Here is a 57,671-nt window from a genome sequence, read left to right as displayed (position 1 = left end):
TGCCAGGCTCGCTTGCGTGACCAGCGCAGCCGGTTCGCAGTCGCCCAGCATATAGGCCAGGCGGTCGGCCGGGTAGTTCGGGTCGAGCGGCACGTAACCGCCGCCCGCCTTCAGGATGGCCAGCAAGCCGACCACCATGCCGATGCCGCGTTCGACGCAGATGGCCACGCGGCTGTCCGGGCCCACGCCCTGCGCCATCAGGCGGTGCGCCAGCTGGTTGGCGCGGCGGTTCAGCTGGTCGTAGGTCAGCGTTTCGCCATCGCAGACGACGGCCACCGCATCAGGACGGGCGGCAGCCTGCGCTTCGAATTGCTGGTGCATCAGGTGGTCACTGGCGAACGCCGCGCCATCGCCATTGAATTCACCCAGCAATTGCAGGCGTTCTTCGGATGGCAGGATAGTCAGCAGGCTGGCCTGCTGGTCTCCGCCCGATTCCAGTGCGGAAATCAGGCTGGCCATGGCGGTTTGCAGGTAAGCGCCCACCCGTGCCGCGCTGATGCCGTGCGTGCACTGGGCGCTGATGCCAAATCCGTGGCCGAAATCATCGACGTTGACGGTGAGCGGGTAATTGCTGCGCTCATCGTTGGACAGCGAGCGGATACCGTCCCATGCGCTTTCCGCCGCCACGCCCGCATCGGCCGACGTATCGTGATGGCTGTGGCGGAAGTTGAACAGCGCCGTGAACAGCGGCATCGGCGGCGTCACGCCGCTGCAGCGCTGGGCCATGGCCAGCGATGCCTGTTCGTGGTCCAGCAATTCGCGCAGGCTGGCATAAGTTTCACTGACCAGTTCACGCGCATTGCGGCCTTCCAGCGTGATGCGGATCGGCAGCGTATTGATGAACATGCCCAGCACCTGGCCTACGCCTTCGGAACCTTGCAGGCGGCCCGACATCACGGAGCCGAATACCACGTCGTCGCGCCCGCTGCATTGCGCCAGCATGCGGGCCATGGCGGCGTGGAACAATACTGCCGGGGTTACGCCGGCCTTGCGGGCCGCGTCACGCACCGCAGCGGACACGCCGGCGTCCAGCTCCACGTGCACTTCATCGAGCGGACCGCCGTCACCCTGCACATTGAGCACGCCGAATGCCGCCGTGGGTTCGCTGACGTCGCCCAGCTTGCGCTTGAAATAGGCTTCGTGTTCGGTGGCCGGCGTGGCCAGCGTCTGTGCAATGAAATTCCGGTAAGGCAGCGATGGCGCCAGGTATGCCGCGCCACGATGCATCAGCACCTGCAATTCCGTCATCATCAATTCAATGGTGACGTGGTCGCACACGATGTGGTGGTGCAGCAGGGCCAGCAGCCATTCGCCCGTTTCCGGGTTGGCGGCAATGGTGGCGCGCAGCAGCGGGGCGCTGTCCAGCGGCAGGCTGGCCTGGCGCGGATCCGTCAGCGCGAGGAATTGCGCGGTGGCGTCGCCGCCTGCCGCCAGCGCCACTTCCGTGACAGGCAATTGCGTGTCGCGCAGCACCACTTGCACAGCGTGCGGCAAGCCGGCCCAGCGGATCGTCGTGCGCAGGATGTCGTGGCGGCTGATGATTTGCTGCAGTGCGCCGACAAAAGCATCCAGGCGGCTGCGGCTGTCAAAGGCCAGTGTCGAGCGCAGGCGGTAGGCGTCGTTTTCCGGCGACAGCATATGGTGGAACAAAATGCCTTCCTGCAGAGGGCCCAGCGGATAGATATCCTGGATACCGGCAGCACCCTGCGGCACGGTGGCGGCAATCTGGCCGATCTGCTGCTGCGTCAGCGCCACCAGCGGCAGCATGTCCGGCGTGATGGCGCTGCAATTGGCTGGAATCAGGTTGGGCGGAGCCGTGAAACCGGTAGCTGCCTGCCCGGCAATGGCGGCCGCCATGGACGCCACGGTGGGGGCGGCAAAGACGGTGCCCACGTCCAGCGCCAAGTGCGCGGCGCGCATTTGTTCGATCAGGCGCACCACCATCAGTGAATGGCCGCCCAGTTCGAAGAAGTTATCGTCGCGGCCAACCTGCTGAACGCCCAGCAACGTTTGCCAGATACCGGCAATGGCGGTTTCCACGGGACCTTGCGGCGCATGGTAGACGCGGCCGGCCACTGCGGCGCCATCCGGTGCGGGCAGCGCTTTCTGGTCGATCTTGCCGTTCGGCGTGACGGGGAATGCCGCCAGTTGCACGAAGGCGGCCGGCACCATGTAGTCGGCCAATTCAGCCGACAGTTCGGTGCGCAGGGCGGAAGGCGGCACGGATGCGCCGTCCTGCGCAATGACGTAGGCTACCAGGCGCTTGTCGCCAGGCTGGTCTTCCCGCACCACCACCAGCGCTTCGCGTACGCCGTTGCAGGCCGCCAGCCTGGCTTCGATTTCACCCAGTTCGATGCGGAAACCGCGGATCTTGACCTGGAAGTCGCGGCGGCCCAGGTAGGCGATGGTGCCATCCGTATTCCACCGTCCCAGGTCGCCCGTGCGGTACAGGCGGCCGCCGGGCGTGGCTGGGTCGTCGATAAAGCGCTCGGCCGTCAATTCCGGACGGTTCAGGTAGCCGCGCGCCACACCGGCGCCGCCGATGTAGATTTCACCGGCTACGCCCAGCGGTACGGCGCGCAGATGCGCGTCGAGGATGCGCACTTGCGTATTGGCCAGCGGACGGCCAATCGGGATGGCGCCGCAAGGCAGCGCGTCGTTGCGGCCATAGGCGATGGTGGTGGCGGTAACCGTGGCTTCCGTCGGGCCGTACGCATTGAGCCAGCGGCAGTTGACAAGGCCGGGCGCCGCCATCCATGCCGCCAGGTGGCGGGTTTCCGCTTTTTCACCGCCGACAATCACGAGCCGCAGCGACGGCATGGCACGCTGCTTGAGACTTTCATCCTGGGCCCACTGGTGCCAGAACGCGGTCGGCAAGTCGCACACGGTCACCTGGTACAGGTCGAGGAAATCCAGGAAGCGCTGGTCTGGCGCCACCATATCGGCGGGACGCATGACCAGCGTGGCGCCAACTGACAGCGCCGGGAACACTTCGCCCACCGACACGTCAAAGCTGAACGATGCGAATTGCAGCACGCGGTCGCAGCCCGTCAGGCCGGTGGCGGCAACGTGGCCTTGCACCAGGTGCACGGTGTTGGCGTGCGTGACCATCACGCCTTTCGGCTGGCCCGTCGAGCCGGACGTATAAATCACATAAGCCAGGTGGCCGCTGTGCAAGCCCATGGCGGCGGCATCGGGGTTCGCGTCCGGCAGCTCCATCAGTTGCGTTTCCATGCTGTCGAGCGCCAGCACGGGCACGTCCAGTGCTGGCAGCATAGCCAGTTGCGCGGTGCGGGTGATGACTGCCGCCGGGGCGCTGTCGTCCACCATGTAGGCGAGGCGCTGGGCCGGGTAGGCCGGATCGAGCGGCACGTAGCCGCCACCTGACTTGAGCACGGCCAGCATGCTGACCACCATGTCGATGCCGCGCGGCAGGCAAATGGCCACGCGCTGGTCCGGCTGCACGCCGGAGCTGCGCAACGCATGCGCCAGCCGGTTGGCGCGCGCATTCAATTCGCCATAGCTGACGATGGCGCCATCGAAGACCAAAGCCGGGGTATCCGGATGGCTGGCGGCTTGCGCTTCAAATGCTTGCTGGACCAGCGTTTGCGGCGCTGGTGCCGGTGTAGCAGCGGTGGCCGGGAACACGTGTTCCACCAATTCCCGTTCCGGCGCTGCAAGGAAATCCGATGCGTGGTGACCGGCGTCCGGATGGCGGGCGATATCGGCCAGCACGGCTTCAAAATAGCCCAGGATGCGCCCGGTCTGCGCGGCGGACAGGCTGCTGGTGTTGAGTTCCACGTGGATGCCGCGTCCCGGCTTCACGTTGAAATTCACGTCCAGGCCATAGCCCGTCGCTTCAAATGCCTTGTTGTAGCCTTCCTGTACCGGGGCAGCCTTCAAATCGTCATACACGTGGAAGTTCGTGTAATTGAACGTGATGTCGTAGAACGGATTGCGGCCGTTATCCGCGTGCAGCTGGAAGTACGGATAGTGGCGGTGCGCCAGCACGTCCAGTTCGTTGGCATAGGTCTGGCGGATCAAATCCGTCCAGCTGGCGCGCGGCAAGTGCTGGCGCAGCGGCAGCGTGTTGAGGAACAGGCCCAGGACTTTGTCACCGTCCGCCAGCTCGGGACGGACATTGCAAATCATGCCGACCGTGACATCATCGGAACCGTCCAGCATGGACGCGACACGCAGGTGGGCGCACAGCAACACCGTGCGCAGCGGCACTGCCAGGGTTTGCGCCAGTGATTGCAGGGATGCCGCGACGTCCGCATCGACGTGCATGCCGCGCGTGCGCTCCATTTCTTCAGCAACCGGGCCATCGGCCGGCGGCAGCGGCGTATGCTGGTGGTCCGCCAGGTAGGTTTGCCAGAACGCCTGTTGCTGCCTGGATGCCAGCGCCTGGCGCTCGCGGGTCGCCGTGGCTTTCGGCGTCAATGCCAGCGCAGGCAGTTCCAGCGTGCGCTCGCCGGACTCAATCAGCGCAAAGTACGCGTTGAACAATTCCGTTTGCAGCGACGCCACGCTCCAGCCATCGAGGATCGCGTGGTGGAAGCTCAGCGTGTACTGGATGGCTTTCGGACCCCGCACGTGCACGAAGATGCGCAGCAGCGGCGCGCTGCTTAAGTCAAAGCTGGTCTGGCGCTCCGCATCGATGAAGCGGCCGATCAGCGCATCTTGCGCCGCCGTGTCCAGCGTGCTGATGTCGGTGACGGTCAGCGGAATGGCCGCGTCGCGGTACACCAGTTGCAGCGGTTCGCTGTAGTGGCGCAGGTCGAAGCCGGTGCGCAGCACGGGATGCTTGCGCACCAGCGCCGCCAGCACCACGCGCAGCGCTTGTTCATCCCATGCGGGCAGCGCCAGGTAGTTGCTGAACACGTCATGGTACAAGCCGCTGCCTTGCGCCAGCTCGTTATGGAAAATCATCCCCATTTGCAGCATGGTGACGGGGTAGGCGTCTTCCACGGCGGCCGGCAGTTTCGCGGCATCGTCTTCACTGATGGCCGGCAATTCCGCTGCCGGTTCCTGTACTTGTCCATCGCCACGCTGGGCCAGCGCCGCCGCCAGGGCTGCAATGGTCGGATGCTGGAACAGGTCGACTATGGCCAGGTCCAGGCCGCGTTCCTTGGCTTTGGCCACGATGCCGATACTGCGGATCGAGTCGCCGCCGATGTCGAAGTAATTGTCGTGGATACCGGCACGCTCCAGGCCCAGTACTTCGCACCAGATGTCGCTGAGGGCGGTTTCCACGGGGCCTTGCGGCGCCACGTATTCATGGCGGGCATAAGCCGTGCTGTCCGGCGCAGGCAGCGCCTTGCGGTCGAGTTTACCGTTGGCCGTCAGCGGCAAGGTGTCCAGCTGCACGTAGGCCGCAGGCACCATGTAGTCCGGCAGTTGCTGCAGCAGGGCAGTGCGCAGCGCTTCCGCAGTGGTTTCCGCCTCATTGACGGTGTAATACGCAACCAGGCGCTTGTCGCCCGGCGTATCCTCGCGCACCAGCACGAATGCATCGCGCACACCGGCGCACGCAGCCAGTTTTGCTTCGATTTCACCGAGTTCGATACGGAAGCCGCGGATCTTGACCTGGAAGTCGATACGGCCGATGTAATCAATGCTGCCGTCGGGCAGGCGGCGCGCCACGTCGCCCGTGCGGTACAGGCGCGCGCCCGGACGCTGGCTGAATGGATCGGCAATAAAGCGCTGGCTGGATAATTCCGGACGGTTCAGGTAAGCACGCGCCACACCGGCGCCGCCCACGTACATTTCACCGGCCACGCCGATCGGCACCAGCTGGCCGTGCGGATCCAGGATGTGGATTTGCAGGTCGGGAATCTGGCGGCCGATCGGGCTGCTGCCGGCCCGTTCGCAGTCGGCAGGCGACAGCGCGCGGTAGCTGACGTGCACCGTGGTTTCCGTGATGCCGTACATGTTCACCAGCTGCGTGGCGCCGTTGCGGCTGTCGTGGTACCAAGGACGCAGCGCGGCCACGTCCAGCGCTTCGCCGCCGAAGACGACGGTGCGCAGGCTGTGCGGCAAGGTGCTGCCGGCCTGCGCCGCCACCAGCTGGCGGAACGCGCTTGGCGTCTGGTTCAGCACCGTCACGCCTTCGCGCGACAGCAGTGCGTAAAACTCTTGCGGCGAGCGGCTGACGGCGTACGGCACGACGACCAGGCGGCCGCCATAGGCCAGCGCACCCCACAGTTCCCACACGGAGAAGTCAAACGCGAACGAGTGGAACAGCGTCCACACGTCGTTGTGGTTAAAGCCGAACCAGTGACCGGTCGCCGTGAACAGGCGCGCGACATTGGCGTGCTCGATCATCACGCCTTTCGGCATGCCGGTGGAGCCGGACGTGTAAATGATGTACGCCAGGTGGTGCGGCGCCAGGCCATCGACAGCCGGGTTATGTTCCGGGGCATCGGCATCGTCGTCCAGCAGCACGACGGGCGCTGCCGTGGCGGGCAGGGTTCCTGCCAGGCTCGATTGCGTGACCAGCGCAGCCGGTTCGCAGTCGCCCAGCATATAGGCCAGGCGGTCGGCCGGGTAGTTCGGGTCGAGCGGCACGTAACCGCCGCCCGCCTTCAGGATGGCCAGCAAGCCGACCACCATGCCGATGCCGCGTTCGACGCAGATGGCCACGCGGCTGTCCGGGCCCACGCCCTGCGCCATCAGGCGGTGCGCCAGCTGGTTGGCGCGGCGGTTCAGCTGGTCGTAGGTCAGCGTTTCGCCATCGCAGACGACGGCTACCGCATCGGGACGCGCGGCAGCCTGCGCTTCGAATTGCTGGTGCATCAGGTGGTCACTGGCGAACGCCGCGCCATCGCCATTGAATTCACCCAGCAATTGCTGGCGCTGTGCGGCAGGCAGGATATCGATGCGGCTGACCGCCAGCTGGTCGTCCTGCACCATGCCCGACAGCAGCAGTACATAGTGTTCCAGCATGCGCGCGATGGTCGATGCATCATACAAATCGCTGTTGTAGCGCAGCGAACCTTCAATGTGGCTGTCCGCATCGGTCAGCGCCAGGCTCAAGTCGAATTGCGCCACTTCGTGCACCTGGCCTGCATCGGACACTTCCAGTCCCGGCATCGCCAGCCGGCCGCCCTCCGGCGTCATGCTGAACATGGCCTGGAACAGGGGGCTGTGGCTCATGCTGCGGTTGGGCGCCAGCGCATCGACTACTTGTTCAAACGGCAGGTCTGCATGGTCATATGCGTGGATAGCCGTGGCTTTGACTTGCTGCAGCAAGCCTGCCACCGTGGTTTCCGGTTCCAGCGTGACGCGCAATGCCAGCGTATTGACGAAGAAGCCAATCAGCGGTTCGACTTCCGCGCGCCGGCGGTTGGCCACGGGCGTGCCGATGACGACGTCGCCCTGGCCGCTGAGGCGCGACAGCAGCGCCGACCATGCGGCCAGCAAGGTCATGAACAAGGTTGCGCCATGGCGCTGGCTCAGCGCCTTCAGGCTGTCGCTGAGGGCGGATGGCAGCACCACTTGCTGCACGCTGCCCGCATAGCTTTGTTTTGCGCCACGGGGACGGTCGGTCGGCAATTCCAGCAATTCCGGTGCGCCGGACAGGTGGCTGGTCCAGAATGCGCGCTGCGCTTGCAGCATGTCGCCCTGCAGCCAGTCGCGCTGCCATGCCGCATAGTCCGCGTACTGGATGGCCAGCGGCGGCAGCGGGTCGGGCAAGCCTTGCGAAAACGCCGCATACAGCGCCGACAATTCGCGCACCAGCACGGCGCTGGACCAGCCATCGGACACGATGTGGTGCTGCGTGATCAGCAGTACATGCTCTGCTTCGGACAGGCGCAGCAACTGGCCACGGATCAGCGGACCCGTTGCCAGGTCAAATGGCTGGCTGGCTTCGTCGGTGCTGAACCGGGCCACGGCGGCTGCCTGTTCATGGCCGCTCAGGTGGCACAGGTCGCGGTGGCCCAATGCGAAGCCGCAATCCGGCGCGCCGATGCGCTGCACGGGCGCGCCATCGGCTTCAACCAGCGTAGTGCGCAGTACTTCGTGGCGGGCCACGATGCGGTCCAGCGCCGCTTGCAGCGCGCCTCCGTCCAGGCGGCCTTTCAGGCGCAGCGCGGCCGGCATGTGGTACGCCAGGCTGGCGTTGTGATCGAGCTGGCTGACGAACCACAGGCGCTGCTGGGCAAACGACAGCGGCAGCGGTGCGCTGCGGTCCGCCGGGATAATGACACCCATCGTGGCGCCCATCCCTGTGTGCTGCGCGCCTTCGGCCAGCGCGGCAAATTCGGCCAGCGTCGGCTGCGCAAACAGCGCGCGCAGCGTCAGGTCCACACCCAGCTGTTCGCGCAGCCGCGCCACCATGCGCACGGCTTTCAGCGAATGGCCGCCCAGTTCAAAGAAGTGATCATTGCGGCCCACGCGCTCTGCGCCCAGCAATTCCTGCCATATGGCGGCTATGGCGTGTTCCGTGGCGCCTTGCGGCGCTTCATATTCGCGCGTGGCCAGCGCGGCGCTGTCAGGGGCGGGCAGGGCGCGGCGGTCCAGCTTGCCGTTTGGCGTCAGCGGATACGCATCCAAGGTGACGAAGGCGCTGGGGATCATGTATTCCGCCAGGCTGGCCGACAGCGCGCTGCGCAGCGCTGCCGCGGTCAGCGTGGCGCCGTCTTCGGCCAGCAGGTAAGCCACCAGGCGCTTGTCGCCCGGCTGGTCCTGGCGCGCCAGTACGACGGCTTCGCGCACGCCGTCGCATTCCAGCAGGCGGCCTTCGATTTCGCCCAGTTCAATGCGGAAGCCGCGGATCTTGACCTGGAAGTCGTTACGGCCCAGGAAATCAATGCAGCCATTCGGCGCCCAGCGTCCCAGGTCGCCGGTTTTGTACAGGCGCGCACCGGGAACCCCGCTGAACGGATCGGGAATAAAGCGCTCCTGCGTCAATTCCGGGCGGTTCAAATAGCCGCGCGCCACACCGGCGCCGCCGATATACAGCTCTCCCGCCACGCCCAGCGGTACGGGTTGCAGGTGGCGGTCCAGGATGTACAGGTGCGTATTGGCGATTGGACGGCCGATCGACAGCGAGTGGGCCGAGTGGATCGCATCGTCGACTTCCAGCGTGACGGTAAAGGTCGTGGTCTCCGTCGGGCCATACGTGTGCAGCAGGTGGCGCGGCGCGCTGTGCTTGCGCACGTTGGCCACCACGGCCAGACTGGCCTGGTCGCCGCCGAACACGAGGTAATTCAGCTTGCGGAATACGTGCGCCAGCGGCGTTGCATACTGGTGGAACAGGCCCACGGTCAGGTGCAGGATGGTGACAGCCTGCTGTTGCAGCAGCGCGCCGAATGCCTGCGGGTCCAGCAGCACGGCATGCGGTACGACCACCAGGGTGGCGCCGTTCAGCAGCGTGATCCACACTTCCCACGTCGATGCGTCGAACGCAGGGTTGGCGCAGAACGCCACTTTGTCGTCCGCCTGGATTTGCACGCACGGTTCGTTGATGACCAGTTGCAGCACGTTGTGGTGCTCGATCATCACGCCTTTCGGGTTGCCTGTGGAACCCGACGTATAAATCACGTACGCCAGGTGGCGCGCGGTCAGTTGCGGCAGCACCGGGTTCGCATGGTGTTTCGGCGCGCCATACGCGTAGCGTGGATGGTCCAGCGGCAAAAGGGGGATGGACTGCTGCGGCGTGGACAGCGGCGGCAGCTTGTGCGCCAGTTCCGGCGCGCACAGCACGGCGACCGGCGCGCAGTCGGCCAGCATGAACGCCAGGCGCTCGGCAGGGTATTCAGGATCCAGAGGCACATAGGCGCCGCCTGCTTTCAGGATACCCAGCATGGCCGCCACCATGTCGATGCCGCGCAGCGCACAGAGGCCGACGCGGTCGTCCGGCTGGACGCCCAGTTCCAGCAAATGGTGGGCGATGGCGTTGGCGTGCGCATTGAGCTGCGCATAGCTGATGTTCCGGCCATCGAAGACCAGCGCCGTTGCATCAGGGCGGGTGGCGGCCTGCTCTTCGAACAAGCGGTGGATCATGCCGTCTTTCGGATACGGCCGCGCATTGTCGTTGAACTGCACCAGCAATTGCGTGCGCTGGGGATCGTCCAGCAGTGCAATGCGGCTGATGGGTTGCTGGTCGTCGGCCACCATGGCGGCCAGCAGGCGCTGGAAATAGCCTGCCATGCGCTCGATGGACGCGGCGTCATACAGCGCCGTGGCGTAGCGCAATTCGCCCGTCATGCTGTCGCCATGGTCATTCAGCGCCAGGTTCAAATCAAATTGCGCACTGTGGTGCGCCTGTTCCATCGGCGTGATAGCCAGGCCGGGCAGGCGCAAGGTGGTGTCGCCCGGCGTGTTGTTCAAGCTGACTGTCACTTGCACCAGCGGGCTGTAGCTCATGCTGCGCACCGGCTGCAGCGCTTCCACCACTTGCTCGAACGGCAGTTCCGCATGTTCGTAAGCCTGCAGGGTCGAAGCTTTGACTTGTTGCAGCAGCGCCGCCACGCCGGTGTCATCGTCCAGCTGCACGCGCAAGGCCAGCGTATTGACGAAGAAGCCGATCAGCGGTTCCAGTTCCGCGTGCGGACGGTTGGCGACAGGCGTGCCGATGACGAGGTCGTGCTGGCCGCTGAGGCGCGCCAGCAGCGCCGACCACGCGGCCAGCATCGTCATGAACAGCGTGGCGCCATGGCGCTGGCTCAGCGCTTTCAACCCGTCGGCCAGGGCGGCGGGCAGTGAAAAGCGGCATACCGCGCCGTCGTAGTTCTGTTGTGCGGGACGGGGACGGTCTGCCGCCACGTCCAGCAATTCCGGCGCGCCGGCCAGGTGCGCTTTCCAGAAGTCCACATGGCCCTGCAGCCGTTCGCCTTGCAGCTGGCTGTGCTGCCATGCCGCGTAATCGGCGTACTGGATGGCCAGCGGCGGCAGCGGGTCAGGGCGGCCTTCTGCAAAGGCGCCATACAGCGCGGCGATTTCCCGTACCAGCACGGCGCTGGACCAGCCATCGGAAATGATGTGGTGCTTCGTGACCAGCAAAATGTGTTCGTCGTCGGCCAGGCGCAGCAACTGGCCGCGGATCAGCGGGCCCGTGCCGAGGTCAAACGGCGCCTGCGCTTCCTGTTTGCTGATGGCGGTAATGGCGTCAGCCTGCGCGGCGGCGTCCAGCGCCGTCAAGTCGCGTACGGCCAGTGCAAAGCCGGTATCGGCCGGGGCAATGACTTGCGACGGCTGACCGCCAACGCCGACCAGTGTGGTGCGCAGTACTTCATGGCGCGCCACGATGCGGTCCAGCGCGGCCTGCAGGGTTGCCGTGTGCAGCGTGCCGCTCAGGCGCAGTCCCGCCGCCATGTGATAGGCGGCGCCGGCTTCGCGGTCCAGCTGGTCGACAAACCACAGGCGCTGCTGGGAAAACGACAGGGGCAGGGGCGCGTTGCGGTCGGCCGGCGCAATGGCGCTATGGCCATCCTGTGTGGCGGCGCGCTCCTTCATGCGTTTTTGCAGGCGTTGCTGAAGGATGGCGTTTTGAAGCTTGGCCAGGTCGCGATCGCGATTGTTCATCCAAAATCCCCGTGTCGATAGTTGCTTTTAAATTAACGTCAGGCGGATAGCGTATGCCGCCGACGCCGCAGCGTTGTTATTGACTTGTGTTCTTTGAGCGGCCTACAGCGGCTCGTCCGCCGCGCTTTCCCTGGCCAGCAGCGCCCGCAATTCCTCTTCCGACATGGCGCCCAGTTCGTCCTGCATGGCTTGCAAGTCGTCGTCCATGAATTCGGCAAATTGCAGCGCCGTCACGCGCTGGGCCAGGTCGGCCAGCACGGGGACATCAAACAAATCCTTCAGCGGTACCGCCACGTGGCAGCGCTGCTGGATGCGCGCAGCCAGCTGCACCGCCATCAGCGAATGGCCGCCCAGCTCAAAGAAGTGGTCATTGCGGCCCACGCGCTCCGCACCCAGCAATTCCTGCCAGATGGCGGCGATGGCTTCTTCGTTATCGTCTTGCGGCGCTTCGTAGATGCGCGCCGCCAGCGCCGCGCCGTCCGGCGCAGGCAAGGCGCGGCGGTCCAGCTTGCCGTTGGCCGTCAGCGGATACGCGTCGAGCGTGACGAAGGCGCTGGGGATCATGAATTCAGCGAGGCTGGCCGACAGCGCGCTGCGCAATGCCGCAGCCGACAGCGTGACGCCTTCGTCGGCCAGCAGGTAGGCCACCAGGCGCTTGTCGCCCGGCTGGTCCTGGCGCGCCAGCACCACGGCGTCCCGCACGCCGTCGCATTCCACGAGGCGGCTTTCAATTTCGCCCAGCTCGATGCGGAAGCCGCGGATCTTGACCTGGAAGTCATTGCGGCCCAGGAATTCCACGCAGCCATTGGCCAGCCAGCGGCCCTGGTCGCCCGTTTTGTACAGGCGCGCACCGGGTTCCGCGCTGAACGGATCGGCAATAAACCGTTCCGCCGTCAATTCCGCGCGGTTCAAATAGCCGCGCGCGACGCCGGCGCCGCCGATATAGATTTCACCGGCCACGCCCAGCGGCGCCGGCTGCAGGTGGCGGTCCAGCACGTACAGGCGCGTGTTGGCGATCGGACGGCCGATCGGCAGCGTGTGGGCAGACTGGATCGTGCCGTCGATTTCCAGCGTCGCCGTGAACGTCGTGGTTTCCGTCGGGCCGTACGTATGCACCAGGTGGCGCGGGGCGCTGTGCGCCTGCACGCGCGCCACGGTGGCGAGGCTGGGCTGGTCGCCGCCAAACAGCAGGTAATTCAGCCGGCGGAATTGCGCTGCCATCGGCGTTGCATACTGGTTGAACAAGCCCACCGTCAATTGCAGGATGGTGGCGGACTGCTGTTCCAGCAACGCGCCAAACGCGTGTGGATCCAGCAGCACGGCATGGGGAATCACCAGCAATTTCGCGCCATTGAGCAGGGCCAGCCAGATTTCCCACGTGGACGCGTCGAATGCCGGGTTCGCGCAATAGGCGAGGCAATCGTCTGTGCTGATCTGCACGCACGGTTCATTGATCACCAGCTGCAGCACGTTGTGGTGTTCGACCATCACGCCTTTCGGGTTGCCCGTCGAACCGGACGTGTAGATCACGTAAGCCAGGTGGCGCGCGGTCAGCTGCGGCAGCACAGGGTTGGCGTGGTGGGCTTCGTCGTAGCGGGCATGGTCCAGCAACAGCAGCGGCATGGACAATGCAGGCAGCTTGTGCGCCAGGTCCCGCTCCGCCAGCACGGCGGCCGGCGTGCAGTCGGCCAGCATGAAGGCCATGCGTTCGGCAGGATAATCCGGGTCCAGCGGTACGTAGGCGCCGCCTGCTTTCAGGATGCCCAGCATGGCGGCAATCAAGCCGATGCCGCGCAACGCGCACAGCGCGACCCGGTCATCCGGCTGGATGCCCAGTTCCAGCAAGTGCTGGGCAATCGCATTGGCGCGGGCGTTCAGCTGCGCATAGCTGACGTGGCGGTCTTCAAATACCAGCGCCGTGGCGCCGGGCCGCGCCGCCGCCTGCTCTTCGAACAAGGCGTGGATCAGGCGGTCCTTGGGATACGGCGCCGCGTTGTCATTGAATTGCACCAGCAGCTCGTTGCGCTGGCCGGCATCAAGCAGCGCGATGCGGCTGACGGCTTGCCGGTCGTCGGCCGCCATGCCGGCCAGTATGCGTTCGAAGTAGCCGGCCATGCGCGCGATGGTAGCGGCATCGAACAGCGCGGTCGCATAGCGCAGTTCGCCGTGAATGGCGCCGCCGCCGTCGTGCAAGGTCAGGCTGAGGTCAACCTGCGCCGTATCGCCGCCCTGGCTGATGTGTTCGATTTCCACGCCGGGCAGCGACAGCGCTTGCGCGCCGGCCATGTCCGTCATATTCAGCATCACCTGGAATACTGGGCTGTGGCGCATGCTGCGGCTGGGCGATACGGCTTCCACCACTTGCTCGAACGGCAAGTCCTGGTGCGACATTGCTTGCAGCGCCGATGCCTTGACCCGCGCCAGCAGGTCGCCGGCAGCGGGATCGTCGTCCAGCTGCACGCGCAGCGCCAGCGTGTTGACGAAGAAGCCGATCAGCGGTTCCAGTTCCGCGCGCTGGCGGTTCGCCACGGGAACGCCGACCACGATATCGTGCTGGCCGCTGAGGCGGGCCAGCAGCGCGGACCATGCGGCCAGCATGGTCATGAACAACGTGACGCCATGGCGCTGGCTCAGCGCACGCAGCGCGTCCGACAGGGCGGCCGGCAAGGCCAGCGGCAAGGTGGCGCCTGCATAGCTTTGGCGGGCAGGGCGGGGGCGGTCTGCCGGCAATTCCAGCAATTCCGGTGCGCCGCTCAAATAATCCTTCCAGAAGGCGCTGTGCTGCGCCAGCACGCCGCCTTGCAGCCAGCGGCGCTGCCATGCGGCGTAGTCGGCATAGTGCAGCGCCAGCGGCGCCAGCGGATCGTCCTGTCCTGCGCGGAAGGCTGCATACAGCGTGGAGATTTCCCGCACGAGGATGGCAGTGGACCAGCCGTCGGAAATGATGTGGTGCTTGGTCAGCAGCAGCACGTGCTGGTTCGGCGCCAGGTACAGCAGCTGGCCGCGCATCAGCGGGCCCGCCGCCAGGTCGAATGGCTGGCTGGCTTCATCCGTGCACGCCTGCATGACGGCGAATTGCTGTTCATGGCCGGCGAACTGGCTCAAGTCTTTTTCCAGCAGCGTGAAGCCGCAGCCGGGCGGCGTAATGGACTGCACTGGTTCGCCATCGGCATCGGTAAATACGGTGCGCAGGCTTTCGTGGCGGTCCACCACGCGGTCCAGCGCGGCTTGCAGCGCCGCCTTGTCCAGCGGGCCGGCCAGGCGCATGGCGGCGGGCATGTGGTAAGCCACGCTGGCGCTGTGATCGAGCCGGTCCAGGAACCACAGGCGCTGCTGGGAGAACGACAGCGGCAAAGCGCCATCGCGGGCGACAGGTGTAATCGCCGCGGGCGCGGCATGGCTTGCCGCCGCCAGTGCTGCGGCCATGCCGGCCAAGGTAGGCGCCGCAAAGATATCGCGCAGCGCCAGTTCCACGCCCAGCCGCGCGCGCACCTGCGACGCCAGCTGCACGGCCAGCAGGGAATTGCCGCCCAGGTCAAAGAAGTGGTCGTGGCGTCCCGCCTGTTCGATGCCCAGCAGTGCGCACCAGATGGCGGCCAGCGCCTGCTCCTGTTCGCCGGCAGGCGCCTCGTAGGCGCGCACGATGACGGCATCGGCATCCGGCGCAGGCAGCGCCTTGCGATCCAGTTTGCCGTTTGGCGTCAGGGGGAAGGCGTCCAGCACGACAAAGGCGCTGGGCACCATGTAGTCGGCCAGGGTGGCCGCCAGCGCATCGCGCAAACCGGCGGGCGACAGTTCCACGCCATCATGCGCCAGCACGTAGGCGACCAGGCGCTGGCCGCCCGGCTGGTCTTCGCGGGCTATCACCAGCGCTTCGCGCACACCCGCGCACGCTGCCAGGCGGGCTTCGATTTCACCGGGTTCGACGCGGAAGCCGCGGATCTTGACCTGGAAGTCGTTGCGGCCCAGGTATTCGATGTTGCCATCGGCCAGCCAGCGTCCCAGGTCGCCCGTCTTGTACATGACGGCGCCGTCCACGAAGGGATCGGCAACAAAGCGTTCCGCCGTCAATTCCGGGCGGTTCAGGTAGCCGCGCGCCACGCCGTCGCCGCCGATGTACAGTTCACCTGCGACGCCGACCGGCGCCGGCTGCAATTGAGCATCGAGCACGTACACGGTGGTATTGGCAATGGGGCGGCCGATGTGGGGCACGTAGCCGGTGGCGCGGTTCATGGCCGTCCACGTGGAATACGTTGTGGTTTCGGACGGACCATACAGGTTGCAGACGGTATCGGCCGCCGTCGTGGCAAACAGTTTTTCAACGAGGCTGCGCTTCAGCGCTTCACCGGCCATATTGATGGTGCGGGCCGTGGCGGGAATCGCGCCTGCATTGGCCAGCGCTTCGATGGCGGAAGGCACGGTATTGAGCAGCGTGGCGTCGGTCTCAGTGCGCAGCAGCGCCAGCGCGTTGTCCACGATGGTGATGGTGGCGCCGCAGGACAGCGGCACGTAGCATTCATACACGTGCAAGTCGAAATTCAGCGACGTGGCCCACAGCGTGCGTTCCAGCTGTTGCGCGGTAAACGCGGACAAGGCCCAGGCAATGAAATTGACGCCATTGCGGTGGGTCAGCATCACGCCTTTGGGCAGCCCCGTGGAACCGGACGTGTAGATGACGTAGGCCAGCGACGTTGCCTGTGCCACTGCAGGCAGGTTGGCATCGTCCAGTGCGGCCCATGGCTGTGCCTCGCCATCGACTTCGATCACGTGCATGCCGCTGCCCACCTGCGCCTGCGTGCCGCGCTGCGCCAGCACGGCCGCCGGTGCGCTGTCGGCCAGCATGTAGGCGAGGCGTTCGGCCGGGTAGCCCGGATCCAGCGGCACGTATGCGGCGCCGGCTTTCAGGATGGCGAACAGGGCCACGACCATATCGATGCCCCGTTCCATGCACACGGCAATCCGCGCGTCCGGCTGCAAATGCCGTTGCTGCAGTTGCTGCAGATGGCGCGCAAGGCGGTTGGCGCGGGCGTTCAATTCCGCGTAGCTGATGCTGTCCGCGCCGTGGCGCAGCGCGCACGCCATCGGCGTGGCTGCGGCCTGCTGTTCGAACAGCTGGTGCATCAGCAGCTCGCGCGGATACGGCATGGCGGTATCGTTAAAGCCGTACAGCACTTGATGGCGTTCCGCTTCATCCATCAGCGGCAGGCGATAAATTGCCTGATGGGGATCGCGCACGGCCGCTTCCAGCAGCAGCGCCATGCGGCGCTGGATGGCTTGCGCTTCCACGTGGTCAAACACGTCGCTGTTGTAGTTGAAGTCCAGCATGACGTCGTCGCCCGCGTGGTGGTCGCGCAGTACGATGGCCAGCGCCGCATGTTCATAGCCGTTATCGATGGGGACCACGCGCGTGGGCGACGTACCGAATACGTTGTCGCCGTTAAAGCTCATCGACGACAGGGTGATGTCGAACAGCTGTTTGCGGCCGCTGTGGTTCAGGTTCAGGCAGCGGTTCAATTCCGCGATGGGGAAGCGCTGGTGGCGGTAGCAGCGCTTCATTTCCGCTGCGACGTCCGCCAGCAGTGCAAGGAATGAACCGTCCTGGCGGACCTTGACGCCGATCGGGCTGACGGACGAGAACATGCCGATGGTGCGCTTGTGCGCGGCGCTGCCGCGGTTGTGCACGGGCATGCCGATGACGATATCGTCCGTGCCGCACAGGCGCGAGAAGCAGGCGCTGATGGCGGCCATCAGCAGGTGCGTGATCGTGTAGCCATGCTGCGTGGCGCAGGCCACGAACTGTTCGTATTGCGTGCGCGGGATGGCCCAGCGTACCTGTCCGGCAGGCGCTACCTGGCCCGGCGCGGCGAATCCTTTGCGCTTGAACAGGGGTTCCGGCAATTGCGTATAGCGCTCGCACCAGAAGTCGCGGTCGCGTGCATAGCGGGCGGACGCCTGGTATGCGGCGTCGTCGGCAATGAAGTCGAGGTAGGACGGGCCGGCCTCGATGTGGGCGCCGGCGTCCGCCAGCAGCCGGTTGTAAGCGCCGGCCACCGCGTGCACGATGTTGGCAATGCCGAAACCATCTGTGACCAGGTGGTGGTAGCGCTGCAGCCAGTAGTGGCATTCAGCGCCCGTGCGCACCAGCTGCGCTTCCCACAGCAGGCCGGCGGACAGGTCGAACGGCTGCTGCATATGCTGCTGCATGTAGGCGTGCGCGCGCTGTTCCGCATCCGGTTCGCCGGCAAAGTCGATGACGGCAACCGTCATATCGGCGCGGGGCAGGATGCGTTGGCGTGGCTGGCCATTGGGGGCCAGCACCAGGCGCAGCGCGTCATTCGCGTTGGCCACGGCATTGATGGCGCGTTCCAGCAGGGCGGCGTCGAGCGGTCCGCGGATTTGCCACGCGATCCCGATGTTATACAGCGGCGCCTGGGGGTGCAGCAGCTGATCGATCCACACCACTTGCTGCACGGACGACAAGGCCAGTGCATTTTCCAAAACCTGATTGACACCTGTGCTCAACATGCTGCGACCCCTCATCAGAGTTCATGCTTGAAGGCTTGCCCGCGTCACGGCTTGTGGCCCGGACGAAGCAAACGTTCACAGAAAAATCCTGCCCGGCCCATGCCGGAATGGCGGTAATGCTGGAAAGACCGGGATCTCTTACGGGATCTTGATGGCGGCTACGCGGACGACGTATAGCGATGCGCGGCGCAAGGCGGCGGTTATGCCGAGGGAGCAGTGCTGTGACATGTGAACAATTCCATCTGTAACGCTGCCCGTTCGACACCCGCTTCGGGTGCACACCAGGTGCATGGTTTTAATAACTTATAGAACCGCCTTGACGACGGGTTGAGGCTGCCTCAAACGTTCTATCCCCAGTACGAAATCTTCACCATTGTGCAATGTGGCTGCGCAGGCAACGATGTAAATTCGATAAAAAGGTTAAATATTAATAAAACCACTGTCAACCAATTCATTGAATCCGTCGTGCCATGACAACATTTCTGCTAATGCAACTACAAATTACTCAAGGCATTACTTTCTGTTGTCACATTGGATTGGTTAAATGGCCACAGTTAACAATTAAAAATATTGTGACCGAAGCATACTTGATAATAGAATAATTGGCTTCGTATATTGCATTTGTGTGTTGTGCCTGCAACGGCGGGCGCTATACGGCGCAGACAGCATCGCGCTCCAGCCTTGGCGTAAGCAGCGTAAGACGTTTTTCTTAATGAGAGGGATGTGTGATGCGAATGGAATGTGTCTTGCCTGAAATGACGGCAAACTTTAAATGTATAGACCATATTGCCCTTGCTGTCAGGGACCTGGAAGAGGGGATTGCGTTCTACTGCAACATCCTCGGCTTTGAATTGTTACAGCGGCGTGTCATTCGCGGCGCCCGTACCGGCATGATTTCCGCCGAGCTGAAAAAGGGCGATATCAAATTCGTGCTGTGCCAGGGCACGGAACCGGAATCCCAGGTTTCGCGGCTGGTGACCGAATATGGCCCCGGCGTGGCGCACATTGCGTTCGGCGTCGATGACGTGGAAGCCGTGGGCGCGGCGCTGGCCAAGCAGGGCATGCAGTTCGATACGGACATCATCCGCGGCGCCGGATTGCGCCAGCTGTTCTCGAAGCGCGACCCGAATTCCGGCATGAGTTTTGAATTCATTGAGCGCAGCGGCGAAGCCGGTTTTCTCGAAGAAAACGTCAACGAATTATTCGCGCAGCTGGAACAGTCCGGCGGTTACTGACTTTTGAGGAGGTCCGGCATGAGCCAGGCGGCAGGGGCGCACACGCGCCTCGATGTAATGAATTTCCTGAACGAGATTTCCGCGCGCTTTCCTGCGGCGATTTCGTTTGCCTCCGGACGCCCGGCGCAGCAATTCATCCATTTGCAGCAGTGGATGGGCGCTGGCGCGCGTTTCGTCGATTACTTTGCGGATGAAAAACGCATGCCGGAAGAACAGGCATATCACTTGCTTGGCCAGTACGGCAACACCAACGGCATCATCAATGGCTTGATTGCGCGCCAGGTGCGGCATGACCATGGCATTGCCTGCCTTGCAGGCGAAGTGCTGGTGACGGCGGGCGGACAGGAAGCCATCGACCTGTGCGTACGCCAGTTGTGCAGCGAGCCGGGCGACGTACTGCTGGCGCGCACGCCCACGTATATCGGCGCCACCGGCGTGGCGGATTTGCACGGCATCGAGATTGCCGGCTTCCGCTGCGATGACGAAGCGGACATGGCCGATGCGCTGGCTGCCGCCGTGGCGCGCCTTGAGCAGCATGGCAAGCGCCCGCGCGCGCTGTACCTGGTGCCAGACTTCGATAACCCGTCGGCCAGCGTGCTGTCGTATGCAACGCGCATGCAGCTCATTGCCTATTGCGCCGCGCAAGGCATCGTGGTGCTGGAAGATAATCCGTACGGCATGTTCCGCTACGAAGGCGAGACCATCCCACCCATGTATGCGCTGGATTCCCATGGCTGCGTCGTGTTCCTCGGTACGTATTCGAAGACCATCTGTCCGGCGCTGCGGGTCGGCTTTGCCATCGTGCCGGAGCGTATGCTGCAAGGGCAGGTATGCGGCAAGCAGGTCATGGCGCAGCTGTCGCAGGCCAAGAGCTTTTCCACGCTCAATACCAGCCAGGTGTCGCAAGCCATCGTCGGGGGCATCTTGCTCGACCAGCAGTGCAGCCTGCGCGCATCGATCGAGCCCGCCGTGGCGTATTACCGCGGCAACCGCGATACGATGCTGGCGTGCCTGGACAGTGCGTTCAAGGAATGGCCGCAGCAGATCACGTGGAATGTGCCGCAGGGCGGCTTCTTCCTGGTGCTGAAGCTGCCGTTTGATTTCGGGGCGGAGGAAGCCGATATCTGCGCGCGGCAGTTTGGCGTGATTGTTATGCCGCTGTCGTTCTTTGCGCTGGCGCCGGGGCATGAACGCCATGTGCGGCTGGCGTTCAGCAACGTGGGGGAAGAGGCGATTGCGGAAGGCGTGAAACGATTTGCAGCCTTCGTCCGCCAGCGCCTGCAGGGTCAATAGCCGCCAACACGGCGCGTGCATGGCGGCTTAGTGCCACCGCCTTTCAAGCCAGTGGCTTCGCCAGCACGTGCCGCCCGGCCTCGTGTACGTCGTTCATCCCGCATAAGGCCATCGTCAATTCCAGCTCCTTGCGGATAATGTCGAGGCACGCCCGTACGCCATGCTCGCCCAGCGCGCCAAGCCCGTACAGGTAGGGCCGCCCGATGTGCACGCCGCGCGCGCCCAGCGCCAGCGCCCGCAGCACATCCTGCCCGCTGCGCACGCCGCCATCGAGGTGCACTTCCGTACGCGTACCCACGGCATCCACAATGGCTGGCAGCGCTGCTATGCTGGACAGCGCGCCATCGAGCTGGCGTCCCCCATGGTTGGACACGATCACGGCATCGGCGCCGCTGTCGCAGGCATGCAGCGCATCTTCTGCATCCATGATGCCTTTGACGATCAACTTGCCGGGCCACCGTTGACGCACCCACTCCACGTCGCGCCACGAATGCGTGGACTGGAATTGTTCGGTCGTCCATGCGGACAGCGAATCCATATCCGGCACGGAGCGCGCATGTCCGATGATGTTGCCAAAGCCGCGCCGCCGCGTACCCAGCATGCGTGCGCACCAGCGTGGCCGCGCCAGCAAGTGGGCCAGCGTGCGCAACGAACGGCGCGGCGGCACCGACAAGCCATTGCGCACGTCATTGTGGCGCTGGCCGAATACCGGCAAGTCCAGGGTCAGCACCAGTACCGGGCAGGCCGCTGCCAGCGCCCGTGCAATCAGCCGCTCGACGAAATCGCGGTCTTTCATCAGGTATAGCTGGAACCAGAAGGGCGCGCCGCCATGGGCCGCCACGTCTTCGATGGAACAGATGCTCATTGTCGACAGCGTGAACGGTACACCCGCATGCGCTGCGGCGCGTGCGGCCAGGATTTCACCGTCGGCGTGCTGCATGCCCGTCAGGCCGGCAGGCGCCAGCGCCACCGGCATCGTGGCGGCTTGCCCCGCCAGTGTGGTCGCTGTGCTGCGGGTGGCGTTCAGTTCCGCTGCGACGCGCTGGCGCAGGCAAATGGACTGGAAGTCGCTGCTGTTGGCGCGGTACGTGGATTCGGTCCACGAACCCGAGTCGACGTACTCGAAAAACATGCGTGGCACGCGCCGCTGCGCCAGCAGGCGCAAGTCTTCAATGTTGGTAATGATGGCCATCGTCCGCTTGATTTGATTGTTACTTGCACCGCGGGGATTGTAACGTGATCATCAGCGCGGGCGCTACTTTATCTGGCGCAGTGGCTTGCCTATCGACCGCATCTTTTGCTCCGCCGTTGCGGCCAGATAGCCCCTGGCAAATGCAATGGCTTCGGCAGGCGCGCCGTGGTCCCGCCCCAGCTGCGCCAGCAAGGTATCGGCAATGGCCGCATCGTTCAAGTTGCCCAGCATTTCCTGCAGCGTGGCCAGCCGGTTGAGCTGCTTCTTTAATGGCCGCTGCTTTAAGAACGGCTGGAAAAACTCCGCCGCATACCGGGACTGTTTGGCAGCAATGCGGACCCGGTGCAAACTGGCCGCATCCGTGCTGTCCACGCGACGTATCCGCTTGTGCAGCCGCCGCTGCGTCTTGGCCAGTAAGGGCCGCATGCCTTTATGTACCCGGCTATCGAGCTTGCCCGGCAGCACGCCATCGGCAGGCTGGCGCCACTGCCGGCCGGATATCCAGCCCGCCAAGCCCAGTATCAAGCCCGTATAGCGCCGCGAATGCAGCGCCCGCTGCACTGCCTTGTGTGCGGCGGCGGCGTGCTGCGCTGCCGCTACCCGCAGTGCGCTGCGGCTCGCGTTCCATGACGCGCCGCCCACCTTGTCCAGCGTGTCCGTGATGAACACATCCCAGTTGCGCGCCTTCCCCAGCAGCGCGGCCAGCCAGTCCACGTCCTGCTGCAAATCGGCGGGCAATTGCACTTTGCTTTTGAACAGGTGCAGCGCCGCGCGCAAGCGCCGCAGGCCGACGCGCATCTGGTGCAGGTATTCGATATCCTGCGCCAGTACACCGGCCACGTTGGCTTCCATGTGTTCCAGGCAGTTTTGCAGGATGCGCTGCAAGGCGTCATCCAGCGTGGCCTTGGCGCGCAATGCGATGGGACGGGCTTTGACAGGGGCTGGGGGCTGCCGCACGCCGGCCAGCACATAGCCGCGTTCCGCCTTGCTGGCATTTTCAATGCGCAGCGCCACGGCATTGTTTAATTCCTGTGCGAGGACTATCAATTGTCCAGGTTCGCCCCGTTTCAATTCCAGCTCCACTTCGACCATGGCCGTATGGCGCTTGCCGCAGCGGATAGTTGCTACATCGAGCACGCATTCGACTTCGCAGCCTGGCGCAGGCTGCAGATTCCACAATGTACGCGTCGTCGTATTGGTAAATACCGGCAGTAATTTGCCGGCAACGCCGGGCGCCAGCAACGCGCTGGCAGTCTGGTGTCCTTCGGCCTGGCGGGCCAATGCGGCCGGATCGGGTTTGCCATCGGCTAGCGCGGATTCCCACTCATCGCGCACGTGCATGCCGCCCACGGATGCGCCGCCACCCTTGAATGTCTGCACGTATTTTCCCCTGGCACACCGCACCCGCAAGGCATAGCCGCGCTGCCACAACTCGTGCTCCGGCGTGTCGTAATACACGTCCAGCTGCTCGATTTCATGCGGATCTCCGGCAGCGGCCAGCACTGGATGGGCTTTGAGCGCAGGGATATCTTTGGCGGCGAGGGTGAGTTTGAGTTCGGTTTCCATTCAGGCATCAGAACTGTAATTCCTGCACATAGTGACCAGCGGCGCCATCTCAGCCGCATCGGGCCGGTCCAGCAATACTTCAATGACCAGCTGGATTTGACCACGGCTGGGGACGATTTCAATCGGGCTATGCTCCATCCAGCCGATCAGCAGGGGCGCCAACTCATGCGGGGGAAGGTGGCGCACTTCCTTGCGCGTGGGAACGCGCAGGTGAACGGGTGTCCGGTGGCGTTGCGTATCTGTGCTGCGGCGCACGGCTGCCCCGATGTTTTCAACCGGAACGCCAAACCGCTCTGTATCATGAATGGACTCACGCATGCCGTTGAAATATACCGCTAGCAGGAATGTTAGTTTAACCGCAACGTCGTGAAATGACTACAGCTACCGAAGGTCAACTTGTGAGGCCGGCTTGCCTTCCGATAGTGTTGCTACATGGGAAAAGCCGGTGCGTCACTGGTTCATCCATCCTTTCCGGGAGACATAATGAATCGTTCGTTGTCGCTGAAAAAAACCATTATCTTGTTTGTCCTCCTCGTTGCCGCGCTGGCAGGTATGACGTACTGGGGGCTGCTGCAAATCACCAGCGCACAAGCCAAAGTCAGTGCAGCGCATGCGTCGCGCTACCAGTCTTACCTGCTGGCCGACGAGCTGCGCCAGAGTTCGGATGACTTGACGCGGCTGGCGCGCACCTTTGTCGTGACAGGCGATCCCGCTTACGAGCGCCAGTATTTCGACATCCTTGATATCCGCTCCGGGAAGAAACCCCGGCCGCAAAATTACGAGCGCATTTACTGGGACTTTATTGCCGCCGGTGAACCGGCGCCGCCCAGCTCCGGCAAAACCGTGCCGCTGCTGGACTTGATGAAAGAGGCGGGATTCACGCAGCAAGAAATGGGCAAGCTGCAGGAAGCGCAGGCGCAATCGGATGGCCTCGTGAAAGCGGAAACCATCGCCATGAATGCCGTCAAAGGGCTGTATGAAGATGGCCAGGGCGGCTATACGAAAAAGGGGACGCCCGACCTGGAAATGGCGCGCAAGCTGACGCACGACGCGACGTACCACCGCAACAAGGCCAAGATCATGAAGCCGGTAAATGAGTTCCTGCAAATGCTCGATGAGCGTACCGGCAAGGCCGTGCAAGATGCGGAAGCCGCCGCCGGCGCGGCATACCGGACCACGCTGAGCTTACTGGGCTTTTCCGTCGTTGCTTCGGCTCTGGCGATGTACTGGCTATACCGCAGCCTGATGCGCCAGCTGGGTGGCGAGCCGGAATATGCGGCCGGCATCGTGCGCGAAATCGCCGACGGCAACCTGGGAGCGGAATTGTCGCTGCGCCAGGGCGACAATGGCAGCCTGCTGTACGCGATGAAGCAGATGAAGGACAAGCTGGCATCCGTGGTGCACGAAGTGGCGTCTGGTGCGCAAGCGCTGGCGCAGGCGTCCGAGGAAATCAACGGCACGTCGCAGTCGCTGTCGCAGGCAACCAGCCAGCAGGCGGCCAGCGTGGAAGAAACCAGCGCATCGGTGGAACAGATGTCGGCGTCCGTATCGCAAAACACGGAAAACGCCAAGGTCACGGACGCCATTGCATCGCGCGCGGCGGCGGAAGCCGGCGAGGGCGGTCAAGCGGTGCGCTCGACCACGGAAGCCATGCAGCAAATTGCCAAGAAAATCCTGATCATCGACGACATCGCCTATCAAACCAATTTGCTGGCGCTCAATGCCGCCATTGAAGCGGCCCGCGCGGGCGATCACGGTAAAGGCTTTGCCGTGGTGGCGGCCGAAGTGCGCAAGCTGGCCGAACGCAGCCAGGTGGCGGCGCAGGAAATCGGCGAAGTGGCGGGCAACAGCGTGGAACTGGCAGAACGGGCCGGCAAGCTGCTCGATGAAATGGTGCCGAACATTAAACGCACGTCGGACCTGGTGCAGGAAATCACGGCTGCGTCGGAAGAGCAGAATGCGGGCCTGGAACAAATCAATGGCGCCATCAGCCAGTTGAGCCAGACCACGCAGCACAACGCGGCGGGCGCCGAACAGCTGGCGGCCACTGCGGAGGAAATGAGCGCGCGGGCCGAGGAATTACAGGCGGCGATTGCTTATTTTCATTTGGGGACGAAGAAGTAGCGTGGCTTAAGTGCCCTGGTGGGCGCCAGTCCTGACGATGGCGCCCAACTGCTGGCCGCGTAGCGTGGCAGTCGGCCGTCCGGCATCATGCCGTTGATGGTATTCCGCATATGGCGAAGTAGTGTGCCAGTGCGACGTCCTCCCGCTCCTCCCCAATCAGCCTCGGTCTAGAGGAGTCGATTTCGGACCGCCTGAGTCGAACTCAGTCGAAAAACGACAGTGGTAAGCCGAGAATCGTCTACAAATCCAAGGTGAAAATCTAACACGGTCCAGTTTTGCGGGGCGTGAGGCTAAAACGGGCCATACTTCGTTTCTCTGGACCAATCTTTAGACGCCTCTCGACGGGGGCATTCAAAGAGTTTCAATTTTGCTGGCCGACCGCTGCTGCCGCTGATCTTCAAAGCGTGTTCTGCAGTCCGCAGCGCGGATCCAATAATCATTGCCGGGAAAACGCAGCCATACAAAACGCCATGCATTGCGTCCGCCGGTGCGACGGTTGGCGAACAAGGACGGCGTCAACGATATGCCATCGTCGGAAATGATGTGGTCGCCTACCACTTTGGCAAATTCAACATTGCCGCGATGGCTGGTCCGCAGATTAGTTCCTTCCGGCAGGAAGATATTCTTCCATTGAAATCCGCGTATTGCCGGCCCATTCGTGCGCAGTGCGAGCCGCTCTTTATCTATCGTCAGCCAGCGCTGTAACAGCTCAGTAATGAAGGTCTCCAGCTTGACGCCAGGGCGTACGTTCATCAGGTGGAGTTCAAGGTCCAGAAGCTCCCCAAGTGGCAAGTTTATTGGCCGCATCGGTTCATATCCCATGATTCACTCCCTATCGAAAAGTGTCTAAAGATTGGACCGACGAAATGAAATATGGTTCGTTTCAGACTTTCACCCTTTGAATCTGGATCAAACTAGACATTCACCCTGTAGTTGTGGACCATTTTCGTTTTCTCCCTACGGTTTTTGGACCGCATTGGACCCTGATAGCTCAGAATAGACTGAGCTAGACCATGGCTGATTTGGGATATGTTCCTGTGCGTGCACCGCACATGCCTTCGACGCGAACAGCAATCGATGCCTCTAATTTGCTCGCAATTGAGGATGCGCCGACGCTGTTCGGATTCCCAGGCCCTGCTTGATGCAACGAAGTTCAAAAATTCCGCGCCGCCGTCACAAAAAACCTTGACCCGGCCACGTTTTCATACGTGCCATCGGCATTGAAGAAGCGCCAATACGGCGCGCCGCCCCGTTCCGCCTTGCCGCTGTTGTGCGTGGCGTTGGCTGATACAGCCCAGTTGCCCCACGTTTGCGTGACGCCGATTTTCACGTCGAAGTAATTGAAACCATCCAGGTGGCGCACCACTTGCCGTCCCGCGTGCAAATTCAATACGGTGCCGGGGCGCAGTTCGGGATTCCAGTTCGCTTCAATATAGCCGGTGCCGCGCGTCGAATGGTACTTGCCGGTCACGGGATCGACGGCAAAGCCGAACCACGCGCTGCTCGAACTCACCCAGCCATAGACGTTGAATGCGCCCACGTTGACGCCCAGTTTCCATTCCTGCGTGTGGTACTTGATGTCGCGGCCCGCAGCGGCATAGTGCGCGCCGGGGAACCAGTACGTCACCAGGCCCGCATCGATGGTGGTATCGGCCGCCACGGTGGCGCGGTAGCCGCCATACACGTCGATTTCCGTGCCGGAGCCATTGTTGTACGCGGCATGCGACACGCCCGAACCAAACAGCCCCGCGTACGCGCCATCCGAATGCGTGAAGTCCAGGTTCATTTGCGCCATCGGCTTGCCCTGTGTCGGGGATACGCCGCGGAACACGTAGTCGGAAACCAGCGTGACATTGCCGCTGCTGCTCCACCCGGGTTCGGGGGTATCGGCCGCAACGGCGGAATGCATGGGGAATACGGAGGTAAGGAGGGAACACAGTACGGCATATCGTTGCAGTTGCAGCTGCATGGGATTCTCCGGGTAAGGTTTATTTCCAGGTATTTTCGATATTGACGAGGCGGAAGCCTTGCACGTCGTGCTTGGACACGACGCGGTTGATTTTTGAGTTGGTGTCGAATGCTTCGCCGTATTCATAATCCTGGGTCACGGCCACGGTTTTGCCTTCCAGGTTTTTCACCGTCAGCCCTTTGTCGGCCGCATCCTTGTTCGCATAAACATTGATGCGGGCAATGAACAGGGGTTTCGCATGCCACAGGTATTGCGGTTCCAGCACGCTGTTGCGGGCCGCGTCAAAGCAGCCGAAGATGCGGCCAGCCTTGGCTTCCTCCATGCAGCGCGCATACGGCATCGATTGCAGCTGCACGGCCACGCCGGCTTTCTGGAAAGCTTGCCGGACGATGTCGACAGCCATGCCTTTGGGCTTGGTGTCGACCGTGCCGGCATACGGGTACCAGTCGTCTTCCGCGCCGATGACGATCGTGTCGGCAGCATGAGCGGCGGTTGCGGAGAGCAGGGAAAACATCAGACTGAGTATTCGCTTCATGGCCACCTCCTGTTTAAAACACGGTATCACCCGCCATGCTCGCGCGCGGCCGGCGCCACGCACGGCACGGTAATGACAAAGCGCGTACCTTCACCCACGGTGCTGTCCACGTGGATCTGGCCGCCCAATAAACCTGTCACGATGTTGTGCGTGATGTTCAGCCCCAGTCCCGTGCTGCCGGCGCCCAGCTTGGTGGTAAAGAACGGGTCATAAATGCGGTTGAGGATATCGGGGGCAATGCCGGCGCCATCGTCGGTGACCACCAGTTCGATCCAGCCGTCGCGCGCACTGCGGCCTTCGATGGCAATTGCCCCCGTGCTGCGCTCGTGCAAGCCGTGTATCACGGCGTTGTTGATCAGGTTGATCAGCACCTGGCCCAGCGGACCGGGATAGCTGTCCATGGCCAGCCCTTGCTCGACGTGCTGCGTGACTTTGTAAGGCGTCTTGCGCAAGGTCGGCATCAGCGCATCGATGTTTTCACGCACCACCTTGGCCAGGTCAAATGCGCGGCGCTGCGAACTGGTCTGATCGACGGCGATTTGCTTGAAGCTGGTCACCAGGTCCGCTGCGCGGATGATATTGCGGGTCAGCAGCTCGCTGACGGAAGACGCTTCGTGGATGAAGCGGTCCACTTCCGAGCGTTTGATGCCGGACGAGAAACTGGCGGCGAACCGGTGCACGTTGTCATTGAGCGTGGAAGCCGCCATCAGGCTGTTGCCGATCGGCGTGTTCAGTTCATGCGCGACGCCGGCCACCATCGAGCCGAGCGCCGTCAGCTTTTCATTGCGCGCCAATTCTTCCTGTGCGCGCTGCACGGTCTCCAGCGCCTGCGCCAGCTGGGCATTGGTGGTGGCCAGTTGCTGGCGGTCGTGCTCCAGTTCCATTGTGCGTTCGGCCACGCGCTGTTCCAGCGATTCATTGAGCAGGCGGATCTTGGCCTGCTCGTCTTGCAGGCGGGCCACCAGTTCCGCTTTTTCAGCAATGCCGTCGCGGATATTGGCCGTCATTTCATTGAGCTTGGCCGCCAGCAGGTGCAGTTCATTGCGGCCCCGGTCTTGCAGCACGATGGGATCGCCCAGGTTATCGACATTGATGCGGCCCACGAATTCACTGAGCTGGCGCAGCGGGCGGCCCAGCCAGCGCCGCACCACCAGCACGAAGATGAACCACAGCGCCAGCGTCTTGATGACGGAGTTAATCAGGATCAGCAGGAAGCCATATTCCACTTGCCGCACAATGACGCGCTGGTTCGAATACACGGTCCAATTGCCGATGTGTTTCGTATCGCCCCGTTCATCGACGAATACCACGGGAAAATCCCGGCTGAACATCTCTTCAAAGAAGCCGTCGCCTTCCGTGACGGTTGCCAGATGGCCCTGCGCGTCGGCCCGTTTGCGCGCGCCGTTTGCATCCACCACGGTGCCGACCGCGCGCACCAGCGCACCCGTTTCATCGGTGATCTTCACGCCCACCACGGCCGGCATTTCCGCCATGCCGGACAAGATGCCGCGCAAGATGTCGTCGTTGTAGCGCCACATGGCGTCGGCAATGCCGGGACCGAAGGTTTGCTGCATGGCTTGCAGCTCCTTTTCCACGCGGCTGCGCGTATGCGAATATTCGGCGCCCAGCTGCACGGCCGTCACCACGACGGTCACGACAAAATAACAGCTGAAGATAATGCGCAGCAGGCGCGCCGCGATCGAGTCGATCAGGGGCGGGGAATCGTCCTGCGCATGCACGGCCATGTGTCAAAACCACTTTGCTTCAATTGCGCGGTAGCGGGGACTGTTGCGCAAGATGGCATAGCCTTCATTGAATTTTTTCAGCAGGCGGACGCTGTCGGGTGCGGTCTTGCTGAACGCGATGAATAGTCCCGGTGTGGCCACGGTTCCCACCAGCTTGAACTTGCCGCCAAATTCTGTGGGGAAGCGGATAAACAGCGCATTGGCAATGCGTTCTTCGGCCGCCATGAATTCAATGCGCCGCGCCAGCAGCATTTTAAAACCCTGGTCATTCTTGTCGACGATCTTGCGGATGATCTTCGTGTTCAAATCGAATTCATCGCCATATTCGTAGCCCCGTTCGACGCCCACCGTGCGGCCTTCCAGCTTGCGCGCAACCATGCCGCTGTCTTTGGAGTCGGCCAGCGCATAAACGTTCATATGGGTCGTGAATAAAGGCAGGTCCGGCCACAGGTAATCCTTGGCGATCATGGCATTGGGGACGGCGTCAAAGCACGCCACCAGCGTACCCGCCTTGGTGGCGGCCATGCAGCGGGAATACGGCAGCACGTCGAATTTCACCGTGATGCCGACCAGTGCATACGCTTCGCGCACCACGTCCACTGCGAAGCCCTTGGCCTGGCGGTCAACGACGGAAGAATAAGGCGCCCAGTCGTCTTCTGCGCCGACCGTGACCACTTCTTTGGCGGCTTCGCCTGCCAGTGCATGGCAAAAGCTGAGCAGGCACAGCAAACTGCATAGCACGGATTTCATCAGGGGAACCCATAGGTGGTGTACTGTGCCAGTATCCGCCAAGCCGTGCTGTCCGGCAATTAACAATCCGCCCTGGACACCGTTCAATGTCGTGGAATGGCTACAGGCGCCACCGGTCACAAGCGGGTTTTGCGCAACCCGGTGGGCGTGACGCCAAACAGTAGCTTGAATTTTTCTGTAAATCGTGACTGCGAGTAGTAGCCGCAGCGGTCTGCAATGCGGCCGATGGGGTCCCGCGTGGTTTGTATCAGATGCAGCGCGTGGCCCAGGCGGGTGCGGTTGACGATGGCCAGCAAGTCGGTGCCCTCCGCCTTCAAGTTGCGCAGCAGCGTGGATTCGCTGACAGCCAGCGCCGCCGTCACACGCTTCACGCTCCAGTCGCCAGCGATATCGGCGCTGATCATGTCGTGCAACTGGTGGCTGAAGCTGGGCGGCGCGGCCATGGCGGCGACGCCATGATGGCCGGCCTGGTACAGCAGTTGCAGCAATTCCTTTTTACGGAAATGCCATGCGCCCGGCGGCGCATAGACGGACCATTCGGCGAATTGCTGCAAGGTCTTTGCCAGCACGGCATCGACAGGCCCCAGCAAGTGCGGCCTGGCCGGGACGGCGCTGCGCTGGAACTGGTGGAAATCGGCATGGTCGAAGTCTATCAGCATGGCGCAATACTCTTCGTTGACGGGAATATTGCGCATGTCGATGGTGGGACTGTTGGGCAGGAAGACAAAGCTGCCGGCCGGGCAAACCAGTTCGGCGTCCCGGCCCAGGTGCTTGACGCCGGCCAGCACGCAGATCAGCAGCGGCTTCAGGATGGGCGCATTCAAGATGCGCTGTTCCGTGTGCGACGTGTACAGCGAAAATGGCAGCGGTGCGCCGCCTGCCAGCGCGGCTTTGGCCGCGGCGCTGAGTGCCGTGATAAGTTCTTTTGTGCCGCCTTCCACCGCTATCCTGAACGATCATTGATAAGAGTGCTATTTTATCAATCCCGCTGGTACAGCGCTTCGATAGTGCTCGACGCCAGCGCACTGGCGCGCACCATGTAGCCCGCCAGCGCGCCGGAAGCGTCCTTCGGCAAGTCCAGCTTTTTCGACAGCGCATACACGGTGAACTGGTAGCGGTGCATGCCGTGTCCTTTGGGCGGGCAGGCGCCGCCAAATGCCGCCACGCCGTAGTCATTTTTGATGCCGACACTGCCGGCCGGGTTGGCGGCGCCGGACGGCAGGCTCGTAACGTTCTTTGGGATGTTGACGACTTGCCAGTGCCACCAGCCGCTGCCCGTCGGCGCGTCCGGGTCATAGGCAAAGACGGCGTATGCTTCGGTGCCGGCCGGGGCGCCTTTCCACGACAGTTGCGGCGAGCGGTTGCCGCCGGCGCAGCCGAATCCCTTGAATTCCTGGGCCGCATTCATGATTTTCCCCTGCGCGATATCGGTGCTGGACAGCGTGAAGGCGTCGGCCAGCGCGGCGCCCGAAAACAGGATGGAAAGCGGCAAAACTGCATGGATAAAGTGGCGCATGTGGTGAGTCCCTTGAGTTGAAAGCCACGAGCTTAAAGGCTGGGGCGGCATGCGTTTAGTGCAAAAACCGTCAACTTTTATCCAAGCGCAGGGGGGGCGGACGTCCGGACGCTTAACCCAGCAGTTCGATGAGGAATTCAATAAAGCGCTGTGTTTTCGCGGGCAGCAAACGGGTTTCCGTGACCGCATACACGGGCACTTCCGGCCCCCGCCAGCCGGGCAGCACGCGCTGCAAGGTTCCCGCCGCCACGTCGGCCGCCACGATTTCCGGCGCCACCAGCGCAATGCCCATGCCCTGGATGGCCAGTTGCCGCATCATGCCGATGCTGTTGACGTGGAAGCGCCCATTGATTGCAGCATCCACGATATCAGACGCATCGGACGCCTTGTGCAGGCGCCAGGCGGGCGGCTGGCGCAGCATCGGCAGGCATTCATGCTGTGCCAGGTCGTGCGGGCGCCGCGGCTCGCCTGCGCGTTCCAGGTAGGCAGGCGACGCGTACAGGTAGCGCGGCAAATCCGCCAGCTTGCGGGCAATCAGCGCGGAATCCGGCAAGTCGCCCATGCGGATGGCCAGATCGAACGGTTCCGCCACCAGATCGACTTTGCGTGGCGTTAAATCCAGTTCAAAGCGGATGCCGGGATAGCGCTGCGCGAATTCACCGAGAGACGGCGCCAGGAAGATCGCCGCGAAATCCACCGGCAGCGACACGCGCAGCACGCCGCTGGGCTGTTCCAGCAATTCGCCCAGCTGCTGGTGCGCCAGCCGCGCTTCTTCCACGATGCGGCGGCAGCGCTCGTAATACAGCTGGCCCGCTTCCGTCAGCTCGATACGGCGCGTGGTCCGGTGCAGCAGGCGCAGGCCGATTGCCTGTTCCAGGCCATTGATGCGGCGCGATACGGTGGCAATCGGCATGCCGATGGCTTCCCCTGCGCGGCGGAAGCTCTTTGCCTTGACCACTTCGACAAACAGGGCCATGTCATTTAAGTATTCCATGATAGCTTCATAGAGTGATCCATTAATGGATCAATGTTCTCCAAAATACCATATTTATCTCATCAATCAACTGGGCGAAGATGGCGTCATGCACACAACCCGGATAAGGAATCCATGATGAGCAAACTGTTTGAGAGCGTCACCGTCGGCCGCCACACGCTGCAAAACCGCCTGGCCATGGCGCCGATGACCCGTTCCCGCGCCCAGGCCGACGGCACGCCGGGCGACATGACGGCCGAGTATTACAGCCAGCGCGCCAGCGTGGGCCTGATCGTGACGGAAGGCACGCAGCCGTCCGAAGATGGCCAGGGGTACTTGTTCACGCCGGGCATTTATACGGATGCCCACGTGGCGGGCTGGAAGAAAGTCACGGACGCCGTGCATGCAAAAGGCGCCCGCATCTTTTTCCAGCTGATGCACGCCGGCCGCATGTCGCACCCGGACAATACGCCGCACCACCGGCAGGGCGTGGCGCCATCGGCCATTGCACCGGGCGCCGGCATGTTCACGCTGAAGGGCATGCAAGACATTCCCGTGCCGCGTGCGCTGGCGACGGATGAAGTGCGGCAGACGATTGCGGACTTCCGCTTTGCCGCCAAGCGCGCCATCGAGGCAGGCGCGGACGGCGTGGAACTGCACGGCGCCAATGCCTACCTGATCCAGCAATTTTTCGCACCCAGCGCCAATACGCGCACGGATGCCTACGGCGGTTCCATTGAAAACCGCGCCCGCTTTGCCATCGAACTGGCGCAAGCGGTGGCGGAAGAAGTCGGCGCGGACCGCATGGCCATCCGCCTGTCGCCGGGCGCAACACTGTGGGGCATCGATGAAGGGGAAGAGGGGCCGGACCTGTACCGCTACCTGATTGCGGAACTCGACAAGCTGGGGCTGGCCTATGTGCACATCATGCACCAGGGCGACGACGCGCTGCTGGCTGACATCCGCAAGCTGTGGCGCGGTGCGCTGGTGCTGAACCGGCCGGGCCGTCCACGCGAGCAGGTGGGCAGTGACGTGGCGTCCGGACTGGCGGAAGTGGAATCGTATGGCCAGATGGCGCTGGCCAATCCGGACTTCGTCGAGCGCCTGAAGGCCAACGCGCCGATGAACGAAGCGGACCGCGGCTCGTACTTTGGCGGCGGCGCGCAAGGCTACATCGATTACCCGGCGCTGGCAGCCTGACACTGGTACGCTAGCATTAATAAAGGTACAATGCCGCCGATAACGTGTATGGTGCCCTCCCGCTAGTCAGCCGGAGGGTGAAACGGGAAGCCGGTGACGCGCGGAGTTTTCATTCCACGCCAGTCCGGCGCAGCCCCCGCTGCTGTATGCCTGACGACTCCGATCGTACGCCACTGTGGTTATCACGGGAAGGCAGGATCAGGGAAGGATGACGGCAAGCCAGAAGACCGGCCATCACGATGGATTGTGCAAAACCCGGGGTGTGGTTTTGCCGGTGGGCGGTCTGTCAATAAACATGGCGGCTGCCCGTTCGTCATGCGTGCCTCGGCACGCGGTAACTGGTACCGCCCGTGAAAACCAAATCATTCATCAGGTTCTTCCTGGTGCTGCAGTGCGTGCTCGCCTGTGTGCCCGCGCATGCCGCCACCTTGTTTGCCCTTGTAACGGAACGCTCCGCGCCGGTTGCCGTTGAAGCGGCGCACCGCCATTTGGCCAGCCATCCCGCCGACCGCATCTTGCTGCGCACCCCGGCGCAATTCATGGCGGCCGATGAAAAACAGGTGGCGCAGTGGCTGGGACAGGCCGACACCGTGCTGGCTGTCGCGCTGTTTGGCGACCCGGCCCGCCGCTTGAAAGACGCGTTGCCGCGCTATGCGAAGGTACGCGCTTCCGTGCTGGCCATGAACGGCGAGGGCACGTTAAGCCTGATGACGCGCGACGCCAACGGCGTGCTGCAAGGCTTTCCTGCCGAGACGCTGCGCCAGCTGTCCAGTGAACAGCCGCCCGAAGCCGCGCTGAAGGCGGCGCACGCGCATGCCGCCGCGCGCCACTGGCTGGCCGCGCGCCAGTTGTGGCAGGCGGGCGGCGTGGCCAATACTGCCGCGCTGCTGGCGCATCTGCTCAATCCAGGTATTGCGTTGGCATCGCCTCAGCCGGAAGCCATGCTGCGTGTCCGCGTGGGTACGCATGAACTGGCCGACAAGGACGCGTGGGACAATGCGGCGCAGCTGGGATTGCAGGCGCAACCCACGGTGGTGGTGCTGGACCTGGCCAATATGGATGGCATGGTGCCGGCAGACCTGTGCCGCCGCATCGGGCAAAAAGGGCGCCAGTGCGTGCAGGTGTTGCCGCGCTGGGGCGGCGCATCGCGGGAAGCGCTGGAACGCTTGCCGGAATTGATCGCGCCAGCCAGGCCGGAAGCGGTCGTCGTGCTGCAGGATTTCGTCGTTGGCGCGGCGGAAGGACGCGAAGCCGTGTCGGAAGCGTTCAAGAAACTCGATGTGCCGCTGTTCAAGGCCATCCGCCTGTCGGACCGCACGGCCACGCAATGGCGCCTGTCGCCGGATGGCTTGCCGCCGGACTCGGTCCAATACCGCGTGGCGCTGCCGGAATTGCAGGGCATCGGCCAGCCTATCGTTGTGGCGGCGCTGGGCCAATCCAAGCGCGATCCGCTGACCGGCATAGAAAACCGTCCGCCCGTGATGCTGGATGCGGAAGCGGACCGGCTGGCCGCGCGGGTGGACCGCTGGGTTACGTTGCGGCACAAGGCCAACCGCGACAAAAAAGTCGCGCTGATTTACTACAACCACCCGCCGGGCCGCCAGAACATTGGCGCCGACAACCTCAATGTGCCCGCTTCGCTGTTCGACATGCTGCACGCATTGAAAAAGGCGGGCTACACGGTGGGCGAATTGCCCGCCACGCCGGACGCGCTGCTGGACCGCATCATGGCGCATGGCGTGAATTTGCCGGAAGACCGGTCAGCCCTGCGTGAATTAAGTGCGTCGGTCAACAGCGTCAGCGCGGCGGATTATGCGCGCTGGTTTGGCGCCTTGCCGCCCCGTGTGCAGGGCGAAGTGACGCGCGGCTTGCTAGGCCGCCTGCATGCCGACGTGCTGGAAGCGGAAGCGTCGGGCGAATGGCTACTGGGACGCAAGCAGGCCGAAGTCGTCATCAAGGAATTGCAGCATTTGGTCGAAGGGGCGGACCACCCGCAGCGGGAAGCGGCGATCCGCGACCTGGCCGCGCTGGCGGACGGCTACCACAAGTGCCTCGATGCGAAACCCGCGCGCCGCTGCGCTGCACTGGCGCCGCTGAACCGGCGCGTGTCGGGCTATGGCATCGAAGGCTTGAAAGGGTGGGGCGCGGCGCCTGGCAAGATCATGGTCGATAGCGGCAAGCTGCTGGTGCCGGGCCTTGTATTCGGCAATGTATTTATCGGCCCGCAGCCGCCCCGCGGCTGGGAAGTGGATGAAGAATTGCTGCATGCGAATACCAGCATCACGCCGCCGCACCAGTACCTGGCCTTTTATCACTGGCTGCGCGACCGCTTCAAGGCCGATGCGCTGGTGCACGTGGGGCGCCACTCGACCTATGAATTCCTGCCCGGTAAAGCCGTGGGGCTGGGCTCGGACGATTACCCCAGCCTCGTGGGCGCGGATTTGCCGGGTGTGTATCCGTACATTGTTGATGGCGTGGGTGAAGGAACGCAGGCCAAGCGGCGCGGCCTGGCTGTCATGGTCGACCATTTGACGCCGCCGCTGGCCAGTACCCCCCTGTATGACGACTTGCTGGCGCTGCGCCAGGTGGTGGAAAGCTATGAGGCGGCCAGTTCTGAATCGCTGAAAGCGCAGGCGGCGCAATTGATGCGCGAACGGGTGGCGGCCTTGAATTTAAAGGCGGAACTGGAAGCGTCGATGGCCGACGTGCTGCAGGTACGGGGCATCGGCTTCGATGCGGCCGACGATGATTTGCTGGCGCATGAAGTGGGCCACTATCTGACCAAGCTGCAGGAAAAATTCATGCCGTTCGGCTTGCACATCTTTGGCAGGCCGTGGGACCAGCCATCGCTGGACTTGATGCTGCAATCGATGCAAAAAGGCGGCGTGGGCGGACCGGACGTGGCGCAAAAGCTGGCTGATTCGCCGCGCATGGAAATGCAGGCGCTGCTGGCGGGCCTCGATGGCCGCTTCATCGAACCGGGCAAGGGCAACGATCCTTTGCGTTCGCCGGAAGCGCTGCCGACGGGCCGCAATTTCCACGCGGTCGATGGTGATATCCTGCCGACCAAACTGGGTTACCAGCTGGGCGCTGCGATGGCGGCCAAGGCCATGGCGCGCGACAAAAATCCGCAGGGCAGCGAAGGCGTGCTGCTGTGGGCATCGGACGCCGTGCGCGATGAAGGCGTGATGGTGGCGTTCACGCTGGCGCTGATGGGCGCGGAACCCGTGTGGAATGCGCGCGGCATCGTGACGGACGTGCGCCTGATTCCAGGGGCGCCGCGGCGCGATGCGCTGGTGACGACGTCCGGCCTGTTCCGCGACCTGTATCCAAACTTGAACCGCCTGATCGACCGGGCAGGGCGGCTGGCCTTGGGCGCGTCGGCGGCCGGCATCGTCGAGCGCGAACCGGCGCTGAAGGACGCCATGCAGGCGGCGCTGGCCCCATTGGGCAACACGGCGTGGGGCAATGAGCCGGTCAACGGCAACCGCGTCGCGCAGGAGTGGCTGGTGCGCGAGCGCGCGCTGGAAAAAGCCGGCATGCCCGCGCTGGACGCGGGCCGGGGCGCTGCCCAGCGCGTGTTTGGCGATGCACCCGGCGCGTATGGCGCCGGTGTCAACCGGTTGACTGAACGGTCCGGCGCGTGGCGCGAGCGCGATGAAATCGGCCGCGCTTACCGCAACCGCATGGGCCATGCGTATGGCCTCGACAACGCGGGCGAAGCCAGCCACGCCGCATTTGACGTGGCGCTCGATGGCATTACCCGCACTTACCATGGCCGCGCCAGCAACTTGTACGGGCTGCTGGACAACAACGATGCATTTGACTATCTGGGCGGCCTGTCGCTGGCCGTGGAAGGCCGCACGGGGCGCGTGCCGGAAGCCATGATCTTGCAGCATGCGCAGCCGGGGCAGGCCGACGTGGAACCGCTGGCCTCTGCGCTGCTGGGCGAATTGCGGGGCCGTTTCCTGAACCCGGCCTGGCTGAAACCATTGATGGACCACGGCTATTCGGGCGCCCGCACGATGGGCCAGGAATTTTTGGAAAACCTGTGGGGCTGGCAGGTGACGCGTCCCGACCTCGTGAAGAACTGGGCGTGGGATGACGTGAAGTCCGTGTATTTCGACGATGCCCACAAGCTGGGATTGCCCCAGTTCCTCGCGCAGGGCAACAACGCGCACGTGAAAGCGCACATGCTGGCCATCTTCATGGTGGCGGCGGAAAAAGGGTACTGGAAAACCGATGCCGCCACGATCCGCAAGATGGGCGGCGAACTGGCGCGGCTCGTTGCCGCCAACGGCTTGCCGGGCAGCGGGCACACGAAGCCTGACCACCCGATGTGGCAATGGCTGGCGCCGCAGCTGGATCAGGCGGAAGCGCAGGCGCTGGGTGTGGCGCTGGCCAAGGCGCGGGGGGAGACGGCGGCTGTGAATGTTCCTGCCAGCGCGCCAGCAGCTGGACAGCGAAATGCAGCCGCAGCGGCGCCGGCCGATGCGCCGGCCGATGCGCCGGCTGAAGCAGCCGCACCCGCTCCACGCGCTTACGAATTGACCGCGCAACCGGAGCCGCCGCAGGCAGCGGCAGTGCGTGCGGTGGAACTCCTCAGCGTGCTGGCAGCGCTCATTTTCTTGTTTGGGGTGGGACTCTGGTTCGGTAGCAGAACCCGCCCTATGCAATTCCAAAACCTAACCACTTGGAGATTTACATGACCGACCTGGTGTCCTTCACCTGGCTGCACGACGGTGTCAGCCTGCTGCTCACCCCTGCACTGCTTTGCCTGCTGGCTGCGTGCGCCGTCGCCATTGCCGAAGCCGGCATCGCGGCCGGCGAGCGTTTCTATGGCTTATCCAAACTCGCCGCCAACAGCAATACCGCGCAAGTGCAAGCCATCGCGCGCCGCCGCCTGGAACGCGCAGACCTGCTGTCGCGCATCCCGCCGATGCTGGGCCTGATGGCCACGATCATCCCGCTGGGACCTGGGCTGGCCGCGCTGGGACAGGGCGACCCGGCCAAACTGGCCAGTGCCGTGACGGTGGCGTTTGACGCCACGGTACTGGGCCTGGTGGCCGGTATTGGCGGCCTCGTGATCGGCAAGCTGCGCCGCCGCTGGTATGAAGAATTGCTGGAATCATTGGAAGCCGGGGAGCTGGCGGCATGAGTGCACAGAAAAAGCGACTGCGCCTGTATTCCCGCCTCGATGCGCGCTTCGACAGCAGCGATGAAGATCCCCGCGCCAGCCTCGTCAACCTGGTGGACGTCATGCTGGTATTTGCGTGCGGCCTGATTGCCGCCATCGCGGGCGCGCATGGCGGGTTCAAGACGCCGAAGCCGGTGGAAAAGGGCCGCCAGATTGAGCGCCCCGCCGCCGGCATCACCGAATCCGGCAGCGGTTACGACCGCGTGGGTGAAGTGTTCCGCGATCCGAAGACGGGCAAGCTGGTGCTGATTGAACCAGCGCAGCAGGGCGGCGACGGCAAACACTGAGCTGCCTGCATATTTGCAGACTACTTTCCGCCCAACCGGGCACACGAGGTTATTCCATGCTCCCAACCAGGGCAACCATCATTGCAGGCTGCATCACAGCCTTATTCCAAACGCAGGCGGCGGCTGACGAAGCCGCACCGGCCATCGTTCAAGTCACGGGCCACTATAACAATGCCGTCGGCACGTCCGATGCGGCCAGCCAGGGCAGCATTACCGCTGACTTGATTGCCGCCCGTCCCGCCATGCGCACGGCGGAATTGCTGGAATTCGTGCCCGGCATGATCGTCACGCAGCACAGTGGCGACGGCAAGGCCAGCCAGTATTTCCTGCGCGGCTTTAATTTGGACCACGGTACGGATTTCGCCACCTTTGTCGACGGCATGCCCGTCAATATGCGCACCCACGCGCATGGCCAGGGCTATACGGATTTGAATTTCCTGATACCGGAACTGGTGCAGCGCATCGATTACAGGAAAGGCCCATACTTTGCCGATGAAGGCGACTTCGCTTCGGCCGGCGCCGCGCATATCCGCATCGCCGACAAATTGCCGCAAGGGTTGGCAACTGCCGTTGTGGGCGAATCCGGCTACCGGCGCGGCCTGCTGGCTGACTCAATCGGCATGGGCGCCGGTACGCTGCTGGTTGGCGCGGAAGTCCTTGCCAATGACGGCCCGTGGGACTTGCCGCAGCGCGTGCGCAAATATAACGGCGTGCTGCGCTACAGCCAGGGCACGCATGGCGATGGGTTCAGTATCACGGGCATGGCGTTTTCCAACCGCTGGCAATCGACGGACCAGATTCCGCTGCGCGCCGTCCAGTCGGGGCGGATCGGCCGCTTTGGCAATATCGATCCGACCGATGGCGGCGACACCAGCCGTTACAGCCTGTCGTATGCGCAGCGGGTGCGCACGGAAACGGGGCTGCTGGAATTCGATGCGTATGCGTTGCGCTCCACCTTGCAATTGGTCAGCAACTTCACGTATTACCTCGATAACCCGGCCGATGGCGACCAGCACGCGCAGCGCGAACGCCGCAATATGGCGGGCGCCAATATTGCCCAGTCGTGGCGCGCCGATATCGGCGGCATAGAAATGCACAACAAGGCCGGCCTGCAGACGCGCTATGACCAGCTGTCGCCCGTTGCGATCTATGAAATGTCTGGCGCCATCCGTACCGGCACCGTACGCGAAGACCGTGTGCGCGAATCCAGCGCGGGCGTCTACGTGGAAAATACCGCGCAGTGGCAGCCGTGGCTGCGCAGCATGGCGGGCCTGCGTTACGACGCGTACCGATTCAACGTGGCCGTCGACTTGGCCGCCAACAGTGGCGCCGCCAGAGCGCACCTGGTGTCGCCCAAGCTGTCGCTGGTATTCGGTCCGTGGCAGCGCACGGAATACTTCGTCAATTTCGGCAAAGGCTTCCACAGCAACGATGCGCGGGGCACGACGCAAACGCGCCTGCCCGATGGCAGCGCGACCGATCCAGTGACGCCGCTGGTGGCCACGCGCGGCAGTGAAATCGGCCTGCGTTCGGAAATCATCCCCGGCCTGCAAAGTTCGCTGGCGCTGTGGCGGCTGAATATCGATTCCGAGCTGCTGTTTATCGGTGATGCGGGCGAGACGGAAGCCACGCGCCCCAGCCGCCGCCGTGGCATTGAGTGGAACAACCACTATGTGGCGTCATCGTGGCTGCTGTTCGACCTCGACGTGGCCGCGTCGCGCGCCCGCTACGCCGATACCAGCCCTGATGGCGACCGCATACCGGGGGCGCTGAACCGCGCACTGTCCTTTGGCGCCACGGTGCGCGGCCTGGGGCCGTGGTCGGGCAGTTTCCAGCTGCGCCATTTCGGACCGCGCCCGCTGCTGGAAGATAACAGCATCCAGTCCGCGTCCACCACCTTGGCCTACCTGCGCGCGAGCTACCAGTTCAGCAAGGCTACCCAAGTGGCGCTGGATATCTTCAACCTGTTCGATAAAAAAGCCAGCGACATCGATTATTACTACCGTTCCCGCTTGCCGGGCGAACCGGCTGAAGGCGTCGATGACATCCACTTCCATCCGGTCGAGCGCCGTTCATTCAGGGTGACGCTGGCGCACCATTTCTGAGCCGGCGCGCATACGCGATAAACGCTTGCAGGTAATCGATGCCGCTGTCGCTGTCGCGTATGCCCAGGTAAATCTGTTTCTGGATACCGTGGCGCCCCAGCCGCAACGTGCGCAAGTTCAAATGGGGCGCGTAATCGGTGACCAGCCATTTCGGCAGCGCCGTCACGCCCCGGCCGCTGGCCACCATTTGCAGCATGATGTCCGTGGTTTCGATGGTCTTGTGCTTTTTTGGCAGGCAATTGGCAGGCAACAGGAACAGGTTATAAATGTCCAGCCGGTCGATGGGGACGGGATACGTGATCAGCGTTTCTTCTGACAGCATGTCCGGCGTGGCTTCCTTCAGTTTCGCCCAGCGGTGGTCTTTGTGCACCACCAGCACCTGCTCATAGTCGAACACGGGTTCGAATTGCAGTCCCGGCTTGTTGACGGGGTCCGGCGTCACTAGTAAATCAATTTCATAGCCAAACAGCGCGCCGATGCCGCCGAACTGGAATTTCTGTTTGACGTCGACATCGACCAGCGGCCACTCGGCCAGGTAAGGCGACACGATTTTCAACAGCCACTGGTAGCACGGGTGGCATTCCATGCCGATGCGCAGCGCGCCCCGTTCACCCTGCGCGAACTGGCGCAGCCGTTCTTCCGCCAGATCCAGTTGCGGCACGACGCGCTGCGCGACGGCCAGCAGGAACTGGCCCGCTTGCGTCAGGCGCAAGCTGCGCCCTTCGCGCAGCCAGATATCGGTTCCCAATTGCTGTTCCAGCTTTTTCATGCTGTGGCTCAGCGCCGACTGCGTCACGCACAGCACGTCGGCCGCCGCCGTCAGTGAACCCTGTTTTTCAACTTCCAGCACGATGGCCAGGTGGATGCGTTCAATCATGGTAAATCATGAGCATTGCTCATCGATATGTGAGAAAAGACCATTTTACGTCATGGATTGCAGTCTTTACCATGGCTGCACTGATCACCACTGATAACATTTCACGGAGTACCCATGACCATTGTTCACAACCTCGGCTTCCCCCGCATCGGCGCCAGCCGCGAATTGAAATTTGCGCTGGAGCCGTACTGGAAGGGAGAAACGTCCCGCGCGGACTTGCTGAAATCCGGCGCGGCACTGCGCCGGCGCCACTGGCAACTACAGGCGGGCCTGGACCTGGCGCCAGTCGGCGACTTTTCGTTTTACGACCACGTGCTGGACATGAGCTTCACGGTGGGGAATTTGCCGGAGCGCGTGCAAGACTTCCACGGCGATCCGCTCGATAACTACTTCCGCGTGGCGCGCGGCCGCTCCGCGCAAGAACACCATGCATGCTGCGGCGGCGTGGCGGCAGGTGAAATGACGAAGTGGTTTGACACGAATTACCACTACATCGTGCCGGAATTTACAAACGCCACCACGTTCCGGCTCGATGCATCGCGCCTGCTGGAACAGGTAGCCGAAGCGCGGCAGCAGGGCGTCAACGCCAAGCCCGTCATTGTGGGACCGGTGACCTACCTCGCGCTGGGCAAGGCCAAGGATGGCTCGAACAAGCTGGATTTGCTCGACGGTTTGCTGGCCGTGTACGCGCAATTGCTCGATACGCTGGCGGCGCATGGCGTCGAATGGGTGCAAGTCGATGAACCGCTGCTGGTGACGGAACTCGATGCGGACTGGCAGTACGCGTTCAATTACGCTTACCACCAGTTGAAGGTGTGCCGCGTCAAACTGCTGGTGGCCACGTATTTCGGCCAGCTGGAAGAAAACAAATACCTGGCGGCGAATTTGCCGGTGGCAGGCTTGCACGTGGATGCCGTTGCGGGTCCGGACGACGTGCGCCCATTGATCAATGTTTTGCCGCCGCATAAAGTCTTGTCGCTGGGCGTCATCAATGGCCGCAATATCTGGAAAACCGATTTGACGGCCGTGCTGGACTGGCTGGAACCGCTGGCGCAGCAGCTGGGAAACCGTTTATGGATTGCGCCATCGTGTTCGCTGCTGCATGTGCCGGTGGATTTGAACAGTGAACAAGCGCTGGATGCGGAAATCCGGTCGTGGCTGGCCTTTGCCGTGCAAAAGCTCGATGAATTGCAGGTGCTGGCCAAGGCGCTGCGAGAAGGCCGCGCAGCCGTCGCCGCTGAACTGGCGGACAACCTGGCCGCACTGGCTGCGCGCCGCGCATCGCCGCGTGTGCACAATCCCGCCGTGCGGCAGGCGGTGGCGCAACTGCATGCCGATATGGGCCGCCGCAATAGCCCCTATGCGCAGCGCGCGGCGGAACAGGCCGCGCTGCTGCAATTGCCGCTGTATCCGACGACCACCATCGGTTCGTTTCCGCAGACGGCGGAAATCCGCCACGCGCGCAGCGCCTTCAAGGCCGGAACGCTGGACGCGGCAGGCTACCAGGCCGCCATGCGGGAAGAAATCGCCCGCAGCGTGCGCGAACAGGAAGCATTGGGCCTGGACGTGCTGGTGCATGGCGAAGCGGAACGCAACGATATGGTGGAATACTTCGGCGAACAGCTGGAGGGGTATGCATTCAGCCAGTTTGGCTGGGTGCAGTCCTATGGTTCGCGCTGCGTGAAGCCGCCGATTTTGTTTGGCGATATCAGCCGCCCGCGCGCCATGACTGTGGAGTGGACCCGCTACGCGCAATCGCTGACCGGTAAGCCGATGAAAGGCATGTTGACGGGCCCCGTGACGATCTTGAACTGGTCGTTCGTGCGCGATGACCAGCCCCGTTCCGTATCGTGCCGGCAGCTGGCGCTGGCCATCCGGCAGGAAGTGCTGGACCTGGAACAGGCCGGCGTGCGCGTGATCCAGATCGATGAAGCGGCGCTGCGCGAAGGGCTGCCGCTGCGCAAAGCCCAGTGGCAGCACTACCTGGACTGGGCGGTGGAAGCGTTCCGCATTGCGGCCAACGGCGTACAGGACCGCACGCAAATCCACACGCATATGTGCTATTCGGAATTCAACGACATCATCGCGTCGATTGCCGCGATGGATGCGGACGTGATCACGATAGAAACGTCGCGCTCCGATATGGAATTGCTCGACGCGTTCGACCACTTCAAGTATCCCAACGAAATCGGGCCCGGCGTGTACGACATCCACACGCCGAACATTCCAAGCCGCGAACACATCGTGCAATTGATGAAAAAAGCCGCCGAGCGCATTCCCGTTGCGCGGCTGTGGGTCAACCCGGATTGCGGCCTGAAAACCCGCCAGTGGCATGAAGTGGTGCCGGCACTGGCGAACATGGTGGCGGCAGCGCGGGAATTGCGGTTGGCGGCCTAGAACTTACGGCGCTTTCAGCGCCTGCTTCAGCGCTTCACCCATCGGGAATTTGAACGTGGGCGTCATGAACCATTTCCCATAGATTTTCGACAGCTCGCCGGACGCGGCGATCTTTGCCAGCGCCGCATCGGCTGCCTGTTTCAGCGCCTTGTTATCCTTGCGGATCATGATGGCGATCGGATCGCTGGACAGCGTATCGTTCAGCAGCACGAAGTCCTTGGCGCTGGAGGACGTCGCAGCCAGGCGCGCCAGCTGCACGTCGTCGTGCACGAACGCGTCAACCTTGTTCTGTTGCAGGGACTTGAACGATTCGCGCGTGTCCAGCGATTTGACGAACTGGATGTGCAGCCCCTTTTCCAGGTCTGCCTTGGCCAGCATCGGCGCACCGGCTGCACCCTGGTTGACGATGACGCGCTTGCCTTTCAAATCCATCACGGACTGGATGCCGGAGCCGGCTTTCACGAGGATCTTTGTGTCCGCATAAAAGATCGGCTGCGAAAACGCCACGTCGGCCGCGCGCTGCGGCGTCACCGTGGTGGCGCCGCATTCCAGGTCCACTGCACCGGTTTTGACTTTTTCCACGCGGTCGCTGGACGTCAGCAGCACGTACGTCACTTTCAATGGCGCAGGGGCCATGCTCTTGCGGATGGCGTCCACGATGTGTTCGCACAAGTCGATCGTATAGCCTGCGGGCTTCTGGCCATCGGCAAATGAAAACGGTGCGGCCGATTCGCGGTAGCCGATCTTGATTTCGCCGCCCGATACGGGTTCGGCTGCGTAACTGATGTTGGCCAGCAGGGCGGCCAGTACGGTCATAGAGATGCGCATGGTTTGTCTCCGTTAAAAATACTTGGAGAGGAGCAATCGCTGTGCCAGCTGCGCAAGTACCGCTAAGTGATTGATGCCTAAGGAATGCAAGCCCCGGGCCACGGAAGCTGCGTTTGAAAATCAGGACAGGGCGCACTGGCCCTGTCTGATAAATTGGATGGGGCGCCAGCCGTCACGCCAGCAGCACAATGGCCGGCACGGCCAGCAGATACAGCACCGTCAAGCTCCACCCGGCTTGCCGTGAAACGGTTTCCGCGTGCGCGGCGTTGCCTTGCTCCGACACGCGGTAGGTGTAGACAATCAGCACGAAGCTGGCCGCAATAAAGCCCATGGTCGCGTTGTACAGCAAGTCCGCCATGCCGAAGGTGTCGGTTTCCGGCAAGGTCGCGGACAGCGCGCTTTGCGTCAGCACCGCCATGAAGACGGCGGATGCGGCAAAGGCAATGCGGGCGTCGATCGCGTCGGACGGAATGCGGAAGGCATTGAACGCCAGGCCCGCGGCAAGGAACAGGATGGAGAACAGCTTGATGAAGTTGCCCCATCCGGCGCGTTTCAGGTTGACGGCAAAGGTGTAGCGCTGCACCTGCGATTCCTTCTGGCCGGCGGCTTCGGGATCGCCAAATGTAGTTGGATATTTCGTGGTGGAGGCATAGCCTTCAAAACCCTGCACGCGCCAGCCGGGCACGTCGATCTTTGCGCTGACGCCGGACTGGGCTTTGTCAGGAATATACGGCGGCATCGTGCCGGCCCCGCCGGCATTTTCAATTTGTAGTTTCAGCGCCTGGTCATCCAGTGGATAGCGGTTTAATACGAAGTTGCGGTAAATGGTGGCGCTGATGCGCGCCGAACTGTAGTTATAGCCGCCAGCTTTTCTCTTCTTGACGCTTTCCTTGCCATCGACGTGGCCGTTGACGATTTCAAAATTTTCCATCGGATCGAGTTCGTCATTCTTCCAGCGGAACCATAAATAAAAGTCCAGCTGGAATTTCTTCTCTTTCAAATTCACGGCAGGGACGTTGACCAGATAGACGCCGACTTCAATCCCGTCAGGCGCAGGGGCCTGTGGTTTCGGCGGTTCTGCAGCCCATGCAGACAGGCAGCTGCAGCACAGCAGGGCAATGATCCAGTTCTTGATTGACAGCACGGCATGCTCCCTTGTTAGAACGTTATAGATCGTTGTCCCGCGCTGTTGGTTTGGCAAGCTAAAGTTCAAAAATCGTTGGATACGCGTAACAGCGGCGCCGTTCCTTCAAACTTGGTTTGACACCCGCCGCCGGCCTTTCCATACTGTTTTCTTCCTGGGCGAAAACAAGAGGAATCATGGGGTGCTCCCATTGGTGGACCGGTATCACTGCTGTGCTTGTGGCCACTGTTGCAAGTGCGGCGCAGATTCCTCCCGATGCCGGCCAATTGCGCCAGGAAATCGAGCGCAGCCTGCCTTCATCCATGCCACAACCGAAACTTGCACCGCAAGCGGAATTGCCGCCGCCAATGACTGCCATGACCGGCAAAGTATTCGTTCAACAATTCCGTTTTGCCGGCAATGAAGCCCTGTCTGATGCAACCCTGCAAACCATCGTCGCCGGCTGGACTCAGCGCGAGCTGAGCTTCGCGCAATTGCAGGAAGCTGCCGCCGCGGTTGGCGCCGCATACCGGTCGGCTGGCCGTGTCGTGCGGGCGTATTTGCCGCGCCAGGAAATCAAGGATGGCATCGTGATCATCCAGATTGTCGAAGCCCGCTTTGGCGCCGTGCGCATTGAAGCCGCGCCCGGGGCGCGGATGCGGCCGGAATACCTGCAGGGACTGGTCGAATCCAGCCAGGCGCCGGGCCAGCCTTTGCAGGCCGCCGCGCTGGACCGCGCCCTGCTGTTGCTGGAAGAGTTGCCCGGCGTGCGCGCCAGCGGCAGCTTGCAGGAGGGTAAGAATCAGGGCGAAACCGAAGTGGTGGTCGCTGTGGCGCCCGCGCCGTTGCTGGGCGGCGACGCCAGCACAGACAATACAGGTTCGCGCTCGACGGGCCCGGTACGGCTGGCGGTCAACTTCCAACTCAGTAGCCCGTTGAGTTTCAGCGACCTGGCCACTGTTAGCGCTGCGCATACGCAAGGCAGCAATTACGGGCGGCTTGCGTATAGCGTGCCGCTGGGCAGCGCCGGCTGGCGTGCCGGCGCCAATGTGTCGCGCATGCGCTATCGGCTGGTCAGTGCCGAGTTTGCCGCTTTGCAGGCCAGCGGCGATTCCGGCTCGGCAGGCGTGGAATTGCAATACCCGCTGCTGCGCGCCCGGCAAGCAAATGCCAGCCTGGCGCTGGCCTGGGAGCGCAAGGATTTCAACAACGTCTCCGGCGGCGCCGTCACGACCCGCTACAAGGTGGGGGTGCTGTCGGCCGGGCTATCGGGCTCCGCCAGCGATGCGGCAGGCAGTAATAGCGGCAGCGTTACCATGTCCAGTGGCGGCCTGGATTTGGACGGTTCGCCCAACCAGAGCGCCGACGCGGCGACAACCCGCAGTGCAGGCCGCTATGCCAAATTGCGTTTCAGCGCCACGCGCAACCAGACACTGGGCGCGCACTGGCATGGTGTGCTGCAGCTCAGCGGCCAATATGCCAGCAAGAACCTCGATTCCAGTGAAAAGTTTTACCTGGGCGGCGCTTCCGGTGTCCGCGCTTATCCGTCCAGCGAAGTGGGGGGCGCGGATGGGGTGATGGTCAATGCGGAATTGCGCTACCGCGTGCAGGACGCGCTGACCTTGTCGGCCCATGCCGATGCGGGCGTGGTGCGCGTCAATCATGACCATGGCTTTGCCGGTGCGCCGAAACATAACCGCCAGGGCTTGCGGGGAGCGGGGCTGGGCGTGGCGTGGACGCCGTTGCCGGGCGCCTCAATCAAGGCAGTCCTGTCGCACCGTATCGGCCGCAATCCGAACCCGGCGCCGTCCGGCGCGGACCAGGATGGCACGCTGGTGCGCAGCCGCCTGTGGCTGACCGCCAGCATGGCGCTGTAGGGACAGGCAATGAACCGCTGCTACCGTTTGCGCTGGAGTGAATGCGGCCAGGTTTGGGTGCCTGTCAGCGAACACGCACGCGGCCGCGGCAAGCGTGGCGGGGTGGCCGGCGCAGTCGCCGTTGCCGCTGCTACTGCCGCGCTGATGCTGCCGGGCGCCATCGCTCACGCGCAACCCGCGCCCACGCAATTGCCCACCGGTGCGCAAGTGGCGGCGGGGCAGGCCGCTGTCTCCAGCCAGGGCGCCCATATGGATGTCCAGCAGGGCAGCAGCCGCGCCGTCATCGACTGGCAAACTTTTAACGTCGGGCGCGGCGCCAGCGTGGCGTTCCGCCAGCCGGACGCCGCCAGCGTCATGTTGAACCGCGTGCTGGACAGCCAGCCCAGCCAGATTTTCGGCAGCATCACGGCCAACGGCCAGGTATTCCTCACCAACCCGAACGGCATTTATTTCGCCCCGGGCGCCAGCGTGGACGTGGGCGGGCTGGTGGCCACCACGCATGGCATCAGCAATGACGATTTCATGGCGGGCCGCTACCGCTTCACGCGCGGCGGCAGCCAGGGCAGCGTGGTCAACGAAGGCAGCCTGCGCGCCGCGCTGGGCGGCTACATCGCGCTGCTGGCGCCGGAAGTGCGCAACCGTGGCGTCGTGATTGCCCGCCAGGGCACGGCGGTGCTGGCGGCCGGGGAAACGTTCGAACTGCAATTTGAAGGCGCTGCCACCTTGGCCAATGTACGCGTGTCGGCCGCCACGATCCAGGCGCTGGTCGATAACGGCAATGCGGTGCGGGCGCCCGGCGGCCATGTGATCTTGTCCGCGCATGGCGCGAACCAGGTGCAGGGCAGCGTCGTGCACAACAGCGGCGTGCTGGAAGCGGATGCGCTGGCCGAACGCAATGGCCGCATCTTCCTCGATGGCGGCGCGGGCAGTGTCAGCCAGGAAGGCGCCGTGGCGGCGGCGGGCGGCAACGTCGACGTGCGGGCCGAGGACGTGTATTTTGGCCAGGGCAGCACCAGCGTCGCCAGCCCCCAGGGGAAGGGCGGCGGCATTGCCGTCAATGCCGGCGTCATGCTGGGCGCCGTGCAGGGGCACAGCTTCGATGCGTCGGGCCGCGATGGCGGCAGCGTGCGGCTGGTGGCAGGACCACACGCGGACTTTACGCTGTCGTCCACCGTGACGGCCAGCGGCGCGGGCGGGCTGGTGCAGCTGAGCGGCGGCGCCATGTCGCTGCTCAGCGCCACGGTATCGGCCGATGGCGGCACTGTGAACCTGGGCGGCGAGTGGCAGGGCGGCGGCAGCTTGCCGCACGCAGACACCATCAAGCTCAATGGCGCCACTTCCGTCAGTGCGCGCGGCGGCGCCATCAGCGTGTGGTCGGACCGCGGCACCGCCATGGAAGGAGCGTTGCGCGCGGAAGGGGGCAAGGTGGAAGTGTCGTCCAGCGGTGCGCTGCAGGCCGGTGGAACCATCGTGGCCGGCAGCGTGCTGTTCGATCCCAAGAACATCACCATCAGCAGTGTGACGGAACCCACCAAGGCCGGCACGGTGAACTTGCCGTCGTCGCCGCCGTATAACACCAGCAGCACGGACACGCGCGGCTTTGGCGAATCGTTTGCACTGGATGGCGACCACCTTGCCATCGGCTTGAAGTCTTACGTGGCGACGGGCTCCACCTGCACCAGCAATTGCGGCGCCGTGTACCTGTACGCGGGCGCCAGCAGCGCCAACTGGGCCAACCTGACGTTCATGACGCGCATATCGAATCCTGGCACCAGCAGCGGCGCGCTGGTGGGAGCAAGCGGCACGCCGCCCGTGCTGGGAACCGGCTATGCGGACTTCGGTTCCGCCATCGCGCTGCAAAACGGCCACCTGGCCATCGGCGCGCCGTTCTATAACAATTTCCAGGGCGGCGTCTACCTGTTCAATTACACCAGCAGCTTCGGCACGGTGACGTATGCGGCGAAAATCGATGGCGCGACACCGGTCAGCGGCATGCCGGCTTTGCCGGCCAGCGGGCGCTTCGGCACGGCGCTGGCGTTTGCCGGCAGCGGCGACAAGCTGATTGTCGGCTCCACCGGCAATGCCTATCTGTTTGATGGCCTGGGCACGTCGCCGTCATCGATCGGTACGATTGCCTACCGCAATACGCTGGCGGTGGCGGCGCAAGCGCTTGCCGCCAATGGCGACCACCTGGCGATCGGTTCGTCCAACAGCGTGAAACTGTACGACGGCCTGTCCAGCGCGAACTATGGCAGCCTGGCCCTGCGCAACACCATCACCAATGCCACCGTGCCTTCCGGTACACCGGTGGTCGGCAGCAGCGACGGCTTTGGCGCATCGCTGGCGCTGGCGGGCGACTTGCTTTACGTAGGCGCGCCAATGTCGAACAATGAAGGCTATGGCTATGGCCGCGTGTATGTGTTCAACGGCATGAACTCGGCCAACATGGCGTCGCCGGGCTACAGCAGCACCATCAAGGACGGCGCGGGCGGGCTGACGCTGGGCACCAACTATAACCTGGGCTTTGCCGTGGCGGCCGCCACCGACCGCGTGGTGGCGGGCGGCCAGGCCAATGTGCAGCTGCTGATGGCGCCCGATCCATCGATCCCGGCTTATACGCTGACGGGCGCCACGTTCGCCTATGCCGATGGCGGCGCGGGTTCCAGCTATGTGGTGACGCCGGCCGATATCCTTGGCTACCTCAATGCGGGCACCGCGGTGACCTTGCAAGCCAACAATGACATCACCGTGTCGTCGCCGATCGTCGCCAGCGGCAGCACCACGGGCGGCACACTGAGCCTGCTGGCTGGCCGCACCTTGTCCGTCAACCAGAACATCACCACCAACAACGGCAACCTGGTGCTGTCTTCCAGCACGGCCGGGGCCATCAGCGCCAATACGGATGCGGGACAGGGGCAATTGCTGATTCCAAACACGGCCACCATCAACATCGGCACCGGCACGGCCACGTTGAAGACGGATTCCATCAATATCAATGGCAGCGTGACGGGGACCGGTATTGTCAACCTGCAGCCCGCCACGGCCGGCGCCACGGTGGGGCTGGTGGGCGGCGCGGGGACACTGAGCCTGTTCGGCCCTGCCATCTTCAATACCGCGCGCTTTAACTCGACGTTGTCGCAGCTGGTCATTGGCGGGCCGAATGCCGGCGACATCACGGTCGGTTCCAGCTTTACGCTGAATAACACGGTGCCGCTGACGCTCAGCACTCCCGGCAGCATCTTCGTCACCAACGCCACCGTCAACATGGGCAAGCCGCTGATCTTGAATGCGGACACGGACACCAGCGGCGGCGGGCGCATTGCCGTCACCGGCAGCACCATCAGCATGAACGCCAACAACCTCGTGATGGGCGGCGGCTCGTGCACGGCGGCCGGCTGCACCGCGCCTGCGGTCGGCGTGGGCGGCGTGGCGGCGATCGGCGTCATGAACGACCACGCGACGATCACGGGCAGCGGCGGCAATTTGTGGGTGTGGGGGAAGGGCGGCAGCGCGGGCGGCGATGGCGTCACGTATGGCTTTTCCAATGTGAACCTGGGCACTGCGGGCGGCATGACGGTAAGGGGCGACGGCAGCTGGACGCCGTCGTTCACGCCGGGCGATGGCGTGGCGTTCGGCTCCGGCAGTATCGTGCGCGCCGGCAGCGGCGGCATCAACGTGACGGCAAACGGCAACAGCAATACGTCCACGGGGAGTAATGGTTTTGCGTTTTATTTCGACGGCGGCGCCAAGCTGTACACGACCAATGGCGGTCCGCTGTCGATCACCGTCAACATGGACCAGGGCAATGGTGGCAATGCGTACATGGTTTGCAGTACGTGCCTGCTGGGGGATGCGGCGCTGCAAAACGGCGACATCAGCTTCACGTGGGGCGGCACGTCGCTGCAAGCCATCACGATGCCGAATGTTGCCATCCCCGGCAGCAATACGCTGACATTGACGACGCCGCGCGGCATCACGGCAGCCGGCACCACGCAATCGGTGGGCGGCAACGTGACCGTCAACAATGGCAGCGCCGCCACCAGTGTGGCGCTGGGGACGTCCGGCGCATTCCATGCAGGCGGCGTGACGGTCAATACTGCGCAAAACGTGACCGTCATCGATACGGGCGCGACGGCCGTCAACGGCGTCAGCGGGGTGACAGGCACGGTGTCCGTCTCGGCGGCCGGCAACCTGGCCGTCAATGGCGCCATTGCCACCGCCAGTTCCGCCGCCAATGCCGTGACCCTGGTAGCGGGGCGTGGCATCGCCGCAGGCACGGCGGCGGGTGGCGACATCGTGTATAACAGCGGCGCATCGGTCACCTACGGCGCTGGCGGCAGCGCCACGCTTTACACGGGGACGGCAAATGACAGCGCGCTGACAGCGCTGGCAGGCGCTGGCAGCGGCCGCTTCCGCTACTACAGTACGCCGACGGCCAGCAATTTCAGCGCGGCGCTGGTTGCCGGCACCAACATCATTGCGCGCGAACGGCCTGCACTTGCCATCACGGGCAATAGCGCCGCCAAGACTTATGACGGGCAGGCATACGCGGGCTCGCTGGGCGCCACGGCAACGGGCCTGGCCAGCGGCGATACGCTTGCCATGCTGTCCGGCTCGCTGAATGTGGCCGGCACCGCGTTTGGCGCCGTCAACGCGGGCAGCTACACCGTCGTGCCCAGCGGCTTGACCGACACCCGGGGCTACGCCATCAGCTATGTCAACGGTGCGCTGACGGTGGCGCAGGCGCCGCTGTCCATCACTGCGGCCAACGCCAGCAAGACCTATAACGGTTTGGCGTTCAGCGGCAATAATGGCGTCAGCTACAGCGGCTTCGTCAACGGCGAAAGCGTGGCCAGCCTGGCGGGCAGCCTGAGTTTCGGCGGCACGGCGCAGGGAGCCGTCAATGCGGGCAGCTATACGATCGTTCCGCAGGGCCTGTCGAGCAGTAATTATGCGATCACCTACGTTGACGGGGTACTGGCCGTGGCGCAGGCGCCGCTGACGGTGACGGCCGCCAGCGCTGCGAAAACGTATGACGGACTGGCGTACAGCGGCGGCAATGGCGTCAGCTATACAGGCTTCGTCAATGGCGAGACTTCCGCCGTGCTGGGCGGCGCGCTTGGCTTTGGCGGCTCGGCGCAGGGCGCCGCCAATGCGGGCTCCTACGCCATCACGCCGCAAGGCTATACCAGCACCAACTATGCGATCAGCTATGCCAGCGGCGCGCTGACGGTGGCGCAGGCGCCGCTGACGGTAACGGCGGCCAATGCCAATAAAACCTATGACGGCCTGGCGTACAGCGGCGGCAATGGCGCCACTTACTCCGGTTTCGTCAATGGCGAGACGTCCGCCGTGCTGGGCGGCACGCTGGGCTACGGCGGCACGTCGCAAGGCGCCGTCAATGCGGGCAGCTATACGATCATCCCGCAAGGCTTGTCGAGCACGAATTATGCAATCCAGTATGCCAACGGCGCGCTGGCCGTGGATAAGGCGGCGCTGACCGTAACGGCCAACAACGCCAACAAAACGTATGACGGCCTCGCGTACAGCGGCGGCAATGGCGCCACCTATACAGGCTTCGCCAATGGCGAGACTTCCGCCGTGCTGGGCGGCGCGCTGGCTTTTGGCGGCAGCGCGCAGGGGGCAGTCAATGCGGGCAGTTACGTCATCACGCCGCACGGCTATACCAGCACGAACTATACGATCAGCTATACCGGCGGTGCGCTGTCAGTGGCGCAGGCGCCGCTGACCATTACCGCCAATAACGCCGGCAAGACGTACAACGGCCTGGCGTTCAGTGGCGGCAATGGCGTCGCGTACAGCGGCTTTGTCCATGGCGAGAGCGCGGCCAGCCTGACCGGCAGCCTGAGTTTCGGCGGAACGGCGCAGGGCGCCATCGATGCGGGCAGCTATACGATCATTCCGCAGGGATTATCCAGCACCAATTATGCGGTCAGCTATGTCAACGGCGCGCTGACCGTGGCGCAGGCGCCATTAACCGTGACGGCCGCCAATGCAAGCAAGACCTACGATGGCCTGGCGTACAGCGGCGGCAATGGCGTCAGCTATACAGGCTTCGTCAATGGCGAGACATCCGCCGTGCTGGGTGGTGCGCTGGCGTACGGCGGCACGGCGCAGGGCGCCGTCAACGCAGGGTCCTATGCCATTACTCCGCAGGGCTATACGAGCACAAATTATGCGATCACCTACGTGGACGGCGCGCTGGCCATCGGGCAGGCGCCGCTGACAGTTGCCGCGGCCAATGCCAGCCGCACGTACGATGGCGTGGCCTATAGTGGCGGCAATGGCGTCAGCTATACGGGCTTCGTCAACGGCGAGACGTCCGCCGTGCTGGGTGGCGCACTGGCGTACGGCGGCACGTCGCAGGGCGCGGTCAACGCGGGCAGCTATACGATTATTCCGCAAGGCTTGTCGAGCACGAATTATGCGATCCAGTACGCCAGCGGTGCGCTGACGGTTGACAAGGCGCCACTGTCGTTGAGCCTGGCCGGCAGTGTCGTAAAAACCTATGACGGCACGGACGTGGCCAGCCTGGGAACGCAAAACTATGCACTGACCGGGGTGGTGGCGGGCCAGTCCGTCACTGTCGGCAAGGTGGCCGGGACTTATGACAGCGCCGGCGCCGCGTCCGGCAAGACTGTCAGCGTGGCGCTGCAAGCGGGGGACTATATCGCCGGCGCCGGGACCAGCCTGTCCAACTACGTGCTGCCCACGGCAGCCAGCGGCAATGTGGGCCGCATCGACCCGGCCCCGCTGACGGTCACGGCCAACGATGCATCGCGCTATTATGACGGCAAGCCATACAGCGGCGGCAACGGCGTCACCATTACCGGCCTGGCGGGAAGCGACACCGCCGCGTCGCTGGGTTCCGTGGCATATGGCGGCGACAGCCAGGGCGCGGTACAGTCAGGCAAGTACGCGATCGTGCCATCGGGGTTCGCCAGCCCGAATTACGTGATCAGCTATGTCCCCGGCACCTTGTCCATCAGCCAGGCGCTGTTGACGATACGGGCACGCGATGCGTCGCAGACGTATTCCGGCTTGCCGTTCAGCGGCGGCAGCGGCGTCACGTACAGCGGCTTTTTGAATGGCGACACGGCGGCCAGCCTGCAAGGCACGCTGGCCTATGGCGGCACGAGCCAGGGCGCCGTCAATGCGGGCAGCTACAGCATCCTGCCGTTTGGCCTCAGCAGCGCGAACTATACGGTGGTCTTTGAGGGCGGCACGCTGGCGATACGGCCTGCCGCGCTGGCCGTTACAGCCAATCCCGCAGCCAAGACTTACGATGGCAAAGCCTACGCGGGAGGCAACGGCGTCAGCTACAGCGGCTTTGTCAACGGTGAAACCGCGGCAGTGCTGCGCGGCAGCCTGCAATACGGCGGCAGCAGCCAGGGGGCGGTGGACGCGGGCAGCTATGTGATCAAGCCGTCCGGCCTGTCCAGCACCAATTACACGATCACGTATGGGGACGCCGCGCTGGACGTCGGCAAGGCGGCGCTGGTCGTCAGCGCCGGCAGCGCCAGCAAGACGTATGACGGCAAAGCTTATACAGGCGGTAATGGCGTCAGCTACAGTGGATTCGTCAATGGCGAAGGCGCCACCGTGCTGGGCGGCAGCCTGCAATATGGCGGCAACAGCCAGGGCGCTGTCGATGCGGGCAGTTATGTGATTACGCCTTCCGGCCTGTCGAGCCGCAATTATGCGATTACCTACCAGGACGGTGCGCTGGAGGTGGGCAAGGCGGCGCTGGCCGTGAGCGCGCTGGACGCGGGCAAAACCTACGACGGCAAGGCTTACTCGGGCGGCAACGGCGTGCGTTACAGTGGTTTCGTCAATGGCGAGACAGAGCCGGTGCTGGGCGGCAGCCTGCAATATGGCGGCAGCAGCCAGGGCGCCGTCAACGCGGGCACGTACGCGATCATCCCGTCCGGCCTGGCCAGCCGCAACTACAGCATCACGTATGCGAACGGCGTGCTCGAAGTGGGCAAGGCTGCGCTGACGGTGACTGCCGCCGATGCCGCGAAAACCTATGACGCCAAGCCCTATGCGGGCGGCAATGGCGTGCGTTACAGCGGGTTCGTCAATGGGGAAACCGCCGCGGTGCTGGGTGGCAGCCTGACCTACGGCGGCAGTGCGCAGGGCGCGGTGGCGGCCGGCACGTACTTCATCATGCCGCAAGGACTGGACAGCAATAATTACACGATCGCCTACCAGGGCGGCGCATTGACGGTGGCCCGCGCGCCGCTGACAGTTACGGCCAATGCCGACCGCATGGTGTACAACGGTACGATTTATGTAGGCGGCAATGGCGTCGTCTATGCGGGCTTTGCCGGAACGGATACGGAATCCGTGCTGGCGGGGATGCTCAGCTACGGCGGTTCCAGCCAGGGCGCCAGCACGCCGGGGCAGTACACCATTCATCCGCAAGGCTTGAGCAGTGCTAACTATGACATCACGTATGCGGATGGCACGCTGACGATCCTGCCTGCGCCGCCCGTGATCAATGTGCCGGTTCCGGTGGCGCCTTTGCCGCTGCCTGTCGCGCCAGCCGCCGTGGCAACAGCGGCGGCCGCGCCTGCGGACAGCGGCAGCGGGCAGGCGCAGCAAAGCAGCGCCGGGACTGCGGATGCATCGCCCCAGCCAGCCGATATCAGCGCGTCCGCCAGTACGCAGGCACTGCCGTCCGGCGCCAGTGCGGCCACCGCTGCACCGGCACAGCAGGCTGCGGCAGATGCCGGCAACAGCGCCGTGGCGCAAACGGCAGGCGCGACGCCTGGGCAGCCGGTCAATGCAGGGCCAGTGGC

General features: G+C 63.6%; 27 protein-coding genes and 1 riboswitch (1 of these 28 running past the window's edge). Of the genes, 11 read left to right on the top strand and 16 right to left on the bottom strand.

What is annotated here, in order from left to right; genetic code table 11:
* Together GM668_RS24165 and GM668_RS24160 are read right to left on the bottom strand one after the other, a co-directional pair.
* A protein-coding gene (locus tag GM668_RS24165; RefSeq protein WP_155441529.1) for a non-ribosomal peptide synthetase crosses the window boundary here: on the bottom strand, positions 1–11,532 show its 5' portion. 4,704 nt of this gene lie to the left of the window's left edge; 11,532 of the gene's 16,236 nt are visible here — the first part of the coding sequence; the start codon lies at positions 11,530–11,532; the stop codon falls past the left edge of the window.
* A gap of 102 nt (positions 11,533–11,634) precedes the next feature.
* On the bottom strand, positions 11,635–18,057 hold the full coding sequence (locus tag GM668_RS24160; RefSeq protein WP_170305799.1) for a non-ribosomal peptide synthetase: 6,423 nt from the start codon (positions 18,055–18,057) through the stop codon (positions 11,635–11,637).
* Between the two features lie 755 nt (positions 18,058–18,812).
* Between GM668_RS24160 and GM668_RS24155 the strand changes: the two genes are divergently transcribed.
* On the top strand, positions 18,813–19,292 hold the full coding sequence (locus GM668_RS24155) for a VOC family protein (RefSeq protein WP_229499824.1): 480 nt from the start codon (positions 18,813–18,815) through the stop codon (positions 19,290–19,292).
* A gap of 18 nt (positions 19,293–19,310) precedes the next feature.
* On the top strand, positions 19,311–20,585 hold the full coding sequence (locus GM668_RS24150) for an aminotransferase-like domain-containing protein (RefSeq protein ID WP_155441526.1): 1,275 nt from the start codon (positions 19,311–19,313) through the stop codon (positions 20,583–20,585).
* Positions 20,586–20,628: 43 nt separating this feature from the next.
* Here GM668_RS24150 and GM668_RS24145 read toward each other — a convergent pair whose 3' ends face one another.
* The 3 genes from GM668_RS24145 to GM668_RS24135 form a co-directional block, all read right to left on the bottom strand.
* A complete protein-coding gene (locus tag GM668_RS24145) occupies positions 20,629–21,777 on the bottom strand; it encodes an alpha-hydroxy acid oxidase (RefSeq protein WP_155441525.1) in 1,149 nt (382 codons plus the stop codon).
* A 63-nt stretch (positions 21,778–21,840) separates the two neighbouring features.
* Complete coding sequence (locus GM668_RS24140) at positions 21,841–23,343, bottom strand: CYTH and CHAD domain-containing protein (protein WP_155441524.1); 1,503 nt, start codon at positions 23,341–23,343, stop codon at positions 21,841–21,843.
* Complete coding sequence (locus GM668_RS24135; RefSeq protein WP_211923447.1) at positions 23,344–23,598, bottom strand: hypothetical protein; 255 nt, start codon at positions 23,596–23,598, stop codon at positions 23,344–23,346. It abuts the gene before it with no gap.
* Between the two features lie 228 nt (positions 23,599–23,826).
* Here GM668_RS24135 and GM668_RS24130 point away from each other — a divergent pair, with 228 nt between their 5' ends.
* Positions 23,827–25,467: a methyl-accepting chemotaxis protein gene (locus GM668_RS24130; protein WP_155441523.1), complete on the top strand. Its 1,641-nt coding sequence runs from the start codon at positions 23,827–23,829 to the stop codon at positions 25,465–25,467.
* 351 nt (positions 25,468–25,818) lie between these two features.
* On the opposite strand, the gene GM668_RS24125 is transcribed toward GM668_RS24130, so the two are convergent.
* The 8 genes from GM668_RS24125 to GM668_RS24090 all read right to left on the bottom strand — a co-directional run bounded on the left by GM668_RS24125 (position 25,819) and on the right by GM668_RS24090 (position 32,976).
* Positions 25,819–26,289, bottom strand: a complete 471-nt coding sequence (locus GM668_RS24125; protein ID WP_155441522.1) for a hypothetical protein — start codon at positions 26,287–26,289, stop codon at positions 25,819–25,821.
* A 331-nt stretch (positions 26,290–26,620) separates the two neighbouring features.
* Positions 26,621–27,436 carry a TorF family putative porin gene (locus GM668_RS24120; RefSeq protein WP_155441521.1) on the bottom strand — a complete coding sequence of 272 codons (816 nt, stop codon included), beginning with the start codon at positions 27,434–27,436 and terminating at the stop codon, positions 26,621–26,623.
* Between the two features lie 19 nt (positions 27,437–27,455).
* Positions 27,456–27,971 (bottom strand): substrate-binding periplasmic protein, encoded by a 516-nt coding sequence (locus GM668_RS24115; protein WP_155441520.1) that lies wholly within the window; start codon positions 27,969–27,971, stop codon positions 27,456–27,458.
* 26 nt (positions 27,972–27,997) lie between these two features.
* Positions 27,998–29,716: a sensor histidine kinase gene (locus GM668_RS24110; protein ID WP_155441519.1), complete on the bottom strand. Its 1,719-nt coding sequence runs from the start codon at positions 29,714–29,716 to the stop codon at positions 27,998–28,000.
* A 3-nt stretch (positions 29,717–29,719) separates the two neighbouring features.
* Positions 29,720–30,466, bottom strand: a complete 747-nt coding sequence (locus GM668_RS24105) for a substrate-binding periplasmic protein (protein ID WP_155441518.1) — start codon at positions 30,464–30,466, stop codon at positions 29,720–29,722.
* A gap of 116 nt (positions 30,467–30,582) precedes the next feature.
* The gene (locus GM668_RS31815) at positions 30,583–31,407 is read right to left on the bottom strand and encodes an AraC family transcriptional regulator (RefSeq protein WP_211923446.1); all 825 of its coding nucleotides are present in this window, start codon (positions 31,405–31,407) and stop codon (positions 30,583–30,585) included.
* Between the two features lie 38 nt (positions 31,408–31,445).
* Positions 31,446–31,982, bottom strand: coding sequence for a YbhB/YbcL family Raf kinase inhibitor-like protein (locus tag GM668_RS24095; RefSeq protein ID WP_155441517.1), 537 nt, complete (start codon positions 31,980–31,982; stop codon positions 31,446–31,448).
* 112 nt (positions 31,983–32,094) lie between these two features.
* Entirely contained in the window at positions 32,095–32,976 is an 882-nt protein-coding gene (locus GM668_RS24090) for a LysR family transcriptional regulator (RefSeq protein WP_155441516.1), read from the bottom strand.
* Between the two features lie 117 nt (positions 32,977–33,093).
* Here GM668_RS24090 and GM668_RS24085 point away from each other — a divergent pair, with 117 nt between their 5' ends.
* The 5 genes from GM668_RS24085 to GM668_RS24065 all read left to right on the top strand — a co-directional run bounded on the left by GM668_RS24085 (position 33,094) and on the right by GM668_RS24065 (position 41,744).
* On the top strand, positions 33,094–34,155 hold the full coding sequence (locus tag GM668_RS24085; RefSeq protein WP_155441569.1) for an alkene reductase: 1,062 nt from the start codon (positions 33,094–33,096) through the stop codon (positions 34,153–34,155).
* Between the two features lie 32 nt (positions 34,156–34,187).
* A riboswitch (cobalamin riboswitch) is annotated at positions 34,188–34,404 on the top strand.
* Positions 34,405–34,505: 101 nt separating this feature from the next.
* The gene (locus GM668_RS24080; RefSeq protein ID WP_170305798.1) at positions 34,506–38,864 is read left to right on the top strand and encodes a cobaltochelatase subunit CobN; all 4,359 of its coding nucleotides are present in this window, start codon (positions 34,506–34,508) and stop codon (positions 38,862–38,864) included.
* Complete coding sequence (locus GM668_RS24075; protein WP_155441515.1) at positions 38,861–39,313, top strand: MotA/TolQ/ExbB proton channel family protein; 453 nt, start codon at positions 38,861–38,863, stop codon at positions 39,311–39,313. The genes GM668_RS24080 and GM668_RS24075 overlap by 4 nt, the downstream gene beginning before the upstream one ends.
* Positions 39,310–39,639, top strand: coding sequence for a hypothetical protein (locus tag GM668_RS24070; RefSeq protein ID WP_155441514.1), 330 nt, complete (start codon positions 39,310–39,312; stop codon positions 39,637–39,639). The genes GM668_RS24075 and GM668_RS24070 overlap by 4 nt, the downstream gene beginning before the upstream one ends.
* Before the next feature lie 56 nt (positions 39,640–39,695).
* On the top strand, positions 39,696–41,744 hold the full coding sequence (locus GM668_RS24065; protein WP_155441513.1) for a TonB-dependent receptor: 2,049 nt from the start codon (positions 39,696–39,698) through the stop codon (positions 41,742–41,744).
* Here the strand turns inward: GM668_RS24065 and GM668_RS24060 are convergent.
* A complete protein-coding gene (locus GM668_RS24060) occupies positions 41,716–42,621 on the bottom strand; it encodes a LysR family transcriptional regulator (RefSeq protein WP_155441512.1) in 906 nt (301 codons plus the stop codon). The genes GM668_RS24065 and GM668_RS24060 overlap by 29 nt on opposite strands.
* A 114-nt stretch (positions 42,622–42,735) precedes the next feature.
* Between GM668_RS24060 and metE the strand changes: the two genes are divergently transcribed.
* Positions 42,736–45,018: a 5-methyltetrahydropteroyltriglutamate--homocysteine S-methyltransferase gene (metE, locus tag GM668_RS24055; protein ID WP_155441511.1), complete on the top strand. Its 2,283-nt coding sequence runs from the start codon at positions 42,736–42,738 to the stop codon at positions 45,016–45,018.
* A 3-nt stretch (positions 45,019–45,021) separates the two neighbouring features.
* On the opposite strand, the gene GM668_RS24050 is transcribed toward metE, so the two are convergent.
* Positions 45,022–45,846, bottom strand: coding sequence for an amino acid ABC transporter substrate-binding protein (locus GM668_RS24050; protein ID WP_155441510.1), 825 nt, complete (start codon positions 45,844–45,846; stop codon positions 45,022–45,024).
* Between the two features lie 172 nt (positions 45,847–46,018).
* Positions 46,019–46,990, bottom strand: a complete 972-nt coding sequence (locus GM668_RS24045) for a ligand-gated ion channel (RefSeq protein ID WP_155441509.1) — start codon at positions 46,988–46,990, stop codon at positions 46,019–46,021.
* Positions 46,991–47,208: 218 nt separating this feature from the next.
* Between GM668_RS24045 and GM668_RS24040 the strand changes: the two genes are divergently transcribed.
* Positions 47,209–48,846: a ShlB/FhaC/HecB family hemolysin secretion/activation protein gene (locus tag GM668_RS24040; protein ID WP_170305797.1), complete on the top strand. Its 1,638-nt coding sequence runs from the start codon at positions 47,209–47,211 to the stop codon at positions 48,844–48,846.
* A 9-nt stretch (positions 48,847–48,855) separates the two neighbouring features.
* A partial coding sequence (locus GM668_RS24035; RefSeq protein ID WP_155441507.1) for an MBG domain-containing protein occupies positions 48,856–57,671 on the top strand: 8,816 nt, incomplete at its 3' end.

The sequence above is a fragment of the Pseudoduganella ginsengisoli genome (assembly GCF_009720865.1).
In the GTDB taxonomy this organism is placed as follows: Bacteria; Pseudomonadota; Gammaproteobacteria; order Burkholderiales; family Burkholderiaceae_D; genus Rugamonas; species Rugamonas ginsengisoli.
This window is presented reverse-complemented; position numbering and strand designations above follow the sequence as displayed.

Excerpts from the sequence above, each read along its gene's own strand:
- GM668_RS24120 (WP_155441521.1), bottom strand. The coding sequence starts at position 27,436 with ATGCAGCTGCAACTGCAACGATATGCCGTACTGTGTTCCCTCCTTACC.
- metE (WP_155441511.1), top strand. The coding sequence starts at position 42,736 with ATGACCATTGTTCACAACCTCGGCTTCCCCCGCATCGGCGCCAGCCGC.
- GM668_RS24115 (WP_155441520.1), bottom strand. The coding sequence starts at position 27,971 with ATGAAGCGAATACTCAGTCTGATGTTTTCCCTGCTCTCCGCAACCGCC.
- GM668_RS24145 (WP_155441525.1), bottom strand. The coding sequence starts at position 21,777 with ATGGCCATCATTACCAACATTGAAGACTTGCGCCTGCTGGCGCAGCGG.
- GM668_RS24160 (WP_170305799.1), bottom strand. The coding sequence starts at position 18,057 with ATGTTGAGCACAGGTGTCAATCAGGTTTTGGAAAATGCACTGGCCTTG.
- GM668_RS24085 (WP_155441569.1), top strand. The coding sequence starts at position 33,094 with ATGAGCAAACTGTTTGAGAGCGTCACCGTCGGCCGCCACACGCTGCAA.
- GM668_RS24105 (WP_155441518.1), bottom strand. The coding sequence starts at position 30,466 with ATGAAATCCGTGCTATGCAGTTTGCTGTGCCTGCTCAGCTTTTGCCAT.
- GM668_RS24140 (WP_155441524.1), bottom strand. The coding sequence starts at position 23,343 with ATGGAAACCGAACTCAAACTCACCCTCGCCGCCAAAGATATCCCTGCG.
- GM668_RS24095 (WP_155441517.1), bottom strand. The coding sequence starts at position 31,982 with ATGCGCCACTTTATCCATGCAGTTTTGCCGCTTTCCATCCTGTTTTCG.
- GM668_RS24075 (WP_155441515.1), top strand. The coding sequence starts at position 38,861 with ATGACCGACCTGGTGTCCTTCACCTGGCTGCACGACGGTGTCAGCCTG.
- GM668_RS24050 (WP_155441510.1), bottom strand. The coding sequence starts at position 45,846 with ATGCGCATCTCTATGACCGTACTGGCCGCCCTGCTGGCCAACATCAGT.
- GM668_RS24130 (WP_155441523.1), top strand. The coding sequence starts at position 23,827 with ATGAATCGTTCGTTGTCGCTGAAAAAAACCATTATCTTGTTTGTCCTC.
- GM668_RS24065 (WP_155441513.1), top strand. The coding sequence starts at position 39,696 with ATGCTCCCAACCAGGGCAACCATCATTGCAGGCTGCATCACAGCCTTA.
- GM668_RS24125 (WP_155441522.1), bottom strand. The coding sequence starts at position 26,289 with ATGGGATATGAACCGATGCGGCCAATAAACTTGCCACTTGGGGAGCTT.
- GM668_RS24150 (WP_155441526.1), top strand. The coding sequence starts at position 19,311 with ATGAGCCAGGCGGCAGGGGCGCACACGCGCCTCGATGTAATGAATTTC.
- GM668_RS24110 (WP_155441519.1), bottom strand. The coding sequence starts at position 29,716 with ATGGCCGTGCATGCGCAGGACGATTCCCCGCCCCTGATCGACTCGATC.
- GM668_RS24090 (WP_155441516.1), bottom strand. The coding sequence starts at position 32,976 with ATGGAATACTTAAATGACATGGCCCTGTTTGTCGAAGTGGTCAAGGCA.
- GM668_RS24060 (WP_155441512.1), bottom strand. The coding sequence starts at position 42,621 with ATGATTGAACGCATCCACCTGGCCATCGTGCTGGAAGTTGAAAAACAG.
- GM668_RS24070 (WP_155441514.1), top strand. The coding sequence starts at position 39,310 with ATGAGTGCACAGAAAAAGCGACTGCGCCTGTATTCCCGCCTCGATGCG.
- GM668_RS24155 (WP_229499824.1), top strand. The coding sequence starts at position 18,813 with ATGACGGCAAACTTTAAATGTATAGACCATATTGCCCTTGCTGTCAGG.